50 protein-coding genes and 7 pseudogenes (2 of these 57 only partly in view) are annotated in these 57,671 nt (G+C 59.5%); 25 read left to right on the forward strand and 32 right to left on the reverse strand.

All coding sequences use genetic code 11. The annotated features are described in order from the left end of the window. The 3 genes from ASD36_RS11480 to ASD36_RS11490 form a co-directional block, all read left to right on the forward strand. Positions 1–622: the final stretch of a VWA domain-containing protein gene (locus tag ASD36_RS11480; RefSeq protein ID WP_060510411.1), read on the forward strand. It extends 935 nt beyond the left edge of the window; the window shows 622 of its 1,557 coding nt (coding positions 936–1,557); its start codon lies beyond the left edge, outside the window; its stop codon occupies positions 620–622. After that, the gene (locus ASD36_RS11485) at positions 619–1,938 is read left to right on the forward strand and encodes a BatD family protein (RefSeq protein ID WP_060510413.1); all 1,320 of its coding nucleotides are present in this window, start codon (positions 619–621) and stop codon (positions 1,936–1,938) included. Before ASD36_RS11480 ends, ASD36_RS11485 begins: the two co-directional genes overlap by 4 nt. Positions 1,939–2,036: 98 nt before the next feature. Next, positions 2,037–2,342 carry a hypothetical protein gene (locus tag ASD36_RS11490; RefSeq protein ID WP_060510415.1) on the forward strand — a complete coding sequence of 102 codons (306 nt, stop codon included), beginning with the start codon at positions 2,037–2,039 and terminating at the stop codon, positions 2,340–2,342. 405 nt (positions 2,343–2,747) lie between these two features. On the opposite strand, the gene ASD36_RS11500 is transcribed toward ASD36_RS11490, so the two are convergent. Both ASD36_RS11500 and ASD36_RS11505 read right to left on the reverse strand, forming a co-directional pair. Then, entirely contained in the window at positions 2,748–4,289 is a 1,542-nt protein-coding gene (locus ASD36_RS11500) for a multicopper oxidase family protein (protein WP_060510419.1), read from the reverse strand. Positions 4,290–4,465: 176 nt separating this feature from the next. Continuing rightward, positions 4,466–4,660, reverse strand: coding sequence for a heavy-metal-associated domain-containing protein (locus ASD36_RS11505; RefSeq protein ID WP_060510421.1), 195 nt, complete (start codon positions 4,658–4,660; stop codon positions 4,466–4,468). 519 nt (positions 4,661–5,179) lie between these two features. Between ASD36_RS11505 and ASD36_RS11510 the strand changes: the two genes are divergently transcribed. Together ASD36_RS11510 and ASD36_RS11515 are read left to right on the forward strand one after the other, a co-directional pair. Further along, entirely contained in the window at positions 5,180–5,860 is a 681-nt protein-coding gene (locus ASD36_RS11510) for a hydrolase (RefSeq protein WP_060510423.1), read from the forward strand. 91 nt (positions 5,861–5,951) lie between these two features. After that, a complete protein-coding gene (locus tag ASD36_RS11515) occupies positions 5,952–7,646 on the forward strand; it encodes an amidohydrolase (RefSeq protein ID WP_060510425.1) in 1,695 nt (564 codons plus the stop codon). 117 nt (positions 7,647–7,763) lie between these two features. Here the strand turns inward: ASD36_RS11515 and ASD36_RS31340 are convergent. Then, positions 7,764–7,923: pseudogene (locus ASD36_RS31340) on the reverse strand (dihydrolipoamide dehydrogenase); the annotation flags it as partial. A gap of 227 nt (positions 7,924–8,150) precedes the next feature. Then, positions 8,151–9,569, reverse strand: a complete 1,419-nt coding sequence (locus ASD36_RS11525) for an XRE family transcriptional regulator (protein ID WP_060510429.1) — start codon at positions 9,567–9,569, stop codon at positions 8,151–8,153. Between the two features lie 125 nt (positions 9,570–9,694). Between ASD36_RS11525 and ASD36_RS11530 the strand changes: the two are divergent. The 5 genes and pseudogenes from ASD36_RS11530 to ASD36_RS31345 form a co-directional block, all read left to right on the forward strand. Continuing rightward, positions 9,695–11,192: pseudogene (locus tag ASD36_RS11530) on the forward strand (acyl-CoA carboxylase subunit beta). A gap of 76 nt (positions 11,193–11,268) precedes the next feature. Beyond that, positions 11,269–13,272, forward strand: a complete 2,004-nt coding sequence (locus ASD36_RS11535) for an acetyl/propionyl/methylcrotonyl-CoA carboxylase subunit alpha (RefSeq protein WP_060510431.1) — start codon at positions 11,269–11,271, stop codon at positions 13,270–13,272. A 948-nt stretch (positions 13,273–14,220) separates the two neighbouring features. After that, the gene (gene scpA, locus ASD36_RS11540; RefSeq protein WP_060510433.1) at positions 14,221–16,362 is read left to right on the forward strand and encodes a methylmalonyl-CoA mutase; all 2,142 of its coding nucleotides are present in this window, start codon (positions 14,221–14,223) and stop codon (positions 16,360–16,362) included. 65 nt (positions 16,363–16,427) lie between these two features. Next, a complete protein-coding gene (locus ASD36_RS11545) occupies positions 16,428–16,817 on the forward strand; it encodes an acyl-CoA thioesterase (RefSeq protein WP_112834506.1) in 390 nt (129 codons plus the stop codon). Positions 16,818–16,930: 113 nt separating this feature from the next. After that, positions 16,931–17,074, forward strand: a pseudogene (locus ASD36_RS31345) (acyl-CoA thioesterase); the annotation flags it as partial. 67 nt (positions 17,075–17,141) lie between these two features. Here the strand turns inward: ASD36_RS31345 and ASD36_RS11550 are convergent. Together ASD36_RS11550 and ASD36_RS11555 are read right to left on the reverse strand one after the other, a co-directional pair. Next, positions 17,142–17,816, reverse strand: coding sequence for an NAD(P)-binding domain-containing protein (locus ASD36_RS11550; RefSeq protein WP_060510437.1), 675 nt, complete (start codon positions 17,814–17,816; stop codon positions 17,142–17,144). A gap of 10 nt (positions 17,817–17,826) precedes the next feature. Then, positions 17,827–18,873 carry an LLM class flavin-dependent oxidoreductase gene (locus tag ASD36_RS11555; RefSeq protein WP_060510439.1) on the reverse strand — a complete coding sequence of 349 codons (1,047 nt, stop codon included), beginning with the start codon at positions 18,871–18,873 and terminating at the stop codon, positions 17,827–17,829. 110 nt (positions 18,874–18,983) lie between these two features. Between ASD36_RS11555 and ASD36_RS11560 the strand changes: the two genes are divergently transcribed. Beyond that, a complete protein-coding gene (locus ASD36_RS11560) occupies positions 18,984–19,355 on the forward strand; it encodes a helix-turn-helix domain-containing protein (RefSeq protein WP_060510442.1) in 372 nt (123 codons plus the stop codon). Between the two features lie 81 nt (positions 19,356–19,436). Here the strand turns inward: ASD36_RS11560 and ASD36_RS11565 are convergent, their stop codons facing one another. The 10 genes from ASD36_RS11565 to ASD36_RS11610 all read right to left on the reverse strand — a co-directional run bounded on the left by ASD36_RS11565 (position 19,437) and on the right by ASD36_RS11610 (position 27,305). Then, a complete protein-coding gene (locus tag ASD36_RS11565; RefSeq protein ID WP_060510443.1) occupies positions 19,437–19,853 on the reverse strand; it encodes a DoxX family protein in 417 nt (138 codons plus the stop codon). Between the two features lie 90 nt (positions 19,854–19,943). Then, entirely contained in the window at positions 19,944–20,351 is a 408-nt protein-coding gene (locus tag ASD36_RS11570; protein WP_060510445.1) for a nuclear transport factor 2 family protein, read from the reverse strand. Positions 20,352–20,379: 28 nt separating this feature from the next. After that, positions 20,380–21,270, reverse strand: a complete 891-nt coding sequence (locus ASD36_RS11575) for a VOC family protein (RefSeq protein WP_060510447.1) — start codon at positions 21,268–21,270, stop codon at positions 20,380–20,382. Positions 21,271–21,299: 29 nt separating this feature from the next. Then, the gene (locus ASD36_RS11580; RefSeq protein ID WP_060510449.1) at positions 21,300–22,151 is read right to left on the reverse strand and encodes a fumarylacetoacetate hydrolase family protein; all 852 of its coding nucleotides are present in this window, start codon (positions 22,149–22,151) and stop codon (positions 21,300–21,302) included. A 53-nt stretch (positions 22,152–22,204) separates the two neighbouring features. Further along, positions 22,205–22,789 carry a malonic semialdehyde reductase gene (locus ASD36_RS11585; protein WP_060510450.1) on the reverse strand — a complete coding sequence of 195 codons (585 nt, stop codon included), beginning with the start codon at positions 22,787–22,789 and terminating at the stop codon, positions 22,205–22,207. Continuing rightward, complete coding sequence (locus ASD36_RS11590; RefSeq protein WP_060510452.1) at positions 22,782–23,510, reverse strand: ABC transporter ATP-binding protein; 729 nt, start codon at positions 23,508–23,510, stop codon at positions 22,782–22,784. The genes ASD36_RS11585 and ASD36_RS11590 overlap by 8 nt, the downstream gene beginning before the upstream one ends. A 1-nt stretch (position 23,511) precedes the next feature. Continuing rightward, complete coding sequence (locus tag ASD36_RS11595; protein ID WP_060510454.1) at positions 23,512–24,300, reverse strand: ABC transporter ATP-binding protein; 789 nt, start codon at positions 24,298–24,300, stop codon at positions 23,512–23,514. Continuing rightward, on the reverse strand, positions 24,297–25,241 hold the full coding sequence (locus tag ASD36_RS11600; RefSeq protein ID WP_082562750.1) for a branched-chain amino acid ABC transporter permease: 945 nt from the start codon (positions 25,239–25,241) through the stop codon (positions 24,297–24,299). The genes ASD36_RS11595 and ASD36_RS11600 overlap by 4 nt, the downstream gene beginning before the upstream one ends. A gap of 4 nt (positions 25,242–25,245) precedes the next feature. Continuing rightward, entirely contained in the window at positions 25,246–26,133 is an 888-nt protein-coding gene (locus tag ASD36_RS11605; RefSeq protein ID WP_060510456.1) for a branched-chain amino acid ABC transporter permease, read from the reverse strand. A 50-nt stretch (positions 26,134–26,183) separates the two neighbouring features. Next, the gene (locus ASD36_RS11610) at positions 26,184–27,305 is read right to left on the reverse strand and encodes an ABC transporter substrate-binding protein (protein WP_082562751.1); all 1,122 of its coding nucleotides are present in this window, start codon (positions 27,303–27,305) and stop codon (positions 26,184–26,186) included. A 121-nt stretch (positions 27,306–27,426) separates the two neighbouring features. Between ASD36_RS11610 and ASD36_RS11615 the strand changes: the two genes are divergently transcribed. Both ASD36_RS11615 and ASD36_RS11620 read left to right on the forward strand, forming a co-directional pair. After that, on the forward strand, positions 27,427–28,179 hold the full coding sequence (locus ASD36_RS11615) for an SDR family NAD(P)-dependent oxidoreductase (RefSeq protein ID WP_060510458.1): 753 nt from the start codon (positions 27,427–27,429) through the stop codon (positions 28,177–28,179). 76 nt (positions 28,180–28,255) lie between these two features. Continuing rightward, positions 28,256–28,957, forward strand: a complete 702-nt coding sequence (locus ASD36_RS11620; RefSeq protein WP_060510460.1) for an FCD domain-containing protein — start codon at positions 28,256–28,258, stop codon at positions 28,955–28,957. Between the two features lie 151 nt (positions 28,958–29,108). Here the strand turns inward: ASD36_RS11620 and ASD36_RS11625 are convergent, their stop codons facing one another. The 3 genes from ASD36_RS11625 to ASD36_RS11635 form a co-directional block, all read right to left on the reverse strand. Continuing rightward, positions 29,109–30,677, reverse strand: coding sequence for a DHA2 family efflux MFS transporter permease subunit (locus ASD36_RS11625; RefSeq protein WP_060510462.1), 1,569 nt, complete (start codon positions 30,675–30,677; stop codon positions 29,109–29,111). Between the two features lie 16 nt (positions 30,678–30,693). Next, complete coding sequence (locus ASD36_RS11630) at positions 30,694–31,875, reverse strand: HlyD family secretion protein (protein ID WP_060510464.1); 1,182 nt, start codon at positions 31,873–31,875, stop codon at positions 30,694–30,696. A 134-nt stretch (positions 31,876–32,009) separates the two neighbouring features. Next, the gene (locus ASD36_RS11635; RefSeq protein WP_060510466.1) at positions 32,010–32,990 is read right to left on the reverse strand and encodes a LysR family transcriptional regulator; all 981 of its coding nucleotides are present in this window, start codon (positions 32,988–32,990) and stop codon (positions 32,010–32,012) included. Between the two features lie 329 nt (positions 32,991–33,319). Between ASD36_RS11635 and ASD36_RS11640 the strand changes: the two genes are divergently transcribed. Beyond that, the gene (locus ASD36_RS11640) at positions 33,320–33,598 is read left to right on the forward strand and encodes a GNAT family N-acetyltransferase (RefSeq protein ID WP_060510468.1); all 279 of its coding nucleotides are present in this window, start codon (positions 33,320–33,322) and stop codon (positions 33,596–33,598) included. A gap of 26 nt (positions 33,599–33,624) precedes the next feature. Here the strand turns inward: ASD36_RS11640 and ASD36_RS11645 are convergent, their stop codons facing one another. Beyond that, positions 33,625–34,317 (reverse strand): FCD domain-containing protein, encoded by a 693-nt coding sequence (locus tag ASD36_RS11645; protein ID WP_060510471.1) that lies wholly within the window; start codon positions 34,315–34,317, stop codon positions 33,625–33,627. Positions 34,318–34,886: 569 nt separating this feature from the next. On the opposite strand from ASD36_RS11645, the gene rnk reads away from it, so the two are divergent. From rnk to gdhA, 3 genes are all read left to right on the forward strand, one after another. After that, entirely contained in the window at positions 34,887–35,309 is a 423-nt protein-coding gene (rnk, locus tag ASD36_RS11650; RefSeq protein WP_060510473.1) for a nucleoside diphosphate kinase regulator, read from the forward strand. A 223-nt stretch (positions 35,310–35,532) separates the two neighbouring features. Continuing rightward, entirely contained in the window at positions 35,533–36,072 is a 540-nt protein-coding gene (locus ASD36_RS11655; RefSeq protein WP_060510475.1) for a hypothetical protein, read from the forward strand. A gap of 233 nt (positions 36,073–36,305) precedes the next feature. Further along, on the forward strand, positions 36,306–37,655 hold the full coding sequence (gene gdhA / locus ASD36_RS11660) for an NADP-specific glutamate dehydrogenase (protein WP_060510477.1): 1,350 nt from the start codon (positions 36,306–36,308) through the stop codon (positions 37,653–37,655). A gap of 365 nt (positions 37,656–38,020) precedes the next feature. Here gdhA and traA read toward each other — a convergent pair whose 3' ends face one another. Beyond that, a complete protein-coding gene (gene traA / locus ASD36_RS11665; protein ID WP_060510706.1) occupies positions 38,021–42,643 on the reverse strand; it encodes a Ti-type conjugative transfer relaxase TraA in 4,623 nt (1,540 codons plus the stop codon). 220 nt (positions 42,644–42,863) lie between these two features. Between traA and ASD36_RS11670 the strand changes: the two genes are divergently transcribed. From ASD36_RS11670 to traG, 3 genes are read left to right on the forward strand one after another with little or no spacing between them, the layout of a single operon-like run. Continuing rightward, complete coding sequence (locus tag ASD36_RS11670; RefSeq protein ID WP_060510479.1) at positions 42,864–43,151, forward strand: TraC family protein; 288 nt, start codon at positions 42,864–42,866, stop codon at positions 43,149–43,151. Next, positions 43,141–43,380: a conjugal transfer protein TraD gene (locus tag ASD36_RS11675; RefSeq protein WP_060510481.1), complete on the forward strand. Its 240-nt coding sequence runs from the start codon at positions 43,141–43,143 to the stop codon at positions 43,378–43,380. Before ASD36_RS11670 ends, ASD36_RS11675 begins: the two co-directional genes overlap by 11 nt. After that, positions 43,371–45,284, forward strand: a complete 1,914-nt coding sequence (gene traG, locus ASD36_RS11680) for a Ti-type conjugative transfer system protein TraG (RefSeq protein ID WP_060510483.1) — start codon at positions 43,371–43,373, stop codon at positions 45,282–45,284. The genes ASD36_RS11675 and traG overlap by 10 nt, the downstream gene beginning before the upstream one ends. Before the next feature lie 263 nt (positions 45,285–45,547). On the opposite strand, the gene ASD36_RS11685 is transcribed toward traG, so the two are convergent. Next, on the reverse strand, positions 45,548–45,709 hold the full coding sequence (locus ASD36_RS11685) for a hypothetical protein (RefSeq protein WP_156393835.1): 162 nt from the start codon (positions 45,707–45,709) through the stop codon (positions 45,548–45,550). Between the two features lie 477 nt (positions 45,710–46,186). Beyond that, complete coding sequence (locus ASD36_RS11690) at positions 46,187–46,510, reverse strand: DUF736 family protein (RefSeq protein WP_060510487.1); 324 nt, start codon at positions 46,508–46,510, stop codon at positions 46,187–46,189. Positions 46,511–46,875: 365 nt separating this feature from the next. Here ASD36_RS11690 and ASD36_RS31350 point away from each other — a divergent pair. After that, positions 46,876–46,998 (forward strand): annotated as a pseudogene (locus ASD36_RS31350) (arsenical resistance protein ArsH); the annotation flags it as partial. A 223-nt stretch (positions 46,999–47,221) separates the two neighbouring features. Here the strand turns inward: ASD36_RS31350 and arsK are convergent. Further along, positions 47,222–48,466, reverse strand: a complete 1,245-nt coding sequence (gene arsK, locus ASD36_RS11695; RefSeq protein ID WP_060510489.1) for an arsenite efflux MFS transporter ArsK — start codon at positions 48,464–48,466, stop codon at positions 47,222–47,224. Next, entirely contained in the window at positions 48,432–48,800 is a 369-nt protein-coding gene (locus ASD36_RS11700; RefSeq protein WP_060510491.1) for a metalloregulator ArsR/SmtB family transcription factor, read from the reverse strand. The genes arsK and ASD36_RS11700 overlap by 35 nt, the downstream gene beginning before the upstream one ends. A gap of 43 nt (positions 48,801–48,843) precedes the next feature. Here ASD36_RS11700 and ASD36_RS11705 point away from each other — a divergent pair, with 43 nt between their 5' ends. Next, positions 48,844–49,113 (forward strand): hypothetical protein, encoded by a 270-nt coding sequence (locus ASD36_RS11705; RefSeq protein WP_060510493.1) that lies wholly within the window; start codon positions 48,844–48,846, stop codon positions 49,111–49,113. 320 nt (positions 49,114–49,433) lie between these two features. Continuing rightward, positions 49,434–50,618 (forward strand): DUF1173 domain-containing protein, encoded by a 1,185-nt coding sequence (locus ASD36_RS11710; RefSeq protein ID WP_060510708.1) that lies wholly within the window; start codon positions 49,434–49,436, stop codon positions 50,616–50,618. 350 nt (positions 50,619–50,968) lie between these two features. Here ASD36_RS11710 and ASD36_RS11715 read toward each other — a convergent pair. Next, positions 50,969–51,390 (reverse strand): annotated as a pseudogene (locus ASD36_RS11715) (DUF932 domain-containing protein); the annotation flags it as partial. Positions 51,391–51,451: 61 nt separating this feature from the next. Between ASD36_RS11715 and ASD36_RS11720 the strand changes: the two are divergent. Then, positions 51,452–51,907, forward strand: coding sequence for an NUDIX hydrolase (locus tag ASD36_RS11720; RefSeq protein ID WP_244489796.1), 456 nt, complete (start codon positions 51,452–51,454; stop codon positions 51,905–51,907). A gap of 222 nt (positions 51,908–52,129) precedes the next feature. Here ASD36_RS11720 and ASD36_RS11725 read toward each other — a convergent pair whose 3' ends face one another. Then, entirely contained in the window at positions 52,130–53,053 is a 924-nt protein-coding gene (locus tag ASD36_RS11725; RefSeq protein WP_060510496.1) for a zincin-like metallopeptidase domain-containing protein, read from the reverse strand. A gap of 241 nt (positions 53,054–53,294) precedes the next feature. Next, a complete protein-coding gene (locus tag ASD36_RS11730; RefSeq protein ID WP_244489797.1) occupies positions 53,295–53,705 on the reverse strand; it encodes a hypothetical protein in 411 nt (136 codons plus the stop codon). A 251-nt stretch (positions 53,706–53,956) separates the two neighbouring features. Here ASD36_RS11730 and ASD36_RS30570 point away from each other — a divergent pair, with 251 nt between their 5' ends. Next, positions 53,957–54,223 carry a hypothetical protein gene (locus ASD36_RS30570; protein WP_060510498.1) on the forward strand — a complete coding sequence of 89 codons (267 nt, stop codon included), beginning with the start codon at positions 53,957–53,959 and terminating at the stop codon, positions 54,221–54,223. Positions 54,224–54,372: 149 nt separating this feature from the next. On the opposite strand, the pseudogene ASD36_RS11740 reads toward ASD36_RS30570, so the two are convergent. The 4 genes and pseudogenes from ASD36_RS11740 to virB9 all read right to left on the reverse strand — a co-directional run. Continuing rightward, positions 54,373–54,817, reverse strand: a pseudogene (locus ASD36_RS11740) (ParB/Srx family N-terminal domain-containing protein); the annotation flags it as partial. Positions 54,818–55,188: 371 nt separating this feature from the next. After that, positions 55,189–56,124: pseudogene (virB11, locus tag ASD36_RS11745) on the reverse strand (P-type DNA transfer ATPase VirB11); the annotation flags it as partial. Between the two features lie 10 nt (positions 56,125–56,134). Then, positions 56,135–57,310: a type IV secretion system protein VirB10 gene (gene virB10, locus ASD36_RS11750; protein WP_060510502.1), complete on the reverse strand. Its 1,176-nt coding sequence runs from the start codon at positions 57,308–57,310 to the stop codon at positions 56,135–56,137. An 8-nt stretch (positions 57,311–57,318) separates the two neighbouring features. Further along, a protein-coding gene (virB9, locus tag ASD36_RS11755; RefSeq protein ID WP_060510504.1) for a P-type conjugative transfer protein VirB9 crosses the window boundary here: on the reverse strand, positions 57,319–57,671 show its 3' end. Its footprint extends 505 nt past the window's final position; the window shows 353 of its 858 coding nt (coding positions 506–858); its start codon lies beyond the right edge, outside the window — the gene reads right to left on this strand; the stop codon is at positions 57,319–57,321.

The raw sequence follows: 57,671 nt of genomic DNA on the forward strand, positions 1-57,671 counted from the left end.
GTTCGCTCTGTCTTTCCGCAAGGGCTGGATCGTACGGGTTGGCGTGGTTCTCCTTTCAGCCCACCTGTTACTGCCCTCGGATGCCCGGGCCGCCGACTTTGCCGGCATGTGGCTGACACCGGACCAACAGGGACGCATGGCCTACGAGAACGGCGATTTCGAAGGTGCAGCAGCACACTTCGCCGATCCCATGTGGAAAGGAACATCTTTCTATCGCGCCGGGAAATATGCTGAAGCGATCGACGCCTTTGCCACCGTTGATAGCGCCGAGAGCTGGTACGATCAGGGAAATGCACTGCTGCATCTCGGCAAGCTCGATGAGGCGGTCACCGCTTATAAAACCGCACTGAAGAAGCGGCAGGGGTGGCCCGACGCCGCCGCAAACCTTGCCATTGCCGAAAGGCTGGTGAAAGTGAAGAAGGACGAAGAGCAGGAGCAGCAGGACGACCCGAACCTGCCGCCGGACAGTATCCAGTTCGACAACAAGGGGAAACAGGGCAAGGCGGGCAAGATCAACATCGCCGAGCAGACCTCGGAACTCTGGATGAAAAATATCGTCGTCAGTCCGGCCGACCTCATGGCGCGCAAATTCGCCATCGAAGCCCAGGGAAAGAAGCCATGATGCTGCTCCGCGCCGTCGTCGCATTCTGGCTCGTGCTGGGCTCGGTGGCCTTTGCAGCCGAACCTTTCACGCGCGTTGCCATCGAAGACAAAGGCAGCATCGTGCCAGGCCAGCAGGTTCGGATCACGGTCGACGTCTTCGTGCCGGATTTCTTCACGTCGCCGCCAGAACTTCCACTGTTCGATCTGCCAAACGCGATGGTTTCTTTGGTCGATGAGCGCTCTCAGAACCTCATCGAGACGATCGACGGCGTGCAGTATGCCGGAATCCGGCGGACGTATGCTGTGGTTCCAGAGACCTCCGGAACGTTCACGCTGCCACCTGCGGTGATCACTCTTGGCTATTCGCAGGACGGCAAGCCCATTCCAGGCCAGGCAGTTCTGCAGCCGCTGAGCTTCACCGTTGCAGATCCTCCCGACAGTTCCGCCGCCACGCCGGCGTTTCCCGCGCGCGGCGTGACGATAACCCAGTCTTTCGATCGCGATCCATCCAAGTTGAAGGTTGGCGACGCAGTGGTTCGAACGATGACCATCTTCGCCGAGAACACGCAGGCGATGATGATCCCGGCCATCCCCGCCGTTGCCGCCAACGGCCTGAAACAATATTCGAAATCTCCGCAGCTCGCCGACGGCGTGGAAACCGAGGACCGCAAGACGGGAAGCACCCGGACGGAAACCATAACCTATGTTGCCGGGACGGAGGGAACGTTCGAGATCCCCGCCATCTCCTATCCCTGGTTCGACGTCGATACGCAGGCCAGCGCAATGGCTACGCTTCCAGCAGCCACAATGAAGGTGGCAGCACCCGTCTCGGCTCACACCGGGCTGGCACCTCAGCTCGAGCAGGAAGTTGACACCAGTGCACACGCCTGGCTGACCAGGAAACATCTTCTGGCGGCAGCGGCGGCTGCCATCGGTTTGGCGGCGGCAGGCTATCTCCTCCTCCGCCTGCTGCCCTGGATAACGGAGAGACTGCGAACGCGCAGGAATGCGCACCGCAATTCCGAGCGCAGCGCGTTCGCAGACCTGATCGCGTCGATCGGATCAGAGGATCCCGGCATCATCTACCGTCATCTGGAAATCTGGACTCGCGCAGCAGGCTACAAATCGATCGCGGACTGGGTTTTGCAATGCGGCGACGACGATGCCGCGACCCAAATACGCAAGCTGGAAAGTGAACTCTTTGGTGCCGGTCGCAATCGCCCCGGTCTTGACCGGGCGGCACTGAGACGCGCTATCGAGGCTTGGCGGAAAGTTCCAAAGCCGGGGGACACCAGGCATGACAGCTCATTGCCCGGACTAAACCCGATCGCCTAAACTGCGCTGGCAGAGGAAAGCTCGTGCAACAAAGTTTGGGTTGACCGCTATCGATAGCAAAGCGACACTCTGCTTGCAGCAAAGCTGGAGACAAAGCGATGGACGAACCAGGCAGGTGGCGCCCCATGGGCAGCGCACCGAAAGACGGTAGCCGTATCCTCATCACGGTCCGCCCGTCTGAACAGGGGCCGGCGGAAGTGGACCTGGCTTACTGGTCGAATGGCGATCAGTTCGGCGCGGAAGGTTGGCGCGCCTCTGATTCTTCCCCTGGCTGTGTCATTGAATATGCCGAGCCGGAGCTGAAGTGCTGGATGCCAATGCCGTCCGCCAATGGCAACCGCACATCCATGCCCTTGCCCTGGGAAGGCGACGACGCCCAGCGGTTCGACGGTTCAGGAATCTAGCGAACCCGTTTAGACGTATCGCAAACCCCGGCAGCTCTGCTGTGAAAATGTTGTTGTCAACTTCGGTGAACCCCACTTCCACGGTAGCCGAACGCAATGCCGTCGGAGCGATCAGCAAGACAGCGAACGGCAGTGAGGATCAGAAACGCGGGCACAACAGACAAGGGGAAGACGTACATAACCGTTTTCCCGGCCTGTTTCCCCTGATGGGTGAAGCTCCGTATTTCCGATACGATCCGTTCTATGGCTGCTATCGCTTGCCTGAACGAGTATCCGGGAACCTGGCTGCCGCCGACATAGGCGAAGGGAAGCCCATGGGACCGGCACAGCGCTCGCAGTCCCTCAATGAAGAGGCCCACCGCGAACAGCGTCGCGGTGGGCCTTTGTTTCATTCGTTGAACCGGATCACGCTCGAACGTCAATCGTACCCATCATGCCCAGCTGTTCATGCTCGAGGATGTGGCAGTGATACATGCGTGGGCCTGGCATATCCTGGCGCAGCAGTATCCTGACCGTTTCGCCTGCCACGATATTCACGGTATCCTTCCAGGCGCGATAGGGTGGCGTGGTGACCTTCCCGTCCTTTTCATGCTCGACAATCTGAAACTGCGTCCCATGCACATGGAACGGATGATCCATGTCCGCCTCGTTGACGATTTCCCACAGCTCGACCTGTCCAGCTTTCGAGACCTCATCGATGCGGTTCATGTCAAAGCTGGCGCCGTTGATCAGGAACTTCATCTCCATGCCGCCGGAAGACATGGACATGTTAGCGTGATCCATGCCCTGCATCGGCATGCCGCCATGATCCATTCCACCCATGGATTCCGTCAGAACAAAGCGCCGCGTGACAGCCGGTTTTCCAAGGGGCTCGATGGAACGTAGCTTTGCCGGTAACGGCGGAATCGCGGCCACCGCCTGTTCCGATACGTTTGCCGTCAGCAAAACCATCCCGGCCTCGTTCGGCTTGCCCGGCCCCATCCAACCACGCTCATAATCAAGCGTCGTCAGCCTGGCCGCTCCCGGCTTGTCGAAGGAAACGATCACTTCGACGCGTTCGGCCGGCGTCAGCAGTAACTCCTCGACGGCGACGGGCGATTCGATCAGGCCGCCGTCAGTGCCGATGACGGTCATGCTGGCATTCTCGAACCTGAGCCGCAGGAAACGGGCATTCGTCGCGTTGAAGAGGCGCAACCGGCGCTTTTCGCCCAGCGCAAAAGTCATAGCCGGATTCTTCTGCCCATTGACGAGCACGTGATCGCCAACCCGGCCGTTCATCAGATCGATCATCGTGCTTTCCGGCATCGTGCCGTCAGCGCCAATCCTAAGATCGGTCAGCATGAGGACCGTGTCGCCGTATTCCGGCGGGATCGGATCACTTTTCGGTTTGACGATGAAAATCCCGGCGAGACCACGATAAACCTGCTCGGCGGTCAACCCATGCGGATGGGGATGAAACCAGTAGGATGCGGCGCTGCCCTGCGGAAGATCAAACGCATAGATGCGCTCGCTCCCTGCGGCGACGGGATCACTCGGATTGCCGTCCTGGTCGGCCGGCACCGGCATGCCATGCCAATGGATTGTGGTCGGCTCACCTGGAATTCCGTTCCTGAAACTGACCTCGACTTTGTCTCCCTCAAATGCCTCGATCACCGGATTGGCGCCGTTATAAAGGAGCACAGGCGTATCGAGCCCCTCGGCGAACCGGACAAAACCCGGTTCGGCTGCGAGTTCTGCTTTGAACATGCCAGGCGCGGCCGACTGGTTGGACAGGCGCGGCAACACTTTGAGTGGCTGTCCTTCCGGCAAAACGGGATTGGCACCCGTCATGGGCATGGTGTGATTACCGTGACCGCTCATGCCGCCCATATCATGCTTCATCTGGGCAGCCGCAGGTCCGGCAACGACGAGACCTGCAAGGCCCGTCAGAAAAGTCCGCCGATGCATTGATCGTCTTCCTCTCGGTCGTTTGACAGTCAGCGGCAACGCTGTTCAGCTCTGTCCTGAATTACTTTCTTGTCTAGGAACGGCTCACAAGAGCCGCTCTTGATTGCGGCAGGCTCCGCTCGGCGCGCCATGCCCGGCATCTGTCATGTCGCGCTGTCGCATCGGATTTCTCCTGCTCAGTTCGCGGTTGCCGGATAGCCGGCATCTTCGAGAACCTTTTGAACAACCACCGTGCTCGCGGCCGTTTCGACCCGGACGGTTCGGGCGGCAGGATTGGTCTCGATCACCGCATTGGGATCGACGGATTGGATCGCCTTGGTAACGGATTTGGCGCAACCGCCGCAGGTCATGTTTTCGATTATCAGTTCCATTGGAATTCTCCTTGCTTGGGTTTACGCCGCAGAAGATGGGGCTTCCAACCATGGGAAGGTCAAGGGGGCGGAAATGAAAATCTGCTATCGGTCCTCACACGGTTGAACGCCTTGTCTTCTGCGCCAACCGGATCTTTGGAGCGATGACAGGATGCGGCGACCATCCGCGCCGGATGTCTCTCCCGGGCAGCGCCTGAGCATGATGGTCAGGCCGACGGGTCCCGATGGCCGCGCGAAGCAGTTTCAAACCAGCTCTGGCCTTGTGGTGATCTCGAAGCCCTCCTTTAGGACATCATCGAGAACCTGCGCCGCTCTCTTGATCCCCATTGTCCTGAATTCAGGACAGTGATGCCCGATTTCGCTGCCTACTGCCATGGCCGATGCCGGCGTAACTTTTCCTCAGCAGATTGCCAAACGGCAAATCCGCAAGACGCCTCGCCTTCGACCCATCCCATCTTTTGGGCTGGAGAGATCTCTGGTTCCGCTTCCAACCATGACTTCAAACAAGGAGACTTTGAAATGAGCACCCCAGCCAACTTCAACGGGCAGCGCCCGGTTATCGATGCCAATGACGCCGTCATGCTGCTGATCGACCACCAGAGTGGCCTTTTCCAGACCGTTGCCGATATGCCGATGCCGGTTCTGCGCAATCATGCGGCGGCACTTGCCAGGATGGCGACCTTGTCCAAGATGCCGGTGATCACCACGGCCTCCGTGCCGCAGGGTCCCAACGGCCCGCTGATCCCGGAAATCCATGAAAATGCCCCGCATGCGCTTTACGTGGCCCGCAAGGGAGAGATCAATGCATGGGACAATCCGGACTTCGTCGCTGCCGTCAAGGCAACCGGCCGCAAGACCCTGATCATCGCTGGCACGATCACCAGCGTCTGCATGGCCTTCCCCGCGATCAGCGCTGCCTATGTCGGTTATAAGGTGTTCGCCGTGGTAGATGCCTCCGGCACTTACTCGAAGATGGCGCAGGAGATCACGCTCGCCCGCGTCGTGCAGGCCGGCGTGGTGCCAATGGATACGGCGGCAGTCGCCTCCGAGCTGCAAAAGACCTGGCACCGGGACGATGCGCAGGAATGGGCTGGTATCTACACCAAGATCTTCCCGGCCTACCAGCTGCTAATCGAGAGCTATCTCAAGGCTCAAGACGTTGAAAAGAATCACGAACTGCTCGACTCGCAGCGCAGCTGATCGTCAAGGCGAATGGCGGCGGGAACCCCGCCGCCATTCGCCGCTGCCCTCTCCGCCATCCGGCGTTCGTCATTCAGGATATCCGAACATCATGAAACATATGCTTGAGAACACCATCCGTGCTTCGATCGGCTCGCTCCTGCTTGCCAGTCCCGCCTTTGCAAACGGACCGGATCTCATTCTCCATAACGCCGCCATCGTCACGATGGATCAGGACAAGCCGCAGGCAAGTGCCCTTGCGATTACGGGCGAACGCATCACCGCCATCGGTGACGAGGCAACTGTCAAGGCGCTGGGCACCGAACATACGCGCGTCATTGATCTTGAGGGAAAAACGATCATTCCCGGTCTCGTCGATACCCATATTCACGCCATCAGAGGTGGCCAGACCTACACATTCGAAACCTACTGGTATGACGAAACGAGCCTGACGGCGGCGCTGGAGACGCTTGGCGCAGCGGCGTCCGCACGCGCTCAAAATGAATGGGTCGCTGTTGTCGGCTCATGGCATCCCGAACAGTTCGAAGAAAAAAGAGCCCCGACCGTTGAGGAGTTGACGCAAGCCGTCCCGGACCGTCCGGCCTATATCCAGTATCTCTATGATTACGCTCTTGTGAATGCCAAGGGCGTGGAAGCGTTGAAGCTTAACGATCAAGCCCCCGCGGTACCGGCGGGGATTACCGTCGAGCGTGGTCCCGATGGCAAGGCGACAGGAAAGCTGCTCGGCCATATCGGGTCTTACAACGCCCTCTTCGCCCAAATTGCGCCACAAGACGAGATGCCCAGGAAAGAGAGCCTACAAGCCTTCTTCACTGCTCTTAACAGCGCCGGCGTGACCGGCTTCATCGACCCGTCTGCAGGGCCAGCCTCCAGTTACGACACGCTCTTTGCCCTGCAGCGGGAGGGCAAACTCACCAACCGTGCCGGATATCGCATCCCGGCCATGAGGGCGGGTGCGGAAGCCCAATGGTTTCGCGATGTCATGGCGTTTCGCCAGCCGCACTACGAGACCGGCCTGATCAGCTTTGTCGGCCTCGGCGAATCCATCGTCGCCGCCATGAACGGCGGTGTCCAGATGGGCCCTGGCTTTGCGCCCTCTGACAAAGCCAAGGAAGAGCTTCTGGCCGTCGCGCGGTTTGCTGCCGGACGGCATATTCCGCTGGAAATACACGCCTACACCGATGATGCGGCAAGCTCCATTCTCGATGTTTTCGAGGAGGTCAACAAAACCCACCCGTTGCAGGATCTGCGTTGGTCGATTGCCCATTTAAACACAGGCTCCGAGCAAACATTGGAACGCATGAAGAGGCTCGGGCTTTCCTTCACCGTTCAGATGGGACCCTACTTCGAAGGCCCTGCGATCCTTGAGGCCAACGGCGAAGATGTCGCCGCCAAATCACCGCAGACACGCGCTGCCCTTGACCGCAACATTCTCGTTGCCGGCGGTACGGACTCGACGCGGATCGGAGTTTTCGGAGTATGGCAGGCCATCGAGTATCACGTGACGGGACGGTCGCTTGGCGGGGCTATCCAGAAGGCGGCAAGCCAGCTTCTCTCCCGGGAAGAGGCCTTGCAGCTCTATACGAAGAATGCTGCATGGATCGGCTTTGCCGAACAGGATAGAGGCACGCTTGCAAAGGCCAAGCTTGCCGACCTCGTGGTGCTTGACAAGCCGTTCTTCAGCATCCCCGCCGATGAAATCGACTCTATCCGCTCGCTTTTGACCATCGTCGGCGGCAAGGTCGTTTACGACCGCATCTCCGGCTCGTCCACGCCTGCGCAATAGATGTTCGACGGCGGAATGAAACACGATGCGGCGGCACATGGCTCTCCGCCGCATCGTAGCGCCTTTTCCTACCCCGCTGGCAAGGAACTCTCGGCAAGCGGCGTCATCAGCGCGCCCTCAAGGAGGAGATTTCCGAACCGGTGGCAGGTCCATACAGACGCCCTTGGCCGCTTCGGCCGCCATTCCAATGCTTTCCCCCAAGGTCGGATGCGGATGGATGGTCTTGCCGATGTCGCTGGCGTCAGCGTTGCCATGCGTCCGTAACCTCGCCCAATAGTGCGGCTGGCGATGATCACGCAAGAAGGCACATCGGTGTTACCTTGGCGCCGCGAGTGTCGAACCTCAGCAAACCGGCCCGTCGGCGACCGCCCGGGCCGGTGACACATTTAGCATTCGGAGGACACTTCAGGTGTGCAAATGTCAGCGCGGGATCCAGGCAGGGGCTGTCCTTTCGCCACGCGAAAGTTACAGCCCTCCAACCTGAAAGCCGCCGGAGGATCAGCGTCAATTGTCGCCGATACTGTAGGGAAGAACCGTCCGCACATCGTGATCGACATGGAGTTTTCTCATGAGAGGTGGGACAGCGCGCTGAAAACACTGCGTCCTCTCGCAGATACGGCATGAAATCCCGATGGGATCAAAGCTCGAGCGATTTGAAAGATCAAGGTCGTCCGCATAGACGAAAGCAGAGGCGTAGGAGATTTCGCATCCAAACGCGATGGCGTATTGCGGCAATGAGCTATTGAAACCGCCCCCGCCCTTGGTGATCTGCGTCGCAAGACACAGATAGCGGACGCCGTCCGGCGTTTCCGCCAGTTGCCTGATGATACGGCCATGCGCCTCGAACGCCTGGTGGACATTCCACAGCGGGCAGGCCGCCCCAAATCTGGCAAACTGCAGTTTTGTCGCGCTATGCCGCTTGGTAATGTTTCCCGCCCTGTCGACCCGCGCGAAGAAGACCGGGACGCCCTTTTCGCCCGGACGCTGTAATGTGCTGAGCCGGTGGCAGACTTGCTCCAGACTCGCACCGAAACGCGACGCCAGAAGTTCGAGATCGTGGCGCAACAGGTTCGCAGCGGACTGGAACCCTCTGTAAGGCAACAGCAAGGCACCGGCAAAATAGTTGTGAAGCCCGATGCGACAGATGTCCGCCGCTTCCTTGGTCCGGAAGTTGCCGGTCTTGGCCACCTTGTCGACAGTTTCCGCGGCCTGCAGCTGCGCAATTTGCAGAGCCAGCTGAAAGTCGCGGCTGGTCGCCGGAATATATGCGTTAAGAGACAAAATCCGTGTCTTCGGATCGAAATGGCGCAGGATGTCCCGCCCAGGCTCGGCCCGGACGACTTTTACATTGTGCACCCTTTGAAGATAGTTGGTCAGGACCGCATGGCGGTCATCGTGCTCGAGCCCAAGCTCGCCTGCCAGCTCCTCCGCCTGCACATCCAGGTCATGAATGTAGTTGTCGACGAAATGAAAGAAGTCCCGGACCTCTTCGTATGGCGTCGCTTCCGCAGCGAGCGTCGATCGGCCCATGCTGTCATTGAGGCTCGCCAGCTGCTCGCTGTTTCGCCGATACGCCTGGTGCGCCCGGACCAGGGCATGCGCCAGAGACGGGGCGTTCTGGGTGATGAGTTTAAGCTCCTGCAGATTTGGCGTATAGGATCCGAACAGGGGATCAGTCAGCGCTTCCGAAAGGGCCGACAACAACCGGTCCCCTTCGCCTGCCGAAAGTTCGCTCAAATCTATCTGAAACTTATCGACCAGGGCGACAAGCACAGCGGCCGAAACCGGCCTCTGATTGTTTTCGATCTGATTGAGATAGCTTGTTGAAATACCGATCCGGTCTGCAAATTGGCTCTGAGTGGCCTTGAGGCCTTCACGCAGAGACCGGATTTTCCGGCCGATAAAGAGCTTCCGCATCACCATGTTTGCACTTTCGCAAATTTTAGTTTGCAAAATTCTATATTAAGCAATGCCGCCCGATCAACCATTTTCTCGAAAGGGCCAAACACGTATGAATGTTCATGTCGAAGCACGTGGATGGAGTGATAATGCGTTCAATACTTGACCAGCTTGGCGTTCGCCGCGCCGAGGCGCGTCTTGGCGGCGGACAGAAGCGTATCGATGCCCAGCATGCCAAGGGCAAGCTGACGGCGCGCGAGCGGATCGAGGTGCTGCTCGACGAGGGCTCGTTTGAAGAATACGACATGTATGTCACCCACCGCGCCGTCGATTTCGGCATGGCCGAGCAGAAGGTGGCGGGCGATGGAGGTCTATGTCTTTTCCCAGGATTTCACCGTCCTTGGTGGCTCGCTGTCCGAGACCCACGCCCAGAAGATCCGCAAGATCATGGACATGGCGGTGCGCAACGGCGCGCCGGTGATTGGCCTCAACGATTCCGGCGGCGCCCGCATCCAGGAAGGCGTCGCCTCGCTTGCCGGCTATGCCGAAGTGTTCCGCCGCAATGCCGAAGCGTCCGGCGTCATCCCGCAGATTTCCGTCATCATGGGTCCCTGCGCCGGTGGTGCCGTTTATTCGCCGGCCATGACCGACTTCATCTTCATGGTGCGCGACTCATCCTACATGTTCGTCACCGGCCCGGATGTGGTGAAAACCGTCACCAACGAGATCGTCACCGCTGAAGAACTTGGTGGCGCCGGCACGCACACGAAAAAATCCTCGGTCGCCGATGCGGCCTATGAAAACGATATCGAAACGCTGGAACAGGTCCGGCTGCTGTTTGATTTCCTGCCGCTGAACAACCGCGAAAAGCCGCCGGTCCGTCCCTTCCACGACGATCCGGCCCGCCTCGAAAACCGGCTGGACACGCTGATCCCTGACAGTTCGGCCAAACCCTACGACATGAAGGAGCTCATTCATGCGATTGCCGATGAAGGCGATTTCTTCGAGCTGCAGGAGGCCTTTGCCAGGAACATCATCACCGGCTTCATCCGGCTGGAAGGTGAGAGCGTCGGCATCATCGCCAACCAGCCGATGGTGCTGGCCGGCTGCCTTGATATCGACAGTTCCCGCAAGGCAGCCCGCTTCGTCCGCTTCTGCGATGCCTTCTCGATCCCGATCCTGACGCTGGTCGACGTTCCCGGCTTCCTGCCCGGCGTGGCGCAGGAATATGGCGGCGTCATCAAGCATGGCGCCAAGCTTCTGTTCGCCTACAGCCAGGCAACCGTGCCGATGGTGACCCTGATCACGCGAAAGGCCTATGGCGGTGCCTATGACGTGATGGCGTCGAAACATATCGGCGCCGACATCAACTATGCCTGGCCGACCGCCGAGATCGCCGTGATGGGCGCCAAGGGCGCGACCGAAATCCTCTACCGCTCCGAGCTTGGCGACGCCGACAAGATCGCCGCCCGGACGAAAGAATACGAGGAACGCTTCGCCAACCCCTTCGTCGCCGCCGAGCGTGGCTTCATCGACGAGGTCATCATGCCCCACTCGTCGCGCCGCCGCATCGCCCGCGCCTTTGCTTCGCTCAGGGGCAAACGCAAGGAACAACTATGGCGAAAACACGATACGATACCGCTATAGTGTTGGCGCAATCCATCCTCCAACCAAACCGGGGATGACGGAAACAAGAGCAAAAATTGAATAGATCGAGAAGAAAATGATTTCGAAAATCCTCATTGCCAATCGCGGCGAGATTGCCTGCCGGGTGATCAAGACGGCGCGTAAGATGGGCATCAAGACGGTTGCGGTCTATTCGGACGCGGATGCCGGTGCGCTGCATGTCTCGATGGCCGACGAGGCCGTGCATATCGGGCCTTCGCCGTCGAACCAGTCCTATATCGTCATCGACAAGATCCTCGAGGCGATCAGGAAGACAGGCGCCGACGCGGTCCACCCCGGCTACGGTTTCCTCTCGGAGAACGCCGCCTTTGCACAGGCGCTGGAAAAGGCCGGCGTCGCCTTCGTCGGTCCGCCGGTTGGCGCCATTGAGGCGATGGGCGACAAGATCACGTCGAAGAAGCTGGCGGCTGAGGCCGGCGTCTCCACCGTACCCGGCCATATGGGCCTGATCGCCGATGCCGAAGAGGCGGTTAAGATTTCCGCCGCGATCGGTTATCCGGTGATGATCAAGGCATCGGCCGGTGGCGGCGGCAAGGGCATGCGGATCGCCTGGAACGATGCGGAAGCCCGCGAAGGATTCCAGTCCTCGAAGAACGAAGCGAAGGCATCGTTCGGCGACGACCGCATCTTCATCGAAAAGTTCGTCACCCAGCCGCGTCATATCGAAATCCAGGTGCTCGGCGACAAGCATGGCACCGTTCTTTACCTCGGCGAGCGCGAATGCTCGATCCAACGGCGAAACCAGAAGGTTATCGAAGAAGCCCCGTCACCGTTCCTCGACGCGGCCACCCGCCGCGCCATGGGCGAGCAGGCCGTGGCATTGTCCAAGGCGGTCGGATATCATTCGGCCGGAACCGTCGAGTTCATCGTCGATGGCGACCGCAACTTCTACTTCCTCGAAATGAACACCCGCCTGCAAGTCGAGCATCCCGTCACCGAACTGATCACCGGCATCGATCTGGTCGAGCAGATGATCCGTGTCGCGTCGGGTGAAAAGCTGGCTTTCGACCAGGACGACATCAAACTCAACGGCTGGGCGATCGAAAGCCGGCTTTACGCAGAAGACCCTTACCGCAACTTCCTGCCGTCGATCGGCCGTCTCTCCCGCTACCGGCCGCCGGCTGAAGGCATGGCGGCCGACGGCACGGTCGTGCGTAACGATACAGGCGTCTTCGAAGGCGGCGAGATCTCGATGTATTACGACCCGATGGTCGCCAAGCTCTGCACCTGGGCTCCTGATCGCCTCACCGCCATTGACGCGATGAGCGCCGCACTCGACAATTTCGAGGTCGAGGGCATCGGCCATAACCTGCCGTTCCTCTCGGCGGTCATGCAGCACGAGCGGTTCCGCTCCGGTAAGATTACCACGGCCTTCATCGCCGAGGAATTTCCGGACGGCTTCCACGGTGTCGAGCCGGATGTGGCGTCCGCGCAGAAACTGGCCGCCGTCGCGACCCTGGTGCATCAGGCCCTGCAGGAGCGGGCCGCGCAGATTTCCGGCACCATCGGCAATCATCGCCGGGTGATCGGCAAGGACTGGGCCGTCACGTTTGCCGGGCAGGAGCATGCCGTAACGCTCGACACCTCCGCCGACGGCGCTTACGCCCTGCTGGCCGATGGCAGCGCCCTCACCGCTGCCGGCGACTGGACACCCGGCCGCAGCCACGCCAATTTCAATATCGATGGCACCGTAATGGGCGTGAAGATTGATCTTGTTGGCACCGGCATTCGTCTGCGCTGGCGCGGCATCGATATCACCGCCCATGTGCGCAGCCCGCGTGTTGCCGGGCTGGCGCGGCTGATGCCGAAAAAGCTGCCGCCGGATACATCGAAAATGCTGCTCTGCCCGATGCCCGGCGTCATCACTGCCGTCACGGTTGTTGCGGGCGAGACCGTGGAAGCCGGCCAGGCGCTGGCAACGGTCGAAGCCATGAAGATGGAGAATATCCTGCGCGCCGAACGCCGTGGCACCGTCAAGCGCGTGGCTGTTGCCGCAGGCGCCAGTCTCGCCGTTGACGAGCTGATCATGGAGTTCGAATAATGGCCGCGCCGGCAATATGCGTTGCTGGGTCGAAGGCCGCGGCATGCTCCCTCTTCTCCCCAACGGGGAGAAGGTGGCCCGAAGGGCCGGATGAGGGGGAGCCACAAACTCCGAACCTACCCTGCCGCCCCTGAATTATGTTGGCGGCCGGGCATATAAATTCCCGTCACCGTGAACGAAAACAACGGCTTCAGAGAAATCGAATGGTCTTTCATCCCCGCCCAGAGCATCCGTGTCATCCTGTGTCCATCCCGCCATCGGATACGCTGCCAGGCGTGGCAGTCAGGCGGGACCGGCGCCTGGTGCAAGGGGATGACGCAAATCCTGGCATCGGGGGTCTGCGGAAAATGGTCTCCCTCCGGCGACACGGGAGAAGCGGACAGGTTACGGATCGACCCTCCTGCTTCCGATGCCCGAAAGAGCGCGCCGGGCGTGCCTGTGCGGCACACAGGGTGGCAAACGGAATGGTTTCGCCGGACGCATCAAAAGTCCGTCCGATTCCTCTTCTATGTCTCGGATTTAACCCGAGGACGAGGACATCGGAGGCACCGGCGGCGGCCGGGTGGAGCGTTGCCGATAAATTGGTTCGGCCGGGCTCCATCGGGTTACACGAACACCATTCTAGCGAGCCACCTCAGAGAGACCCCAGTCGCAGGCATAAACCGCTGAACGGGGTGCTGAAAGGTGCCATCTCTTCTACTCTCTCGCGGCAGCTTCCAGCGCCCCGTCCGAGTGTCGTTGCAGCAGCCCCACGGCGCGGATCGCGCGCGTGGCTAACGGCAGTTGAGGCAGACTTCCACCTCCCCCTTGAGGGGGGAGGTCGCCGCAAAGCGGCGGGTGGGGGTGATGGTCAGGGACGTTTGAAGCGTCACCCCACCCCGGCACTGCGTGCCAACCCTCGCCCTCAAGGGGAGGGTGTACGTTCGATCGATGCAAGGAGACTTTCCCATGTCCGATAACAAAACCCTCGCCGACTGGGCAGCCCTTGCCGAACGCGAGCTCAAAGCCTCGCCCGACAGCCTTACCTGGCAGACGCCCGAAGGCATCGCTGTCAAGCCGCTCTATACCGAGGCTGATCTGGAAGCCGCCGGTCATCTCGGTTCGCTGCCCGGCCTTGCCCCATTCACCCGCGGCCCACGCGCCACCATGTATGCCGGGCGGCCCTGGACGATCCGGCAATATGCCGGCTTCTCAACCGCGGAGGCCTCGAACGCGTTTTATCGCAAGGCGCTGGCGAGCGGCCAGCAAGGTGTCTCCGTCGCCTTCGATCTCGCCACCCATCGTGGCTATGACAGTGACCATCCGCGCGTCGTCGGCGATGTCGGCAAGGCCGGCGTGGCGATCGATTCCGTCGAGGACATGAAGATCCTGTTCGACGGTATTCCGCTCGAAAAGATCTCGGTGTCGATGACCATGAATGGCGCCGTCATCCCGATCCTGGCCTCGTTCATCGTTGCCGGCGAAGAACAGGGCGTGCCGCGCGCGCAGCTGTCCGGCACGATCCAGAACGACATCCTCAAGGAGTTCATGGTCCGCAACACCTATATCTATCCGCCGGAACCCTCGATGCGGATCGTTGCCGATATCATCGACTATACGGCGCGCGAAATGCCGAAGTTCAACTCCATCTCAATCTCCGGCTACCACATGCAGGAGGCAGGCGCGACGCTGGTACAGGAGTTGGCCTTCACGCTCGCCGACGGCCGCGAATATGTCCGCGCCGCCATCGCCAAGGGATTGAGCGTCGACGAATTCGCCGGCCGCCTGTCGTTCTTCTTTGCCATCGGCATGAACTTCTTCATGGAAGCCGCCAAACTGCGCGCCGCCCGCCTGCTCTGGACCCGCATCATGGAAGGCTTCCATCCGAAGAAGCAGTCCTCGCTGATGCTGCGAACCCATTGCCAGACGTCCGGCGTGTCGTTGCAGGAGCAGGATCCCTACAACAACATCATCCGCACCGCGTTTGAGGCGATGTCGGCGGTGCTGGGCGGCACCCAGTCGCTGCACACCAATTCCTTCGACGAGGCGATCGCGCTGCCGACGGAATTCTCCTCGCGCATCGCCCGCAACACGCAATTGATCCTTCAGCACGAGACCGGCGTCACCAAGGTCGTCGATCCTCTGGCCGGTTCCTATTATGTCGAAAGCCTGACGGCCGAGTTGGCCGATAAAGCCTGGGCATTGATGGAAGAGGTGGAAGCACTCGGTGGCATGACGAAAGCCGTCGCCGATGGCCTGCCCAAGCGACTGATCGAGGAAGCCGCCACCCGGCGCCAGGCCGCTGTCGACAAGGGCGAAGAGGTGATCGTCGGGGTCAACAAGTACCGGCTGGAGACCGAGGACGACCTCGACATTCTTGACATCGACAATGCCGCCGTTCGCACCGCCCAGATCGGCCGCATCGAGGAAACGCGCAGACGGCGCGATACGGCTGAAGTGAACGCGGCGCTGGCGGCGCTGACGGCCATTGCCCGCACCGGCGAAGGTAATATTCTCGAAGCCGCCGTCGCGGCCGCCCGCGCCCGCGCCACCGTCGGCGAAATCTCCGATGCGATGCGCGTCGTGTTCGGCGATCACAGCGCCGTGCCGGACGTGGTCAGCGACATCTACGGTAATGCCTACAAGGACGAGCCGGAACTGGCGACGCTGTCCGCCCGGCTTTCCGGCTTCTCCAAATCGACCGGCCGCAAGCCGAAAATCATGGTGGCCAAGCTCGGTCAGGACGGCCATGACCGTGGCGCCAAGATCATCGCCTCGGCCTTTGGCGATATCGGTTTCGAGGTACTCGCTGGTCCCTTGTTCCAGACGCCGGAGGAAGCGGCCGACATGGCAGTCGCGGCAAAGGTGCATATCGTCGGCATGTCGTCGCTCGCCGCTGGTCACAAGACGCTTGCGCCGCAACTGATCGAAGCGCTGAAGGCCAAGGGTGCGGCGGATATCGTCGTCGTCGTCGGCGGCGTCGTGCCCCGCCAGGATTACCAGTTCCTGCTCGACCACGGCGTCGCCGCCGTCTTTGGCCCGGGAACCAACGTCATGGAAGCCGGCCGCGCTGTCATCGACTTGCTCGAAGGCAAATTGCGCAACGCCTGAGGCGACCCGCAGAAAAAGCCAATATGAACCGCTTCCTTTCATCGTGACGATCGGAGAACGAACACGTGCCGCCTTCTACAAGACCAAACGGGGAACTGACCCTGCGCACATTAGCCATGCCGGGAGATGCCAATGCTGCTGGCGACATTTTCGGCGGATGGGTTATGGCTCAGATGGACTTGTCCTGTGGCATAAGGGCGGCCGAGCGTGCCCGGGGCCGTGTGGTAACGGCCGCCGTCAAGGAAATGGCTTTCGCACTGCCGGTCAAGATCGGCGATACGCTCTGCATCTACACGGACGTTGTCGCAGTTGGCCGCACCTCGATGAATCTCAAGGTCGAGGCCTGGGCTCGCCGGTATCTCTCCGACCAGATCGACAAAGTGACGGACGCCATTTTTGTGATGGTGGCGCTGGACGATGACGGCCGGCCGAAGGCGGTTCCGGAAGCGGGATAGCGAGCATGAATCCGCCTTCCACGGATGAAGTTGCGTTCGAACAGCGAACACGGCTTCAAGGGCCGATTGAGAGAGGCATTCTATAACACCGCGGATAAAGCAGGGAGGTCATCTTGGAATCCGGTCACGACACGAGAGAGCTCGAAATGGTCGTCTTGATGACACCGGACATGGCGAATTTCAGCGGCAAGGGTCATGGCGGAGCGCTGCTCAATCTCCTTGATCGGGTCGCTTTTTCCTGCGCATCCAGATTAACCGTGTGTCAACACGGTTCGGTATGCTGCAACCACAGTATGGCACGGTCTTGAGACCGGCCGGAAACCGTCAGGCATCGCTGCCTGCTGTGGACAACGCACGTGCCTTGCCCTCCAAAAGCGACTGCATCTCACTGCGGCCGAGCTTTGCCCCGAAGATCGGCGTGCCTCCGGCAAAATTACGGCTGGCGGCAAGCGTGCCAGCATCGACCGGGTCGAAGCCCAAGCGATCGACGAAATCTGCAACAACACGCCGGGCCTGCGGATCATTACCCGCGAGCGCCAGAGCGCGCCGGTCCGGATCACCCGGCGACCGCGCCTCCTCGTCGATTTCGTGATAGCCCATATGATTGAAGCTGCGGACCAGCCGGGCATCGGGCAGATAAGCCTGTATGACCTCGCTGCTGGAAGAGGTTGCTTCAAACTCCGGCAGAATTCCGTCGGTTGGCGCCCAGTAGTTCATGGCATCAATCACGATTTTCCCCGCAAACAGCTCCGGCCGCAGAGCCCGATACTTGGACAGAGGCAAAGCAAGAATGATGATATCGGCGGCCGAGATCGCCGTCTCCGCCTGATCTGCCTTTGCGCCGGGCGTCATGATTTCAAGCAAGAACGCAATGTCGGCCGCCGGCTTTGACGTGGCAATCCTGACATCGAAGCCTGCCGCAACGGCACGGCGCGCAAGCGCGGTGCCAACGCGCCCCGCGCCCAAGATGCCAATCGTCTTTACGTCGTCGTTTCGCATGTATTCCCCCTTACTGAGGCTTGGCGATGCCCAACTCGGCATCCACCAGCGGCTTGACTTGAGTACCGAGCAGTTCGATCGAACGCAGGAAGTCCTTCTGCGGCAGCTGGCCCAGGTCCATCTGGAAGAACTGGCGCATATGGCCAACGCTCCTATGCAGGTTGACAACGCGTTCGGCGATCTCGATGGCGCTGCCGACGAACAATGCTCCGCCGCCATTGGCGTCCTGGTCAAAATGCGGACGCTGTGGCGCTGCAAAGCCGCGGATCGCACCCAGCGAGCTCATGGCTGCATGCCAATGTGTCCACCAGAGGTCCTTGGCCTTGGCAGCGTCATCGCCAATGAAACCGGGACTGGCGATCGAGATCTTGACCGGTGCGCCGGGGATGGCTGCCTGCTCGGCTGCACGGCGATACAGATCGGCAAGGGGTGCAAAACGTGCGGCTTGCCCACCAATGATCGCATAAGCAACCGGCAGGCCGAGCAAGGCCGCGCGAACCGACGAATGCGGGTTGCCGCCTGTGGCCAGCCAGATCGGCAACGACCCTGCGTCAGGACGCGGCACGATGAGGGCGTCATTCAACGCCGGACGGAATTTACCGCTCCAGGTGATGCTTTCCTTCTCGTTGACCTCAAGCAGCAGATCAAGCTTCTCCGCAAAGAGTTCGTCATAGTCGTTCAAACTATGGCCAAAGAGCGGGAACGATTCAGTTGAGGAACCCCGGCCGGCGGTGATTTCAGCGCGCCCGTTCGACAACGCATCCAGCGTCGCAAATTGCTGATAGACCCGCACGGGATCATCAGTGCTGAGAACCGTTACCGCACTACCCAGCTTGATGTTCTTCGTCATCGATGCCGCGGCTCCCAGCACGACGGTAGCAGCAGATGCCGGCATCTCGTAGGTGTGGTGCTCGCCGATCCCGAAATAGTCCAGGCCCACCTGGTCGGCAAGCTGGATGGCTTCGAGCAGATTACGGGTGGCTTGCGCCGTCGAACCGAGCTTTCCCGTGGCGGGATCCCTCTGGACATCGCCGAAGCTGTAAACGCCAATTTCCATGTGCTTCACTCCTTGTCGCAAACATAGTCAGGGTCTTGCTTGCGTGTGGTATATTATCGTAACTAGGCCTAATATTGTGACCGATACGAATTGCACAAGGAGGCACATCGATGTTACCGCAAGACAATGGGCTGCTGGAAACATGCCGGCCCGTGCGTCAGATCCTCGCGCGGGTGGGAGATAAATGGAGCGTCCTGATCGTCATGGCGCTGCGCGACGGGCCGCGCCGTTTCAACGAGGTAAAACGAGCGATCGGCACGATATCGCAACGCATGCTCACCCTGACCCTCAGAGGCATGGAACGGGACGGCCTGGTCCGCCGCACCGTATTTCCGACAATTCCGCCGCGCGTGGAATATGAACTCACAGACCTTGGCCACTCGCTCCGCGCGCCGATCGAGCAGCTTGGGCATTGGGCGATTGAACACGAACTGCGCATCAGCGAAGCCCAGCGCCGCTTTGACGACAATAGTGTTCCTTGAGTTTCGCGCCCAGGGCGCTGCTCTCCATAGATCAACGGGCGACGACTTCAGCCGCAGAGAGCCCGTGGCCTGATGAATGGGTCAACGGGCCTGAACGGGCCGCCGCGCCAGGATCGATGCCAGCACCAGGCCTCCGATGACAGACACGTGCTCGGTCGCTATCGCGATGTTGAGTGCGGCGTTTGGGCTGTCGAACACCCAGAACGGATGTACGAGGATGATCGCCATGCCCGTAAAGACCCCAAGCGCGCCAGCGCCAAGCCAGACAAATTGCCCGCCATGGATAACAAGCGCAGCACCCGCCAGCTGAACGAAAATAGTCAGGCTCGCGATGAGAAACGGCATGGGAAGCCCGAGTGCGGTCACCTCGGCGACGGCGTCGCCAAAGTGGAGGAGCTTGGTTGTTCCACTGACCCAGAATGTGCATGTCAGCAGGATGCGGGCAAGCAGATGCACGCTGCGAGACCCGAGAAGATCGGTAATCCATTGTGGGGTCATGATGCCAGTTCGCTCCATATTAAAAGGCGCCGACCAGGCGGCATAGCGGAATACGCCCGGACCGGGTATCGATTGAAATGTGAGTTTAGCCTACGTGCTCGAAGGTGCAGCAGGCGATGATACACCTGAGATCGGCGTCGGCTGATAAGCCGACAGGCACCATCGCCCTTCACTCCTTGTCCAGACAGCCAGATTGTTATTGTTCAATTGCCTTCGTTGGCCAGCAACAGTCACATCAGCACGCATGATGCCCGTGACGACAGCTGCCTGGGGATAGACAATCACATCTTCGACGCTGTGAGAGATCGAGTGATAGACGAAGTGCGCAGCCCGGACCCGATCGAGATAGGAACCTTTGCTGTCCCTTTCTCCGTTCGAATGAGTGTAAATCAGCTCCGGCGCCAGAAGCTCGTCGAGCGCGGCGGTATCCGCAGTGATCATTGCGTCATAACGCGCCTGTTCCAGTGTTCGGATAAGCTGTGCGACTTCGTCTTTCATCTCGTTTCCCGATCTCTTGTGGTTTCGGTCAGAGTTTCATGAATGCGGAATGGTGATGGATCCACGCCTGCGGAGGAGGTGCACCCCAGCGGTTCACGACCTTCGGGTTCGAAAGATTCTCACCCACTTCAACGACGCGCGCTTCGGCCGTCAGCGGCATCAATTCCATTTCAGCGGTGCATTCGACCAGGAAGCCGCCGGTATCTACATAGTAGGTGAACAGATTATCGCCGGCTCCGTGGCGGCCAGGGCCCCAAACGAGGCATCTGTCATCGGCATCAAGCATGTCGCCCAGACGCTTGAAATCGCTGAAATCCGAGAACTCCCAGCTGTAGTGATGAAGGCCGGGCTTTCCCTTGACCAGACCCACGGTATGATGCCGGTTGTCTCCCGCGCGCAACCAGTTCAGTTCATAACCGGTCGAACGCTCTGATAGTTTCATACCAAGAACGTCAACCAGCTCTTCCGTGATTGTCTTTGGGTCAGACGACGTCAGATTGACGTGGTCGATGCACCGGGGATGAATGCCGCCGCACATGTAGCGTACCGGCTGGTCGAGCGGCATCGGGGTATGAACCTCGAAAATATGGCCCTCGCTGGTCGCAAATGTCACGGAGTTGGAGATAACGTCGAGCGACGGCGTTTCGCTGAGAATACGCAATCCCCTTTGGCGAACACGCCTGGCCACTTCCGCAACACAAGCCGCATCGTTGGCCTCAAGTCCGATGCTGCGGACCTCATCAGCGGACGATCGGTAGTAGATGAGTTCGGCGTGGCGTTGATTGGACGTCAACAACGTACGGTCGGGACTGGACTTTACCAATCGTACGCCGGCGATGCCTTCCGCATCCCGGACAGCCGCATCCATATCGCGGACGTTAAGGGCTATGTAGCCCAAGCGATGCACCAGTGCGCTCATTTGTTACTCCTCCAACTTTGACGCGTCTATCAAGCTGCGATGGCAGCTTTTTCATTGCGGATTGGGTTTCTAAGCAGGCCGATACCTTCGATTTCGACCTCGCAGACATCGCCGTCCTTCATGAACAAGGGTGGCTTGCGTGCCCAGCCGATACCGGCCGGCGTTCCCGTGACGATCACATCACCGGCTTCCAGGGTGAAGGCTTCACTCAGCGTCGAAATCAATTCAGCCACCGGAAAAATCATGTCGGCAGTGTTGCCGCTCTGAACCACGACACCATTGAGGCGTGTCTCGATCTTGAGGCCGGCACCGCCGGGCGGGAGTTCATCTGCCGTGACGAACTGGGGGCCAAAGGCGCCGGTATTGTCGAAATTCTTTCCCACAGTCCATTGCGGAGATTTGAACTGATAGTCGCGGATCGATGCTTCATTGAAGATCGAATAGCCCGCGACGTGATCAAGGGCCGCCGCCTTGGAAATGTGCCGGCCATCCTTGCCTATGACGACGACGAGTTCCCCCTCGAAATCAAGCTCTTCCGAGATAAGTGGACGCAGGATTGGATCGCCGTCGGCGATCAGGCTCGTGGCGAAACGGGGAAAGACCGCTGGATAGGTTGGCGTATCCTTGTAAGGGCTTTCGGCGGCGTGATCGAGATAGTTCAGCCCAACGCAAATGATCTTCGGCGGGCGGGCGATTACCGGTGCGCGCTTTACAGACGCAATATCGATCTGAGGAAGCGAGGGATTATTTTCAAGCGCGGCAAGGTTCCGGCCGGACTGGATCAACGTCAAAAGGCTGACAGCTCCGAGATCCCGCCATGTCCCCTCCACCAGGACTGCGGTACCCGCACTGCCATCTCTCTCATAACTCATGTAACGCATAGGTCGTTCCTTTCACGATGCCGGAAATCCGGCGATGGTTTTGAGGTGCGCCTTCAAAGAAAGGTGCAAGCTTCGTCTACGGACAGGCGGGGCAAGCGCGGGAAGGACATGCTTTCGTCGCCATATCCAAGGTTCACGAGAAAGTTGCTGCGCAGGCGCCCGTCCGCGAAAAATTCGGCATCGACCATCGCATGATCGAACCCCGACATTGGCCCACAGTCGAGCCCGACCGCCCGCGCGGCCAGAATGAAATAGCCGCCTTGCAGCGTGGAATTGCGGAACGCGGTCGTTTCGGCAAGTTCCGCATTGTCCACGAATGGCTGCATTGCTTCTGGCCGATGATGAAACAGATGCGGTATTCTTTCGTAGAAGCGGGTGTCGCTCGCCACGATCACAGTCACCGGAGCAGCGCGGGCTTTTTCAACGTTCGCAGCCACCAAAGCCGGCAAAAGGCGCGCCTTTGCCTCCGGCGAACTTAGGAAGACAAACCGCGCGGGCATGCAGTTGACACTCGTCGGCGCCATTTTGACGAGATCATAGACCTGACTTAACAACTCCGGCGACACCGCCTTATCCAGCCAGTTGGCGTATGTGCGTGCCGAGTGAAAAACCCGGTCCAGAAAGTCGATATCAGCCATGGAGATACGCCTTCGAGATTGCGTCGTTCGACATCGTGCTTTCCCATTCCCCGTGTCCGACTTCGTGCACCACCCGTCCCAGCGACATGACGTAGGCGCGGTCGGTCATCGCCGCGGCAAGCTTGATGCTCTGCTCCACGATGAGGAGGCTCATGCCACGGCTGCGCAATGCAGTGAGAACCGACAGGATTTCCTGCACGACCTTCGGCGCGAGGCCTGTCGTCAACTCATCGAGCACCAGCAGGCGCGGCTGCAGCAGCAAAGCCCGTGCCACCGCGACCATCTGCTGCTGCCCTCCGGAAAGAAGCTCGACGCGGGTAGCAAGCTTTTCCTTCACGATCGGAAACAGTTCGAACACATCGCCCAGTGTGAATGGCCGGAAACCCTGTGGACGCTTTACGCCCCTTCCCGTGTGTTCAGCCAGGCGTAGATTGTCGGCAACCGTCAATTCACCGAACAGGCCGCGGGTCTCCAGAACCACGGCTATGCCGGCCTCGCCCCGGCGGTGGCCTGCATCGCCTGTAATAGTCTGGCCGTGAAAACGGATATGACCCGCTGTTGCCTGCGATAGCCCGCAGATCGCGCGCACCAGCGTCGTTTTTCCCGCGCCGTTAGCGCCGACGATAGCAACGGCTTCATTGTCGGCAACATGGATCGATACGCCGCGCAACACCGGGACCGGGCCATAGCCGGCTTCAAGAGTCTCAACTTCAAGAGCCATGCTACCCTCCCAGATAGGCTTCGCGGACCATCGGGTCGGCCTGAATTGCCGCCATCGAGCCGCTTGCGATGATCTTGCCGAAATAAAGCGCATGCACCGTGTCGCATACGCTCATCAGCCCCATGTCATGCGAGACCAGTAAGACAGTGATGCCCTCATTCGACAGGGTGCGAACCCAGTTGCGCAGAAGCTCAACCTCGTCACTGCTGAGCCCTGATGAGGGCTCATCGAGCAACAGGACACGCGGTTTTGTCATGTATGCGCGCGCCAGTTCGACGATGCGCTGCTGTCCTGCGGGCAGGTCTCCGGCCCGCGTATTCAAATGCGATCCCAACCCGAAACGCTCGCCCACCTCCTGGGCATCACGGCGGATCCGCGCGCGCTCACCACGGGCACCGGGCGTCGCCAGCATGCTGGCAAGGAAGCCCGCGCCGGTTGTCGCATAAAGACCCATTTCGATGTTTTCGCGCACGCTCATGTGCTGAAACACCTTCGGCGTCTGAAACGTGCGGATCAAGCCCTGACGGCTGCGCTCCTGCACAGATGCCGCTGTTATGTCACGGCCATCGATGAAGATCTGTCCGTTTGCCGGGCGTAAAAAACCCGAGGCAATGTTGAACAGAGTTGTCTTGCCCGATCCATTCGGGCCAATCAGGCCAGCGATCCTGCCTCGCGAAACGGTGAAGGAGACATCGCGCAGCACCACCAGACCGCCGAATTGATGCGCAACACCGCGGAGCGCCATCAATGGTTGAGATTTCACCGGAGCGTGTGTCATGACAGTGTTCATCGGGCAAACCTCCTGGCTACTCGTGCGGGTATACCCGCCAACCCGTCAGGCATCAGCGTCACGACCAGCACCAGCATGATACCGAACAGCATCTGGTGCGCGTCGCCAAAGCCGGAGAGCAGCTCAGGTACGAACGTGACGAACAGCGCACCGGCGACGGTTCCCCAGATTGAACGCGCGCCTGCGATGACCGGGATCAGCAGAAAGACAATCGAACGCTGCACGGTGAAACTCTCCACGCTGACATAGGTCGAATAGTGCGCAAAGAGCGATCCGGCGAGCGCGCCAAGTCCTGCGCTAAGCGCGAAAATCTTGGTGCGGATTGCATGAATATTAACCGCCATCACTTCGGCTGCCGGTGCGGAATCGCGAAGCGCGCGCATCGCCAGGCCTGGCCGGCCCGAGACGAGATTGCTCGACAAGACCAGAAGGATTATGACGACTGCCCAAACGAGATAGTAGAACCGTGCCGGCGAGTTGAACTCGAAACCCAGGACCGACAGCGGCGGCAGGCCACCGATGCCAAGCGTGCCGCCTGTCAACCAATCCCACTCGAAAAAGAAGATCGTTCCGATAGTCCCCGCGGCAAGCGTGGCAAGCGCGAGGAAGAACCCGTGCAGCCGCAGAAGCGGGAAACCTATGACGAGCGCGACAGCGACGCTGATCGCAATCCCAAGCAGAATACCGCTCCATGGCGACCATCCCAGCGTGACCGTGGAATAGGCTGACGCATAGGCGCCAATGCCGTAAAACAGAGCCTGCGCCAGATTGACGATACCGCATTGCCCAAGCAGCAGCCCGACACCCAGGCCAGCGATCGTATAGAGCCCGGCATAGACCAGAAGATCCACCATGTGGCGCTCGAAAACTGCAGGCAGGATCAGCCCTACAAGCATGACCGCCGCAAAGGCGAGGCGTCCATTCAAAACTGTTTTTGTCATGGGATCAGCCTCCTCGACGCCCGGCCTTGCCAAGCAGGCCATTCGGCATCAGCACCATCATCAGCAGCATGATTGTCAGCGCGACGACATCCTTGTAGCCCGACGACAGGCCCACCACGGCAAGTGACTCGCTCAAACCGATCACCAGCCCGCCCAACACCGCGCCAAGCGGATTGGTTAGTCCGCCAAGTATGGCTGCAGCAAAACCCTTGAGCGTCAGGCCAAGCCCCATCTGGTAGCTGACGGAGATCAGCGGCGTGACCAAAATTCCCGCCAGCGCCCCGATGGCACCGCCCAGCACGAACGTGTAGCCGCGCATTCTTGCAACATTGATGCCAATAGATGTTGCCCCGTCGGGATCGACCGATGCTGCGATCATCGACAGACCGGCGATCGTCTTTCGATAGAAGAGCCACAGGCCACAGACGACGAGCAGCGATATGGCGATCAAGAAAATTGCATGTACAGACATGAAGGCCCCTGCAATTTCGACCGTTCCGTTACCGCCGATGCCTGGCAAAAGATGCGCTTCACGCCCGCCGATGTAGAGAACCGCGGCCGAAATCGTGAAAGCCAGCCCAATGGTCAAAAGCAGGAAGGCTTCGTCATCTGCCTGCCGCCGGATCATCGGGCGGACACAAACCACGTCGATCAAAAGGCCGCTTGCCGCGCCGGCAGCGATACCCAGTGCACAGGCCCACACATAAGGCAGGCCAGCCGACACCAACCCGAATACGGTCAGCATGCCGCCAATAACCGCAAAGTCACCCTGCATCGCGTTGATGATGCGCGTGCCACGGTAGATGACTGCGATACCGATGCCGATCAGGGCATAGACGAAGCTGTTGGTCAGCCCCGCCATTAGAGATTGAATTATAAGCGTCGAATTCATGGAAACCTCCGAGCAGACCGGGAGGCGGACCTCCCGGTTGCGCCCTCACCTCATTGCGACGCCTTGAACGGCAAACGGGAGAACTTACCCTTGGTCAGAAGCGAATAGCTGAAGCTGCTCAGGGTCAGACCTCCGAGATCCTTTGCGGTAAAGTCGTACTGGGCAAAGGCGCCCTGATAGGGAGTGCGGACTTCCTGGCAAAGCGCATCCGGTGCCGCGTTGGACGAAGCCCGCTTCAGCGCTGCAACCGTTGCCATGACGGCATCATACCCTGCGGCTTCGAAATGTTTCGGCAGCCGGCCATATTCCTTCTGGAACTCGGCAACGAACTCGACCTGATACGGCAAGGGGTCCTCGGCAATTAAAAACTCCGCATGGACGATATTGTCCGCAGCGTCTCCCATCGCCTTGACGATCTCGTAGGTGGCCGTGCCGTGCACAGAAATGATAGGTGCCGTCAGGCCGACCTGACGAAGATTGCGGAAAGGCGTGGCCAGAGAACTCAGAACGATGACCGCGTCAGGCTCGCTCGCCTTAACCTTCGCAGCCTGCGCCGTCGCGTCGCTAGCCGACAGTTCGAACTTTTCGACCTGGACGAATTCGACGCCGAATTCGTCGCCCAGCTTGGACATCACACCCCAGATGACTTGGCCGTAACCGGAATCATGCAGGACACCGACCCGCTTGGCGCCGATCTCCTTAGCATAGGAGAGCAACGCGCGGGCGTTTAGACCCTGCGCGGGCGTCATGTGAAAGACGCAGTTACGGGCATTTTCGACAGCCGGGCCAATACCCGTAAATGCGAGAACGGGAATATTGAGGGGCTGGGTGACGGAGCCGATAGCGACCGTCTGGGCGATGCCGGTGGGGCCTACGATCGCCTTTACACCCTGCGAATGAACAAGCGTGTTGACCTTGGTCATAGCCGCATCTGGATTGGACCCATCATCCTCCATGAGGATTTCCAGCGGTTCTCCTCCAACGCCACCATTCGCATTGATCAATTTTTGCGCCAGCAACACCCCGTCCCGCTGCGGGATGCCAAGGCCTGCAAGACCACCTGTCGTGGACAGCAGCGCGCCGATGCGAACCGGTTCCGCGGCAGCCGATGCTCCGATCAGTGCCATCGCCAGTGCAGGCGCTCCAAAAAATATCCTTTTACCCAAGCTCATCGTCTCCTCCCTGATGACTTGGAGAAACCATAGATCCATATAATTATGGAATCAACTATGTATTTTCTAAAATCGTGTTAGTTTACGAAACTTGGCGATTTTTTGAAATGGGAGAGTGAAAGTGCGGATTGATGGAAAAATCGTCGTTGTAACCGGCGCCGAAGGCGGAATCGGGCGTGAAATCGCTGTTTGTTGCGCAGAGGCAGGAGCACAACTGGTGCTGTCCGGGCTGTCAGCCGAGGGCTTAAGCGAAACAAAAGAAGCGATTGCCGGCCTGCCTGATGCAAGCGAGGCTGTTTGTTTCCAGGTCGATATCACCAACCGTGATGCGGTGAACGCCATGCTCGACAGCGTACAAAAAGCGTTCGGCCGCATCGATGCGGTGGTCGCCAATGCTGGCATCATCACGCCTCAGACGTCCGTGCTCGACATCACGGAGCGGGATTGGCAGCAGAACATCGCCGTCAACCTGACAGGAACCTTCAATACCGTTCAGGCCGCGGCTCGGCTGCTTGTTGCGCAGGGCCACGGCGGCACGATCATTGCCACGGGCTCGTCCACGGCCGTACGCGTGATGCCGGGCTTCCTGCCTTACGTCACCGCAAAATCCGGCATTCACGGCATGATGCGTCTTCTCGCTCTTGAGCTTGCGCCACACCACATCCGCGTCAACACGCTGGTTCCGGGCACGACGGCGACCGCGTTGGCACAATCCATTTCGGGACATCTTGAAAAAGCGGCATCATCCCTGCCGATGGGAGAAGTCGTCGAGCCAAAGGAGCTTGGGCGGTATGTTGCTTTTGCGATCAGCGATGCAGTTCCCCATATGACGGGAGCCCAGCTGATCGTCGATTCCGGAAGAAGCATCGCGTGAGTCGTCTGCGGGTAGCCTCCCACCAAGCACCTCCCTCCCAGCGGGGGCATTCATCCCACCGGAGAAGCTTTCCACAATGAATACACGCAGCCTGCTCAATCCGGCCCAACGGCAATCGGGAGGTCGCACGCGCACCTCCGAAATCGTAACCACTCTGCGCCATCAAATCCTCAACGCCACGTTCAAACCTGGCGAACGCCTTCGCTTTGAGGAAATGCGCGAACAGTTTGACGCAGGCATGAGCCCGCTTCGGGAAGCTTTGACACGGCTTGCTTCCGACGGGCTGGTGACGCTTGAGGAGCACAAGGGCTATCGCGTTGCCCCCGTCTCCCGAACGGATCTGATGGATCTTGCCGAAATCAGGAGTGACATTGAAGCCATGGCGATGGCCCGCGCAATCGCAAACGGCAACGACGCATGGGAGGGCCGGATTTTGGCTGCCCTGCATGAACTGGGGAAAAAATCCAAACTCACTTCAGACGGAGCTATCGACCACACATGGGAAGACATTCACCTGCACTTCCATTTCACGCTGGTTTCGGAATGCCATTCGCCACGCCTCTTGCAGTTCCGCCAGATCCTTTCCGACCAGGCTACGCGCTACCGCCGTCTCTCAGTTCAGTATCTCCATGAACCGCGCAATGATCTGGCGGAACACCGCGAGATAGCCGAGGCAGTCATCTCCCGGCGCACGGCAGATGCCGTTGCCCTTTTGAGAAGCCACTATTTGAGTACGGTCGAAATTCTCCTGGAGGCAGCGCCGGAACTCTTTTCCTGACGGGCAAGAAGACATTCCCGCCCCGCTCTATCGCGCCGGTTGAAACTTGCCTCGATCGCATCCGCTGCCCGCATGAAAGTACGCGAAGCCCATCGCCAAGAGGTCAAATTTGACTGGCCCCTTCGTCCCGGGCGCACCCCGCGCCCGGCTATCAGAGGAACCGTCCGGGCAGAGGCGGCCGACGCAGGGCCAACGAAGTAGCAACGGCCAGGAGCATGATCATGCCGATTACAAAGAAGGCGTCGGAATAGCTCAAGGTGAATGCCTCTCGCTGAATGACCTTCCCCAGCATCACGTTAGCCTGACTGGCAGCATCCTGCGCGCCTGTCGCCCTCAGGCGCAGCATGTGTGTGATCGTATCAATCCGCGACACCACCTCCGGGCTACCACTTTGAACACGAAGTCCGATGAGATTGGAGTGAACCTGCTCTTGCACTCGAACCAGCGTCGTGACCAGCGCCATGCCGACCGCCGTTCCGACCGTCCGGACGATGTGCACAAGCGACGCAATCCAGGGAATTTCCTGGAGGTGAATGTCTTCGGTGATGAGCACCATGGTCGGCACGGCAATCAACGGTGCACCAATCGCCTGAAGCATCACCGGCAGGAAAAAGTCATCGGCGATCCAGACGCTCGAGATATTCACCGACATCAAAATACCGGCCCCCATCACGGTACCGCCGACGGCCAACAGATTGCGCGGATCGATCCTGTAGCAAAGCCAGGCAACAGCGGGCGTCAGAATGAGCTGAGGCAGGGCTGTGCTCAAGAACAGGCCGCCACTTTCGAGCGCACGATAGCCCTGTATCCGGATGAGATATTGCGGCACGAGGTAAGCGGTGGACATGATTGCGATCCGGCTGGCGAACATCACCAAGAGACCAAGACCGATATTGCGTCTCCACAAAAGCTTCGGACTAACGACAGGGTTGGGGTGCAGCAGGGCGTGCACGAAAAATGCGCCGACCAGGAATATGCCAGCCGAGAGGAGACCGACGACCAATCCAGACTCCAGCCAATCCAACCTGTTGCCCTGGTCGAGGGCGGCGACGATAGCCGCCAATCCGAGCGAGAGCGCAAGCAACCCAAACCCATCGATCTTGCGGAAGCGCATATATTTTATCGGATCGTGTGCCAATCGGTATCCGGCGGCAAAAACCGTGAGCGCGCCGGGAATGATATTCAACCAAAACAGGAATTGCCAGGAGAGATGATTCAATATCCAAGCCTCCAGCGAGACGGAAAGGCTCGGCGTCACGGCAGAGACAAGCGCATAGAGCGACAATCCGTATAAACGTTGCTGCTGCGGCAGATGGCGCATGATCACGGCGTAGCTCATCGGAATCAGGATCCCCGCGCTCAGGCCACGCAAAGCCTGCAATGCCAACAGGATCTGCAGGCTGGGGCTCAGTGGAGCAAGCATTGAGAAAACCGAAAACATAGCGGCGCCGAGGATGACGCCACGCGTTGGAGACAGAATGCCACGCAGCCAGACTGCCGCCGGGATTGCAGCAACCTCGGCAACGACATAGGCGGTCGTGATCCACGAGGCCTCATCAAAGCCGAGACCGAGCGCGCCCCTGATATCTGCCAACCCGATTTCCGTGAGACGGGAATTGAGGATCGACGTGAAAGTGCCCAGAAGGACGGCGCCGATTGCCACCATCGTTTTGATGCTGGGGAGCGGCACCTTGGCCTTCGCAACCGCAACGGACGTCATAGCAATCTTCCTTCCCTTAACGCCCAGTGCCCTTGGCGACTGGTATGTCGGTATGGATCGTCGAGACGACTGACATGCCGGGCCGTAGCAGCTGCCGCATATCGTCTGGCAAATCGAGCAGCTCTATTTTCACCGCAATGCGCTGGGCGACCTTGGTGAAATTGCCCGTTGCGTTATCAGCAGGGAGCAGAGCGAATTCCGATCCGCTGGCGGGCGAGATTTGATCCACCCTGCCCTTGAGGCGTTGCCCCGGAAACATATCGACGGCGATCGTGACAGTCTGGCCGACACGGACCTTTCCGAGCTGCGTTTCCTTATAGTTCGCCACCACATAGACATTTGGCAGCGGGACGACGGAGATGATGCGGGTGCCGACGGTGACATACTGACCGGCGCGGACGCTGCTTGCATTGACCACGCCGTCGGTGGGAGCAACGATCTTGGTATATCCCAGCTCAATTTCGGCCAGCTGGAGCTCTGCTCTTCGACTGTCGAGTTCCGCTGCAGCCTGTTCGCGCTGAGTGTCCAGGACGTTCAACTGCTGCCGCTCGGCCTCTATCCCCGCCTGCTTTTCGGTCATCTGCGCTTCGTACCGCTTAATGGCAGCCAGTGCTTCTTCTAGGCGCTGACTGGTCGACCAGCCATCACGCGAAGCCATCTTCTGGCGGTCGTATTCACTGGCGGCGCGGTCGCGGTCGGCTGCTGCGGCGAGAACGCTGGCTTGCGCCTGCGCAATGACGCGATGTTGCAGTTCGACACGGCTGTCAACATTTCGGATAGCCGCCTCTGCGGCCGTGACGGCAGCCTTCGCCCGGCTGACTTTAGCCAGATACTCGGCGGCGTTTATTTCAGCCAGAACCTGACCGGCCCGGACATTTTCAAAATCATTGACGAGGATACGATCCATATGGCCGGAGATCTGGGCGCTGACCGGAGTTGTATCCGCGCGCACATAGGCATTGTCAGTGGATTGATCCGTGAAGCCGGCAACCCATTGCCCCCAACCAAGGGGAATGACGATCGCCAGACCGACCCCCATGACGATGACAGCGGAGCGGGTCAATGCAAGAATACTGCGCCGGCGGCGCCCTTTCGCGGCCACCGTCGATGCCTCCGAATGGCGCCGCTCTTCTACCGGCGTGGTGCTCAAAGGCGCCTTTTTGTCGTGAGTGAGAAGTTCTGTAACGACTGCAGTCATGGCCGTATATCCCTTGGGTCCGCAAGACCGGATCAACATGACGGCAATATGGGCGCGATCACTCTATGAATGAAATGATATTCAGGCATTTGAAAAATGACCTAAATTCATTCCATGTCAGGGGCGGCTTGACGTTATCCAGCAGCGCTGTAGCACTTTGCACTTTCAATCAGCTCCTGACGAAGCCACTGGATCGAAGGATGGGCGCCCATGGTGCGATGTGACAACATCGAAATCTGGAACGCAGGCGCGTGATAGGGCGGCTCCCTCCAGACAAGGTCAAGCGCTTTGGCCGCACGGATGGCAAACTGAAGCGGGGTAAAGGCCAGCATGTCGGTCGCCGCCACCAGTGAAGGAACAGCCAGAATATGCGACACCGTTGCACCAACCTTGCGGCTCATGCCTTCGGCGCCAAGCAAGGCCTCTATATGGCGCGGATTGCTGGTAATGTAGGCGCGCTCCAGCCCCCCCTGATCAATGGTTGCACTGGCGTCGGCTTGAATCTGATCTGAAATCAGGATGTCGACATGCGGGTACGAGGACAAGTCACGCAGCCCGAAGGATCCCGTGGCGGCCGGGTGGTCCCGCCGCATCAGCCAGACGCTTTGATCGGACAACAGCGGCTCGCTGATAAAACGTGACGGCGTCTTGCCAAAAACCCCGATCGCCGTGTGGATGGTACCGCGATCAAGTTCTTCGGTGAGATTCATTTCGCTGAGAGGATGCACGCGGCAACGTGCGTTCGGGGCAGCTTTGCGGATACGCGCTAACAGATCTGGAATAACTGCCGCTGTGATGTAGTCCGAAGTTGAAATGGAAAACTCGATCTCCGACGTTTCAGCATCGAAAGCCGGCCGGAAAATCGCTCCCTCTATCTGAGCGAGAGCCGGCTTGAAGGATTGCGCCAGTTCCATTGCGCGGGGCGTCGGATGCATGCCGTCCGGCCCACGGATGAACAATTCGTCGCCGATGACGTCCCGTAACCGTGCCAGCGCATGGCTGACGGCCGATTGCGTCAGGTGCATGCGCTCGGCAGCCTTGGTTACGCCGCGCTCGTCAAGCACGGCGGCGAAAATCCGAATGAGGTTGAGGTCGAGGTTATGAACGTCGCGCATAATCGGAATGCCCTTGCTTCATTTGAACTATATAGCCGGAGGCGGCATATCCGGCCAGTTCCATGCGGCTGAATGGATGCCATGGATTAGCGTCCGCAGCGCCACGGGTTCGAAAACGTAGGAGCCAAAGATGCCTGAAAAAACATTTCAATCGCCCCAGGACAGTCTCTGGAGTAGCAACCGGTTTCGTGATCATTTGCTTGCAGACATGATCCTCTATCTGACATGTCTGAGTTTCATCTGGTTGACCGGTGGCGCCTTGAATTGAGGAAAGCCTGAACAAGCCATCGCCTCATGGTCGCAGACACCAAAGACACAGGAGCAGGACAATGAACAACGAAGTTTTGGAAAATGCCGCTGCATCACGTTTCGAACTCGCCGTGGGTGATGAAATGGCCGTCGCCTATTACCGGCACGAGGATGGCAGATATGTGTTGACCCATACGGAAGTTCCGCAAGCACTATCTGGCCAGGGCATCGGCACGCGCCTCGCGCAAGGCGTGTTCAAGATCTTGGGCGAACGGAACGCCCGTATCATTGCGAAATGCCCATTCATGTCGGCCTTTGCAGTCAAACATCCCGAATTTAACGCAATGGTCGACGGCTGAATGCAACAGCTGGCATGGCGTCGTGTTCATGACAACGTTCCGCCAGCCTCCTCGGTCGCGGCAAGAATGATTTCGGCCGTTCGGGAAAAGTGACCCTTGATCAGGTCGACAGCTTCAGTCGCCCTTCTCTCGATAACGATCTGAGCCAGTTCCCGATGCTCGCCCAGATCGTCCCTTGGAGCTGTCAGATACCTGACCGAAAGACGCCTGTATCGCATTGCCTGATCGCCAAGCACCTGCCGGAAAGCCAGTGCGCGCTCGGATCCGCAGGCGGCAACCAGTGAGGTGTGAAACCGCTGATGAATGGCCTCCCAGGCCATATCGATCTCCCCGGCCGCCGTAATTTTCTGTTTCTTTCCAAGTTCATGCATGGTGGCGAGGATTCCAGCTTCCCAGCGGTCGTCGCCATTTTCGATCGACCATCGGATCGCGAGCGCCTCCAGTTCGCCGCGAAGCCGAACCAAATCGGTCAAATCCGCCCGCGATACCGGCGCGACACGAAAGCCCTTATGCTCCTCAAGTGTGACAAGGCCCTCACCAGCGATCCGCGTCAGCGCTTCACGCAATGGGCTAACACCCACGTTGAACCGCTCCTTCAAAGCCTCGAACATAAGCCTTTCACCCGGCAGAAGCCTGGCATTCAGTATGTCGGCCCGGATTGCCTCGACAACTTCCGCCGCTCTTGTCCGGCCGGGTTGATCTTCGGCAACACCACGCATGACTCCATTCCCTTTCTTCAGGCATCCGGCTGAGTGCCATCAACGACGGGTTGCCATAGCCTTGTGGATTCGGCAAGCACACCAGCCGGCGCCGCACACTACCTTAATACTGCTCTTTTCCAAAATTCAGTTTACATTCGATAATTATCCGTCGGTTTGGGCCGACCTCGGGGCTTTATTCCAACGACGATCGGCACCACCATTCGCCCAACGAGGAGTGCGACATTCGATCTCGTGTGCTGTGTTTCATCGAATAGAAGCAGAGAAGTGACCCCGGCAAAAGCTGCCTCACTTGACAATTCGCCGAAATAAGCCAACCTGTCGCGATGAAACCGACGCACGCCCATATGCTGCTCATCCTTTCCCATCGGGGCTGCCCGATCGCAGGACTGTAGCCCCCGGCCCGGCCTGAACGCCCCGAGCGCGGGGGCGGCGTGACCATCAGAAACTCCACAAATCTATTGTTCCAGACCGGGTTCGAACGGCTGGGCGCAAATCATTCAGGCAATCCGCTCGTACGCGATGCGTTGACCGCGCGGCTGCTCAGGGTGGTGTCAGGAACCTAAAAAATGACAACCAATGAATTCAATCCTCGTCAGAACAAACCGGTGATCGTCGTCAGCGACGTCGATGAGGCACGATTGAGTGGCCTTGCGGCCACAGTAGCCAACCGGATGCCGGATCTCTCGGACGACCTGCTCACCGAATTGGAGAGAGCAAAGGTCATCCCGCACCATTCGATGCCGGAAAAAGTTGTTCGCATGGGTTCAACCCTGGAATACGCCGCTGACGACAGCCAAAAACGGCAGGTGACCTTGGTCTATCCGGGTGATGCCGACATTGCCCAGGGTAAAATCTCAATTCTCACTCCGATCGGGACTGCCTTGATCGGGCTGTCGGAAGGGCAATCAATTGATTGGGCGGCCCGTGATGGGCGACGCCATCGCCTGACGGTGATCACCGTCTCGAACGTGGTCGAGGCGACAACCTAGCAAGGCAGGCTCACCATGGCTGCACAGGTCCGCATCCGACACTGGCGGATGAGATCGATGACAGGTTCGAGCGACCACGACTGCGGCGCTTTCCGACCGAGTGGGTGCCTTATCGCAGGGGCCTGACCCCTGGCTCAAAAAATGGGCCAGGGGAGACATTCACCATGTCTGATCAACGTTTGGCGCGGGTGCCATCTTGGCTCGATTCCGCGGGAGATTTCCCATGTCCAGAGAATATTTTTCCCAACTGACCACAAAAGACGTCTTTATCTTGACGACGATTCTGGAGCGATACGACAATCAAGCAGATGTTTTCGCGACGCTTCTTCGCGAGAAACTCAGCCACGCGACGGTCTATTTCCGCGACGATATTCCCGGCGATGTCGTGACATTGAACAGCCGCGTCACCTATCGGCTAAACGGGCAAATTAAAGGTCCCCATCTGGTGGTCCAATGCCAAGGCGAGGATTTGCCGGACTATGCCGTATCGATCCATACGCTCTGCGGGCTCAGCCTGCTGGGCCTGGCAGAGGGGGAAAAGACCGCGATCGAAGACAATGGCAAACGGCAAACCATTTTTATTGAGGCGATAGAGTTTCAACCTGAGGCAAACTTAAGGCTGCGCGAGCAGGATGCTGCTTTCTCTCGCACCCAGCGCCAGACCGTTGATCCATCGCCGCAGGTGCTGAAGTTTCAACCGAAACAAAAACCCGCAACTGCGCGGCGCCCAGACGACGACGATCCGGGTCCGTTTGCGGCCTGAATGCGGACGCCGCCCCTCCCCGTTGAGCGGGCGGCGAACCGTGAGGGCGATAATTCCCGTGCTTCACCGCAGCCTGACAGATAGGCAATTGGCCTTCCCAAGATGAACGCAGGCCTCGGTTTTGTGCATTTGCACTGTCTCTGGGCACATTTCTCTGGAGTTGCTCAAAACATACGCTATCAACGCTAGGTCGCTCACTTTTTGGGCATCCTTGACGTTATTGGAGAAAATGATTGGTCCGCGTAGACGAAAAACTTGAGCCGATTCTCAACGAGGTCATCCGCCGCAACGCTGGTGAACTCGAATTTCATCAGGCAGTCCGCGAAGTGCTGGAAAGCCTGGGCCGCGTGGTGGCCAAACATCCCAAATACATGGACAATGCGCTGATCGAGCGGATTTGCGAGCCCGAGCGCCAAATCATCTTTCGCGTTCCGTGGGTCGATGACAAAGGTCAGGTGCAGATCAATCGCGGTTTTCGCGTGCAGTTCAACTCTGCGTTAGGTCCCTACAAGGGCGGCATACGGTTCCACCCCTCTGTCAATGTCGGAATCATCAAGTTTCTCGGTTTCGAACAGACCTTCAAGAATGCGCTCACCGGCATGCCGATCGGTGGCGGCAAAGGTGGCTCCGATTTCAATCCCCGTGGCCGTTCAGACGGCGAGATCATGCGGTTTTGCCAGTCGTTCATGACCGAACTTTATCGCCATATCGGTGAATATACGGACGTTCCCGCTGGTGATATCGGCGTCGGGGGACGTGAAATCGGCTACATGTTCGGCCAGTACAAGCGCCTGACCAACCGTTACGAAGCCGGCGTGCTCACCGGAAAGGCTCTGTTTTATGGCGGCTCGCGCGCCCGCAAGGAAGCGACGGGTTACGGTGCCACGTATTTCGTCGAAAGAATGCTGGCAACAAAGGGCCACGCTTTCGAAGGCAAGCGGGCGGTTGTTTCCGGGTCCGGCAACGTGGCTATCTACACAATGGAAAAAATCATGGAATTCGGCGGCAAGATCATGGCCTGCTCGGATTCGGGCGGATACATCGTTGACGAGAATGGTCTGGACCTTGAACTGATCAAGGAGATCAAGGAGACCCGCCGGGCGCGTATATCCGAGTATGCGCGATTGAAGGGCACCGGTACCCATTATATCGAGAATGGCTCCATCTGGGATGTGCCTTGCGATATCGCCATGCCCTCTGCAACGCAGAACGAGTTGACCGGCAAGGACGCAAAGACAATGGTGAAGAATGGCGTTATCGCCGTCGGCGAAGGCGCCAATATGCCGTCGACACCGGACGCCGTGCGCATCTTCCAGGAGGCCGGGGTGTTGTTTGCGCCGGGCAAGGCTGCAAATGCCGGTGGCGTTGCGACTTCCGCACTGGAAATGCAGCAGAATGCCTCGCGCGACAGCTGGACATTCGAGCAGACCGAGAAACGCCTGGCGACGATCATGCGTGACATCCATGACCGGTGCGCGGAAACCGCCACGGAATATGGTGCCGCAGGCGATTATGTGCTCGGGGCCAATATCGCCGGATTTGTCCGAGTTGCCGAAGCGATGGACGCACTCGGAGTGATATGAACATTGAATTTGGGTGACTTTGTGTTCACGGGTCACCCAAAGACATCCATTGAAAATCAGTAATGTCCGACGCAAAAGTTCCTGTTCTAACTCTCGTTAGACAAAACTTGACTTCGTGCCGACACTTCGAGAACACGGCGTTGCTACCCGACACCGTTTACTCACGCGTTCGCCTTTCGGTCTCAATGCCGCCGGATTGTTCCTGATTAAAACACTAGTCCACACATCCAAAGCTCGTCCACAGCCTGGAGAAGAATGTCCATGTCCGGCACCGATGTGGGATGTGGCGATGATTGATACCTCAATTTGGACCGGGCAGACCTGAAAGGCGCGTACCGGAACCGGTATCTCTGGATTGTTACGAATTAAGGGCCCGCGGAGCCGCCGGCCATGATCGCGCGCTGGCGACGTTCCGATATGATCTTTTCGTTGCTTTCCATACGGACGGTGCGCTGCAGCACCTGCAGCCTCTCTTGCAGTGCGCCGAATGCGTGGCGCTGCACCGGAGGAACCCGATTGATGAGATCCTTTTCCTCGCAGAGGAGAGCGTTGCGTCCAAAGCGTTCGTCAAGCGCCTGGCTGACTGCGACGAACTCCCTGCGGATCTCTGCGTCGAATGAACGGGCAAAGACAGCAAGTTTACGGTGGTCTTTCTTTGCTTCCGACATCAACCGCAGGAGAGCTTCCTTGGCCGGATTCGATAACCCGGGAATGGCAATCGCCATCCGGCGACGCTCCTCGGCGACGGCCTCACCTTCCGCACCGAGTGCGCTGAGGTAAGCCGTACCAAGTGATCGCAGTCGCATGGCCGCTTCCGGCACGGCCTGTAGCGCGCCCTTCCACTCCCGGCCCGACGCGAGGAGCCGGTCCATGATCCGATCGGAGCCGCGCAGCGCACCATAAGCGGCGGGATCGTTGACGAGCGCGGCGGCAATTCGCTCACCGGCAAAACCTTTCACGAGCAGCTCCTCGATTTTGCCCACGGCGCTCGCTGGATCGCGCCAGATGCGGACCGCGGTTTCAGCCAGCCCTATTCGATGCTGGCGATAAAGGCGCGCGGCAAGAGCACGGGATCTCGCCTCCTCGTCGACCGGCGTCTTGAACTCGGTAACCGCGGCGAGCATGGGCAGCACCACGACATTCTCCTTCCCTGCATCAAAGTTGGCACCTGCGACTATATTCGAGCGATCCTGCCGCTCTGCTCGATGCTGCTCCTCGGCAAAACGCCGAACGGCCTTGAAAAGGCCAAACAGTTTTCCGCGCCGCTCATCCGTGATATTCTCTGGCATCCGCTCGACCGTGATGCGCTCGACAGCCGCATCCACCTTCTCCGTAAAGGCACTCCAGCCGAAGCGAGCCGCCAGCGCGTCACTCACCCCCTTGACCTCCTGTACGACCGAGCGGTCCTCTGCGGCAAACGCAAAGGCCATCTTGTAGGCAGCGTCATCGCCCTGCTTACGCACCGCCTCAATCTCGAAGAGACGTGCCGTCGCGTTTCTGGAGAGCGCCGGGATCGAGACTGACATGTGAATACGGCGCTTCCGCTCACGAACCTCGAACTGTACGGCATTCCTGCGGAATTCCGTCGCATGGCCCCGGGCCAGCGGCAGCAATTCCCTTAATGCCGCAGTTGCATCGTTGCGCTCATCGCGCGCCGCGCGCCCATCGACGAGAAGATTTGAGCCGCGGAAACGGCCCAGCCGAACCGGCGTATTGGCAAGATCGTCGGCGAACTTGCGGGGTTCGATACTCGCATCCGACGCTAGGTCGTTCAAGATTGAAAGCGCCGTATCGGGATCAGAATAGATCCTCTCCAGCAGCGGCCGAAGAACTGCCTCCCGCGCTACCCAGGACGGCGAAGAAAGTTGGGACAGCCGAGCATCATCCTCCACGCTCCTGGAGAAAACTGAAGTAGCCGGGATCAGATGCCGCGTGCGCCCAGTCTTTGCACGCGGGACAATTTGGGTTTGGGGTCGTTTCTCAATGTGAGAGGCGCCTCGTTCCCGCTCGATCGCGAAGCCGAGCGCCACGCTTGCCCTCTCCCAAAGCGTCGCCACCTGCTGGCGCTTCTCGACAACTCCCGACCACCACCGCGAAAGACGCGCCTCCATCCCAGCCGCAGTCTGCGCAACATGGTCAATCCCGCGCCGGCGAGCGAAATCGTCTGCATGCGCCCGGTAAGAGGCCTTACACTCGAAATCGAGTGTAGTCGTCTTGGCGCCCGATCGGCCGAGACGCTCTGCGAGCTGCTTGAACAGTTCCGGTCGGCGGCCTTCCTGCTGGATCCGGCCCTTGCGAGCTTCTACGGTTTCGACCCGCATAGCGGCCCAGACATTGCGTTCGACTTCCCTTTCCTCGAGGCGCTTCCGCCCGGTTTCCTCATCGACGACCCGTACCTGGACTTTAACTCTCTCGACACCATCCTTGCGCAAAGTGACGGTGTCACCGCGCCTGATGCCGGCATCCTCGAGCGCTTTCGGCAGGCTCACGCCCCAAAGACGATGGACAGTTCCGTCGTCCCGCCTAACGTCGGCATAGGGACTTTCGTCCAGATCTTCGTTAGGCCGGAACACGGCTAGTCCCGTGTCCACAAGTTCACCGGAAACGCCAGTTGTATGATCGACCCGTAGCTTCCTTCCCCATTCCAGCTGGGTCTCGAAATCTTCCTGCGCCGCATAGAGATCGGCGCGGTCGCGATGCCGGGTCATCGATACATAGGTCAAATGCTGATCCATCATCCCTGTGGCAAACACGAGGGTTCGGTCCACCGTTGCGCCCTGAGACTTGTGGATAGTCGTGGCATAACCGTGATCGATATTCCGATAGCTGTCTTCGCTGATGACGACATCGCGGCCATGGTCGAGACGCACCACAAGCGTTGTATCACCACTTTTGCCGCCGGTGGAAACGACGGTGCCGAGCATACCGTTCTTCACGTATTGCTGACCGAGAGGTCTTGCCCGTGGCTCAAGAAAGCGAGCATTTTCCAGGAAGATGATGCGGTCGCCAGCGGCGAACTCCCGGATACCACGTTCAGTCTGGAAAGCGCGCGCCTCACCTAGCGCACCCTCTCCCGTTATCACCGCTCGTAGCGCCTCATTCAAAAGCTTCACATCAGCGTTGCTGTGGGCGAGCACAAGAAGCTCGTCGCCACGAAGACGGCCGTCACTACCCGCCGCGACTGAATTTCGAATCGCCTGCTGGCGTGCCTCAGTCCAATCGACAACAATCCGCCCGAAAATTTCGTCTCGCGTCCCGGCCCCGATAAGATGGCCGTGCTGCGCATAGGCGTCGAGACCTTTCGCGGTCTCGCCGCAGGCAAAGAGGCGCGATGCCTCTCGCGCCCATTGTTGGCGTTGACGGCGCACGCCGGCAAGCTCCGCAAATCCGATTCGCTCAGCGATTGCTCGAAAGGCGGCGCCCGCTTGAATCGGCTGAAGTTGCATCGCGTCACCGACCAGGACGACTTTCACCCCCGCGCATTCGGCAATCTTCAGCACGCGGGCCATCTGGCGAGACGAAACCATGCCGGCCTCGTCGATGACAAGCACATCGCCACGTTCGAGCAACTCGCGTCCGTTGGCCCATGCCAGTTCCCAGGAAGCGAGTGTCCTCGATTTGATACCGGAGCTGCCCTCGAGCCCTTCGGCGGCCTTTCCCGCAAGCGCCGCGCCGATTATCCGGCGGCCCTCGCTTTCAAATGCAACACGCGCAGCAGCAAGCAGTGTCGATTTTCCCGCCCCGGCAAGACCGACAACCGCTGCAATGCCATTGTCATCCGTGAGATGACGAACAGCATAGATCTGCTCTGGGTCAAACTGGAAACGCTTTTCCGGATCAGCTGTTTCAATGCTTTTGATCGCAGCCACGACACGTTTAGGCGAAACAGCGAAACCGCGGCGCGCCGACAGAACCCGTGCCGACTGCCCCATATCATATTCGATGCGGAGAATATCGCGCGTGGTGAAGACTGCCGGTTCCGCCGCCCTGGTTGTTTTTGCCTCGATCTGCTGCGGCTTCAGGATGACTAGATCGACCGACGCCATCAGGCGCGCCCTGATGTTGGCAAAATCCGTGGGATCATCGACATAACGATGCAGCGCCTTGGCGATGTCGCGCTCATCGAAAGTGGAGCGTTCGTTGCTGAGCTGTTTGAGAAGAAGATCCGGGTCCTTAAGCAGCCTGTCGGCCGTATCTTGCCGCCTGATCAGATCGGCCGGGGCAAAGAAGAACTCTTTGCCCTTGCGAGCCAATGCGGCCTTTTCCGGGCCGAGATGTCTTTGCGCAATTGCGCCGAGGCCCTGTTCAGCATAGGACCGCCCGTCGAGACGGATCTCATAGCCTGCGAGGGCCAGGTGCCGATTTGCGGCTTCCGCCCAGGCGATTTTCCATGCCTTCATGGTTTCCTTGTCTCCAGCCCAAGGCAAGTAGACGATCTTACCGTTCAGCCGGTCAGGTGTGACCACACGCAGCGGCTCGCCATTTTCGCCGAGAACTGCAACCTTCTTCGGCCCGAACCCGTCCTCTGTTAAAGGCCGGAGTGTCGTCATGAGGTGAATGTGCGGGTTACCATCCTTATCGTGGTAGACCCAATCCGCGATGATCCCTCTCGAGGTCAGATTGTCGCGCAAGAACTCCCGCACCAACGCAATGTTCTCTGCCCGCGTCAGTTCTTCCGGCAAAGCGATGATCAATTCACGGGCGAGTTGAGCGTCCACCCGAGTCTCGAAAGCGTCGACCGCATTCCACAACGCCTCGCTGGCGCCGGCGACCGAACGGCCACCGATGGCAGTTCTTAGCCAGACTGGAATCTGGTCCGGTAGGACCAGTTCTTCGTAGACAAGTTCCGATGCCCCGCCCCTATAGCTGAATGAGGTTCCCACCTGCTCGTCCATCATCCGCGCGCGATGCCGATAGGCGGCGGCCGAGACGATGCTGCGCCCCGCCCCTCTGCTGATTACCTGCGCTCTGACGAACATAATCGCCACGTCCGTCTCCATGTCTTTCAAGCATGTCGCGCCAGCGACGTATATTGCGCCCTCAAACCGATTTGGCCTGCCAGGACCGATGCCGCTTTCATGAAAGCGGCATCGGTGGAATTTCTGACCGCGACATTCCAGGGGATTGCAATCTAGCCGATTTTACTATCTTATAATAGTCAGTATAATTACGCTTTTCTCTCTCACAGACACCGGAAAGGAACCTGTCGTGGCCGTGAAAACCTCACTCTCCGATTTGGATGTTCAGATCGACAAGCTGCGGGAACGCAGGAGACTTTTGATCGTTAAATCCGCAGAGCGCTTTGCCCGTGCCGCAACGAAATCGGGGCTTGCAGAAATGGAGATTACTGACGAGGAGATCGATCGGATCTTCGAAGAGATCGCCGCGCGATTTCGCAAAGATGGGAAGAAAGAACCTGTTAGCACAGCGTCTCACACGCATAGATCAGCAGTTAGCGGGGTTGGAACGCAGACAGAGGCTTCACATGACAGCTGACCGCAAACGCGCAGCGCGCGAAAAAATCCTGCTCGGCGCCATTGTCATCAGGGCCGGCCTGTCGAAAGCCGACCGGGCGTTCCTGCTCGCGGGACTGCTCGAACTAGCCAAGATCATGCCGGGCTCTGCCGAACACCGGCGGCTGCGCGACATCGGTGCGGAGATGTTCAGGATGCCCACTCGAGATATCGGTACACCGTATGTTGAGGAGAAAGCCGAATGGCACTGAAGCACCGATTGCATCCTGGTTTCCTGCTGGTCCTCGTACCCATCGTCGTGACAGCTCTGACCGTGTTCATCACCGGCTGGCGGTGGCATGAGCTGGCGATAGGCATGCCAGGCAAGACGCACCATTGGTTTCTACGGGCGGCGCCGGTGGCAGCCCTTCTGTTCGGGCCGCTTGGCGGTCTTATAACTGTCTCGGTAGTGCCGCTTCATCGCCGACGGCCGATCGCAATGGCGAGCCTGCTGTGCTTTCTGATCGTCGCGGCCTTTTATGCCTTGCGTGAATATCGGCGCCTTGCCCTTTTTGTGACGAGCGGGGCAATCACATGGGATCGTGCACTCTCCTATCTTGACATGGTTGCCATGATCGGCGCGCTTTCCGGCTTCTTGGCGGTCGCGGTTGCTGCTCACATCTCCATCGTTGTGCCGGAACCGGTTAAGCGCGCCCGGCGAGGAGCCTTTGGGGACGCCGGCTGGCTTTCCATGTCGGCGGCTGGAAGATTGTTCCCGCCGGACGGTGAGATCGTCGTCGGCGAGGGCTATCGGGTCGACAAGGAAATTATCCATCAAATACCATTCGATCCGAACGATCGGAGCACGTGGGGCCAAGGCGGCAAGGCCTCGCTTCTCACCTACAAACAGGATTTCGATTCCACGCATATGCTCTTTTTCGCCGGATCGGGTGGCTACAAGACGACCAGCAACGTTCTGCCGACAGCGCTACGCTACACCGGACCGCTCATTTGCCTCGATCCTTCCATGGAGGTGGCGCCGATGGTGATTGAGCATCGCAACCGCGTGCTCAGTCGAGAGGTCATGGTACTCGATCCAGCCAATCCGACCATGGGCTTCAATGTGCTTGACGGGGTCGAGACGTCAGCACGACGAGAGGAGGACATCGTTGGCATCGCACATATGCTGTTGTCGGAAAGCGGGCGCCCCGAGTCCTCGACCGGCTCCTACTTCCAGAACCAGGCTCACAATCTCCTGACCGGCCTGCTCGCCCATGTTATGCTGTCGCCAGAATATGGCGGGCGGCGGAACTTGCGAAGCCTTCGACGAATCGTTTCCGAGCCAGAGCCTTCAGTGCTCGCCATGCTGCGCGACATTCAGGATAATTCGCAGTCGGCCTTCATCCGCGAGACGCTTGGTGTTTTCACCAACATGACCGAGCAAACGTTTAGTGGTGTCTACTCGACGGCATCGAAGGATACACAATGGCTTTCGCTGGACAGTTACGCCGCGCTCGTCTGCGGCGATGCCTTTAAGTCCAGCGAGATCGTCACCGGCAACAAGGACGTGTTCCTCAATATCCCTGCATCGATCCTGCGCTTTTATCCGGGTATTGGCCGCGTTATTATCGGCTCTCTCATCAATGCAGTGGTGCAGGCCGATGGCGGCTTCAAGCGTCGGGCGCTCTTCATGCTGGACGAGGTCGACCTGCTTGGTTACATGCGTGTTTTGGAGGAAGCTCGTGATCGCGGCCGCAAATACGGCATCAGCCTGATGCTGATGTACCAATCGGTCGGGCAACTCGAACGGCACTTTGGGAAGGATGGAGCGACATCCTGGATCGACGGCTGCGCCTTCGCCTCCTATGCGGCCATCAAGGCGCTCGACACAGCCCGCAATGTCTCGGCGCAATGCGGTGAGATGACGGTCGAGGTGCAGGGTCGTTCCCGTAACATTGGTTGGGATGCAAAGAACAGCGGCATGCGCAAATCCGAAAGCGTCAACCTCCAGCGCCGGCCGCTGATCCTGCCACACGAAATTACCCAGTCTATGCGAAAGGACGAGCAGATCATTATCGTGCAGGGCCATAGCCCGATACGCTGCGGGCGGGCAATTTATTTCCGGCGTAAGGAAATGAGTGAGGCGGCGAAGGTCAATCGCTTCGTACGCAAGTGACTCATCGGTGCGCACTTCGGGGTCGCCGCGTGTGATAGGCGTTCCATCCGACGCGGCGATTGCACCGACGGCTTGTGCGCAACAGCCGGCCCAGTGAGACGGATACGAAAGCGATAGAGAAGAGGGGCAGCGACGCGCGTGTCTGTGTCCACATTCGTGGGTCTGCTTGTTCTGGCGTCGGGCAGACGAGTGGCTGATCTTTCGCCAGTCTTTCTGTCCGGTCGATCCGGACAGAAGGACTACGGGATCGGAATGACTGCCGGTCACGGCAGCTCTCCGGGGTCTTGCGCAGCCAGTTCTGCGCGAATGAACCGAAGCTCAGTTTCGATCTGCTGCCGTTCATCCGGGTCGATGCAGGCGGATATCTCGGCGCGCAATTCTTCGATTTGACGTTCGAATTCAATCATCTGTTCGGTGGTCATCATCGTCATCTCCGTGTTGATGTTAAAGATGCCGCCGGTGGCCATGAGGGGACCAAGGGGTCAAGGCTCGCGGAACGCGACCGGCGGAGCCGGCGTGCGGAGGAACCGATTTTTCCGGAGCGCAGTGAAACGCAGTGCAGGAAAAATTGGAGGGGCCGTGCGGCCTTGAGGCGTTGGTACCCTCATGGCAGACTCAGCCGAGCTGCGCAGACAGTCCCTGTCGTTTGGCACCCCAAAACCCGCAAACGGGTTCAATACCCGTTTGCGGGTTGGCGATGTGACGCGGCCGACCTCAGTTCGCGTGCCATCGCGCCAGATCGCGACGGCTTAACGGATATATTCGGCCTGCCGATGTGGCTGCGCGATGGGTTTGATTGACGGCCGACTTTACGGGCATTGAGGACGCCCGGCATCCTTTAGGCCTTGTTTGCTGTTTCACTTCGGTGCCGGCCCCGTTTCCGGGACCGGCTGTCGTGTGGCTTAGGCCGGATTGTTCCAGAGGATGACCTTGCGGTTCGGCTCACCTCCTGGCGCGGGTGCGACGTTGCCAAAGATGACGCCTATCTCCGGCGCCTCCAGCTTGACGGAGAGGTATTCCTCGCCGGTCTGGCGGGCGATGCGGTTCCAGCCCGCACCGATCTCGAAACCGGTCTTGCGGTGGATGACACGGTAGTCCGGGGCTTCCTCGCTCGCTTTGTTGGCGTTCGGGATGATGGCGATCGGGGCGTTGACCCGGATGGTGGCGAAGACGCCTTCGAGGCTGCCGTCTGTCTTCTGCGTCAGGGTTGCGATCGTGGTGGCCATGTGACTTGCTCCTTCGGTTGCTCGGGACCATTCCCGATGGCGCCCGAAGAAGGGGCCGGGTGCCGACGTCACCGCAGCGCCAGCGAAGGGAAACCCCTTGCGGGTTGACGCTAATGGCGGCCGGTCCCTTAGAAAGGCGACATGGACAAGGGAATGATTTCGAGGCAGCCGCAAGCCGCAGACAGATCACATGGCCGTCGACGCGCTACCCGGCCACGGGGCCAGGAAAAGGACATTCGCGCCATCCAAGAAGGCCCCGCCCAACGCTCCGCCCACTGGCTTAACGGACGCACCCTCACCGTCAGCTTTCAGCCGCGCACCGTGAAATCGCCGCTGCGCGCCTATCGGCAGCTTCAGAGAGCGGCATTGCGTCCCCGGCATTACAGGGCGATCACCTGCATTCGACAGATCTCGATGCCCTACGCCCGGCATTCTCGACGCACAAGCCGCGCATCCTGATCCTCTACGACTCGCTTCGCGAAGTCTCGGCGTGGCGATGGTGGTTCTGCGGCGGGATGCGGACGAACTTCCTATCGAGTCAGCCCAAAGCATGGGTACCTCGCAACGATCCCAACCACTGTCGATGCTCGACGAACACCAACTTGACGATATCGGACTGACCCGGAAACAAGCATCTGAGGTCGACAAGAGGAGTATTGCTCGACAAAAGCCGTGAAGCGCCCAGGCATGGACAATACCTGTTGGTTGCAGTCAATTTGACGGGCTCGGCGAAGCGACGAGGCTCCGCTTCGTCGCCATCGCCACCGCGACAAACGCCGCAACGCCGATCGAGCCGAGCGCGGCGCTCAAAACGAGCGACGCGCCTATGCCGAACTGCTCCATCGTCGCCGCGAAGGCAAACGGCGCAGCCGCGCCGGCGGCCAGTCGTGAGGCTGCCATCTTGCCGGTGAGCGCACCGTATCCGTCCGAGCCGAACAGATAGAGCGGCAAGCTGCCCTGCGCGATGCTGTTGATGCCCGACCCAAGGCCCAGGCAAATCGAGAAGGCGACCGCACCGGGGAGCCAGTTGCCGGACAGCGCCAAGATGACGACGCTCAGCACCATGAAGACCGCGGAGAGAACCGCAAGGCCGGGCGGCGCGAGCCGCGTGCCGAAGATCATGTTGATCAGGCGGCTAAGCACCTGCGCCGGGCCGAACAGCGAGCCGATGACGACGGCGGCGTTTCCGAATCCAAGCACACCGAGCATCGGCACCATATGGGCGAGCATGGCTCCAAGCGTGAAGCCGAGCAGCGCAAATGCTGCCGAGACGGCAAGGACAGCGCCGCGGCGGCGCTCGAGAGGAATGGCCCCGACGACAGGCTCGCGCATCGGCCTCATTCCGCCAGCGGCCGCGACCTTTCCCTTTCGCACGATCCAGAGGTGGAACGGCATGCAAACGAGAAGGTTAAGCCCGGCATAGACGAGGTAGATTTCCCGCCAGGACAGATACCCGAGCAGCGCCGTGGCAATCGGCCAAAAGATCGTTGAGGCGAATCCTGCGATCAGCGTAAGGTAGGTGATGCTCCGTGATGCGGATCGCGGATCGGCATCAACCAGCGCGGCAAAAGCGGCTTGGTACTGGACCATGCCGGACGAGATTTCCAGGAGAACAATGGCGAGCGCGAAGATCGCCACCGACGGCGACCAGGCGCATAGGATCAAGGTCAAGGCGGACAGCACCGAGCCAATCGCCATGACAGTCGATGCCCCGATGCGATCCATCTGCCTGCCAATGTATGGTGCTGACAAACCGCCAACGAACAACGACGCCGAGAAGACCGCAAACACTTGCGCGACGGTGATGCCAAGATCTGCTGCCATGCCGGGAGCAAGGATGCTGAAGCTGTAGTAGAGGGTGCCGTAGCCGATGATCTGGGTCAGGCCCAGCGCGGCGACGATGCCGACAGGTACATTCGGATTACGCAACGACGTCGCCCTCGCTCCGATCAGCATCCGTCTTGCAGCAGCTATCGAACCGCTCCACGCCCTCTCGGACCATCGGATGGCCGGCGCAGCAGTCCTCCATCAGGAATTTTACGAGATCGGCCAGCGCATCGTAGCTGGCGCTATAGACGATCGAGCGGGATTCTCGCCGCTGTGCGATCAGGCCCGAGCGCTCCAGTTCCTTTAGATGGAAGGATACATTCGAGGGCGAGACGCCCATGCGTTCGGCTATCAGGCCGGCGGCCAGCCCGTCCGGTCCGGCGACAACCAGTGTGCGGACGATGGCGAGGCGCGTTTCCTGCGATAGAGCTGCGAATGACGTGAGGGCTCGACGCTCGTCCATACTTCAATAATCCTTCAATCATTGAATAATATGAGTAACGCACATGAACATAATCGACAAGGCCGTTTCCGGCGATATCACGCTTGGCCAGCTTCTCGACGGTCTTGCGGCTGCGCCGGAGGCGCCGCTTGTGTTTCTCTACGAAGGGCAGCCGGTGAAGGCGGGCTATTACGTCACCGAATGCCCCCTCCAGATCCGGGCGCCCTCGGCATCGCCGACTTCGACGATGCGCGTCACGATGCTGCGAAGATCTTTGGCGCCGGATCGCGCTGACCTTGTTCGAAAAACGGAAGCAGCTCACTGGCAGCTTTAAGTATGAGAACGCGCGTTCTCGCGCAGCTCAGGGAAACAAGTGATCTTCAGCCGTCGGTTCCGCAGGAGTTGAGGTAATGTTGATGGGACACCTTTATCGGAGAGCGAGAGATGGCCCAGCCTGCCCAGGCACTCTCAGAGCCTCGCCAGACCAGCCCTTTCCGACGCCTCTTTCACTCTGCGTGCGCCGAAGGTTTAGTTGCAGCGTATGATTCGATATACTATCCTATTTGCTTCAGTATAGAGGTTGTGGTTTTCGAAACCGGTGACCGGCTCTCATTAGCGCCCAAGCCGAGCCGTAATGGCGGCAGGAGACAAAATATGCGGCAGTTTGCGATAGGCGATTGGACATTCGAGGAAGACGCGGCCGAGCTTCAGACAGCGCTGCAGGACGCCTATGAACGAAAGCTTCGCGCCTATTGCAGGTGCCGGGTACCATCAGTGCCGATGTATATCGCGCGACTTGACGGGCAACTTCTGATCAAGCGAATGCCGCTCTCGGGACGTGACCACGACCCTGCCTGCCCATCCCACGAGCCTCCTTATGATCTATCGGGACTCGGCCCGCTGATCGGAAATGCTATCCAGATCGACGAAGCGTCCGGCTCCGCCGTGCTGAAACTTGATTTCTCTCTCTCGAAGCGAGGCCCACGCACAGCCGCGGCGTCTCTGGGCGAGACCTCCGAAACGGTGCGCAACGAGACGAAGAAACTATCGTTACTAGGAATGCTGCATTATCTGTGGGACGTGGGGGAACTGACGGAGTGGACATCGCTCTGGGCCCGGAAACGTGGATGGGGTCGGGTCCGCAGCAGTCTGATGAATGCCGCGCGCCAGATGACCGTCCGTGGCGGATCCCTCAGTGATGTTCTTTTCGTGCCGGAGATTTTCCGCCAGGATGACAAGGACCGCATCGAGGCCCAAAGGGCAGCAGCTTTGGCGGGCGCGCAGAGTGCGGGTTCGGGGCCAAGGAAACTCATGGTCGCCGTAGCGGAAGTCAAGGAGTTCGCCGCCGCGCGTGATGGACACAAGATTGTCGTCCGTCACCTCCCCTTTCCGTTCATGGTCGAGCAGTCCACATGGAAGCGACTGAACGAAAGGTACCATACGGAGCTCGATCTGTGGCGATCAGATGAAACACTCCATCTCATTTTAATCACCACGTTCGGATTATCCGGGGCGGGGATTGCATCGGTTGATCAAGTCGCAATGATGGTGGTGAATGAGAACTGGATTCCTTTCGAAAGCGTCCATGAGCAGCGTCTTCTTGCCAGGCTGTCGGGATTGAACCGCAAGAGCGTTAAAGGCTTGCGTTTCAACCTACCCCGCGAACAGCCGATCGCTACAGTGACCTTGCCACATCCCGCAGCGGTTGCGATGTTCGTGGTCCCAGCCGGGGCAGATGCAGACTACGAAAAGGCATTGACCGATATGATCGAAGCGAGAGCCGAGATGAGACCATGGATATGGCGGGTTGGGGACGGAGACATGCCGCAGCTGCCCTGAGGACGTTCCACCCCCATCAGCCCGGCCAAATGAGAGAATCCAGCGTTTTCATAGGACGATTGCGAAGGCCATTACCAGCGCTCACCCGCTAACCCGTGCCTTCGGCATTTGTTTGGAAATTTACGATGGCGACGGGGTCGCCGGCGCTATCGTGCGGAAGGCAAGATGCAATCGGAAGATTGCCCGCGCTCGCCACATAGGCAAGGGTCTCGCCGAAGCCTGCGCCGAAGACAGCGCAAACGTCTCCATCCGTTCATTGCATAGGCCACACGGCCCTAAACATTTCAGGATCGTTTAGCGGGGTGGTGCGACCGGCCAACGGCTACGACGAGCAAAGAAGGCAGGGACGATCACCCGGCACTTTCGAGAAGCCTCTTCGCTTTACCCTCCAACGTGAGACGGGTGTCCTGAGTGGTCTTGGTTCGCGCAAGCGCCGTAATCCCCTGCACGAAGTCGAAGATTGATTCGGGCGGCCGCCCCTCCTCGGCCAGCACCGTCTCGAGAACCTTGCCGGTCTCACCCTTTGAGAAGCCGCTCCGGCGAAGGAACGTTTCACGGTCTTCGTCCTTGCGGGCGACGATGCGCGCGCGGGCGGCCTTGATGCCTGCAACGAAGAGAGCGGGCGAAGAGTTGGCAAAGCTGGTCAGCGCGGGTGCCGCTTCGTGCGCGAAGCGCTGGGCGGCGAACCTGGAATGCCGGATGGTGATTTCCTCGAAGTTTTCCGTACCCAGAGGTTGCGATTGGCGCAAACGGCGCGAAGATAGAAGGAAGATTTGCGATAGCTCCGGCCACCGAGATTTGCCGAACCTGAGCAACAACGCTAAATCCAAGCGATGATGGCAAAGATCAAGAAATCCGATGCCACAATTAAGCTAGCTCTTCGACTGCAAGTCGGAGCGCTGCCCTACCGTATTGCGGTGTCAGGTGCCGTTGAAATTCTGGTGATCACATCGTGCGACACCGGTCGCTTTATCATACCGAAGGGCCGGCCAAAGAAAAGCTACAAGAAGCAGGAAGCGGCCGCCATAGAAGCCTATGAGGAGGCGGGGGTCGCCGGCAAAGTAAGCAAAAAGCCAGTCGGCACCTATACCTATTGGAAGCGTGGAGTGGGGGAATTCGAACGGCTTCGGGTGGTTGTCTACCCGCTCCAGATCACTAAGCAACGCGCGGATTGGCCCGAGAAAGGGCAACGAAAAAAGGCGTGGCTGTCGGTTGAAGATGCGGCACTGCTTGTTGATGAGCCCGAACTTGCGTCTCTCATTTACGGCTTCTCAGGCGTTCCCCATTGACGGCCAGCGGTTTTACGCTGGCGCAGCGACCTCATCAGCCCGATCTTGCAACCTGCGGATCGGTGAAGACGATGGCGGGCACGGCGCTATTGTCATAGCGCCGGCTATTGTCGTTGAGGGTGTTCTGGGCCGCGAGTTCAGCGGGCGGCGACACGTTCCCGATTGCGCGCTGAGCGAAACGCTGTTCCCGAGCGACCGTCTACTGATCGGGTTGAGGGGCGCCTATGCGGCACCCCGAACCTCATGCTGGAGACCAGCGGTCTGCTGCGCGTGCATCCAGTCGGCAATCTGCTGCGCCTTGCTCGCGGCGGTGAAGATGGCGCGCGGGTCGGAACGCAGCACCTCCAGCCAGGAGGCGATGTAGCGGGCATGGTCGGGTCGCGGCTCGACGCTGAGATTGAGATCAGCGCAGATCATTACGCTCAAGAGCTCGACCGTGCATTCCTCCATCGCGTAGGCGGCCGAACCGAACCGTCCGGAAAGATCGCGGTCGAGGCGATGCTTGGCGCCGGAAGCGTGGCCGCATTCATGGAGCAGCACGGCGTAGTAGGCGACCGCGTCGCGGAAGCAAGCAAACTCCGGTATCTGCACATGGTCGGTAGATGGGCGGTAGTAGGCCTGTGATCCGCCGTGGCGGATGTCGATACCAAGGGCCGCGCAGAAGCGTTCGGCCTGCTCGATCCGCTCGACCTCGGACAGCGCTGGCGTCTCCGCCGGCGTGTAGCCGTCAACCTGGGCGCAATTGAATAAGGTGTAGCCGCGGGCGAACATACGGCGGGCGGGCTCGTCACGATCCTCGTCGCCGTGTTGGGCATCCACCACGTCACGATCGGTAGTCTTCCAGAACACGACCAGATGGCCGCGTTCGCCCTTGCGAACCTGGGCGCCGAGCACCTGCCATTGGCGGTAGGTGCCCCAAATGCCGGCAGGATAGCCGGCAGCGTGCGCAGCAACCCAGAGTGAGAGGATGTTGACGCCGCGATAAGCCTTGTTTGAGGCGACGTTGACGGGCGTGGTGATGGTCGATCCGTCGTGGTGCCAGGGCATGCGGTAGTCACCAGCGCCGGCTTCGATGGCGGCGATGATCTGGCTGGTGACGCGCTCGTAGATATCGGTCGGGATCTCGCGGTTGCGATCTGTGGTCATGGGTGCCTCCTTCAGCTCGCCCTCTCCGTCGAGGGCGAGGCGGTAGGGGCAGATGCGGGAGGCCGGCCCGTCACACCCTGTTCTCGGTGCTGGTGCGGAACAGGGTTGACGGGCTGGCAGCGTCTGCCACACCGAGCCCTGCCTCGACGGGCGAGCTGAGGAGGCGCCGACTATGATCGGCACGCCCGGAACTGCCAGGATAATGCGCGCGCTCAGCTGGCGTCGTCTCGCGGCACGCACTTCAGGGGAACAACCCGGGCGTTACCAGATCGGGCCGGCTCCTGCTGCAGGCCTTCGATAACGGCATCCCGCTCGGCGACCTCAACGTCAGCATCTGGATGTGCTGCGCGAGCGTGCGGACGAGGCCGCGCAGGTCGGCAGTCTCGGCGCCGCGCACGGCCTGCAGCTCGGCTTCGAGTGCACGGACGCGCTCCTTGAGGGCGCTCTGGCAGGATCTCCGGTGAGGCGCTTCGGCCGCCCGGAACTCGGCGAGAAGATCAGCCGCACGGTTCGCCGTTACCCGGCTGACGCCGGCTTCGCGCGCCAAGTTGGAGACGGTGAGCGCGCCATCGGTGCGCTCGGGGCGGCCATCGAGGAGCCGCGCCATCACCGCCCGCAACGCCGCCTCGCTCTTGGCGCCGAGCGCGCTCATGCTCCGCCCTCTATCAGGGGTGTGATGAGCCGGCGCTTGCGTTCGTTGTCGCGCGTGAAGGCTTCGCGTTGCAACGGCGACAGGCGGCCTCCAGCAAGCAGCCCTTCGCGCTCAGTGATCGAGGCGTGCCACGGCTCGCAATGCCGGGCGGTCAGACAGGCGTTCGGGCAGCGATCGGGACTACAGCACGAGAGCGCCGGAGCCGTTCGCTCGGCGCCCGGCGCGTCGGTGAAGCAGAGGGCGGTCGCCGCATGGAAGAGGCAGTTGTTGAGGAAGCCGACGTGCAGCGTCCGTCCGAGATGGGCAAGCATGGTGCGCAACCGCCTGCGGTCCACGATCCGACCGGGACGATCGCCGAGCTCGTCGCGGACGCGTGCGAACTCTCGTCGCAGTCGCGCCCCGCCCGAACCGGCCGGACCTTCCTGGCGAAGGAACGCCTCGTAATGGGCAACAATGTCGCCAAACTGACCGAGTGCGCGCTCTCGCTCGACGGCGAGGCGGAAGTCAGCCTGGCTTGATCCGGCATAGCCCCTCAAACATGGCGACGGAGGCATGCTTGTACTGGATCTTGCCAGCGACCGTGCCGAGCGGTCGGTTTGCGATGTACCAGGCAGCTGTACGACGCAACTGTCGCGTCGTGAACTTCCAGGCCTCATCGCAGTCGCGCGGAGACGAAGAAGCGAGCGGCGATTTCCTCCTCGCCAAGCCCCTGCTCACGCAGCGTCTGGAAGGCAGGGAACTGATCGAGCGGATGCAACGCGGTGGATGTTCTCTGCCAGAGAGTCCTCCACCTCAAGTGTGTCGCCACGGCTGACGATGCAGGGAACACCTACCGTTTTCGCAAGGCGCTTTTGGGAAACGAGCAGTTCGAGGGTGCGATAGCGACGACCGCCAACCGGGATACGATTAATGACAGTCTTATTGCCCTCGCTGTCAAGCTCGGCGCGGACAGTGAGACTGGCAAGCAGGCCGCGATGTGCAATATCTTCTGCCAGCTCCTCGATGGAGACGCCTGCCTTGATTTTGCGGACGTTCTGCTGGCTGAGCACCAGCTTATTGCAGGGAATGCCACACGCAGCACTGAGCGTGATTGTCTGGATGGCCGGTGCCATGTTTTACTCCATGACGGGCCGGCGGAGCCTCTCTCCGACCTTCCTAACCCATCACGAATTCCCCTTCCCCTCTGCTACTCTTGCGCCACTTCCGGACTGTCAGAAGGCCCCCGCGTGGAGCCAATCGTAACGGATCTCCGCGTAAATTGTGAAGGGTCGGTATTGCTGCGTTGTAAGGATCATGCGAGTGGCGATACATCAATTCGCCAGCGAATTCCACAAAACGCCAACCTGTTACTCGTTCGTTGCGCGCAACGACATATCGCGGCGCTGCGGCATGACGACGGTAGCGATCGACCAGATCATTCGCGCCCCTGCGCATCCCGGTAATACACTTCGCTCACGTGAAACCGTCCTTCGATGCGTTTTCACTGAACGATGACGTCGATGGCAATCGTCAACAGCTCCCGGATATCAAGCCTGTCGAGGTCCCTGCCCCCCTCTGATTCTTTGACCAGCAACGTCAGCTGTTCGAAGGCAAGCCGCGCCGAGTCGGCATGGACCGTTGTCACCGAGCCGGGGTGGCCTGAACTCACATTGCGGATATAATAGAATGCCGCGCCGTCTCTCAGCTCCTGCAGCAGGATCCGATCGGGCCGCATGCGCAGGCAGGATTCGAGCAGGTCCTTGGCGCCAATGTTCGCCAATCCTTGACCACCCTTGGAATAAAATAAACGGACATGGTTTGGTTGCGGAATGACCAGCTCGGGTGTGTCCTCGATTGTGATGATCCGTTCGCTTGAAGGAATATGACGGATCAATGCCTTCGATAAAGTCGTCTTACCTGAGCCTGTTGCCCCCGAAATGATGATGTTTTTCCTTGCGCAAACGGCTTCGCGCAGAAATGCCTTATAGGCTCTATTCCCGTATAGTGCTGAAAGCTTTTTTTCCGATCGATTACCATCTGTTTCGGCTTTGACCACGTCTTCGAACAGTCCGCCCCGATCGAGATCGTCCAGGCTGAGCGATACGGACGACGGCTTTCTGATGGTGATGCTCATGGTTCCCTTGGCCGTTGCTGGTGGGATCACGATCTGAACGCGTTCGTCGCCGGGCAACGTGGCCGACAGAATTGGTTTCGTTTCATCGATCGATTGGTTTGAGTAAGTCGCAACGGCACGTGCCAGGCGCATCAGCTTATCGAACGACAACTCGGGCACATGATGGGTCTGCCACCCCGCCGGCCCCTCTGTGATGACCTGCGCCGGCCGATTGACAATGACCTCGAAGAGCGATGCGTCACGCAGAAAGGGCGAGAAGGGAGCAAGAAGCTCGCGTACGACACCGAGGTCTGCCCGTTCCGTCATGTGCAAGCTCCTATTTCGCGACGAGAGTTGAATCCGGGCTAAAATCGCCGAGCACGGCGCGGTCGTAGATGAGATTGCGAGGTTCGGTCACGCGCAACCGGTAGACGCCGGAAAAATCGAGGTCACGAGCGACGAAGATTGAGACCATCTCGCCCTGATGTTTGAAGAGCGTCGGGGCAATATTGATCGACTGTTCCACCGCGATCGCCGCGGCCTGCTGGCCGGCGCTCGTGGTATTCTGCGCCTCGACGTCGCTTTCCCGCAACCGACTGTTCGCATAGGAGGCCGCATCGCCGACGATCGACAGTAACATTGCACTGCCGAAGCGCTCCCACCAGTGGGTATCGACAGAGCCGCTTATGCCGGCACGGCCAAGAGCATCCGTTGCAGGAGACGCCAGAGTAACAATCACACCCTTCGGCGTTTTGGCGCGATTCCACAGTACGAACAGGCGTTTTTGACCACGGCGCAGGCCCCCGCGATATTCGCCAACGATCTGGCTGCCCTTTTCCATCAACACGACGCGGCCACTGTCCGACAACACGTCGCGGTTGACGACACAGCTTGCAAAACCGGGTTGATCGGAGGAGAGGGCTGTTTCCAGTGTGCAGGGAATAGACGTTCCCATCGCCACAATAAAATCACGGTTGCCTAGCGTACCGGCGAACGAGCCTCGCAACTGGGTCGGCGTCAGCATCCGGTTGAATCGCTGATCTTCATTTTCTTCCTGCGAACCAAGGGCGCCGGGATTGGCGTCGATCGGAAGGTAGTTCGACGCAGAATCCGAACTGAGGTCAGGCTCTTGCCGACCGGTGGCCGACGCGTTTTCACCGCCGTAGGCTATCACCGGCGCCCGCCGGGCGGCGTCCATGAGCTTGTCATCCTCGCTCAGTGGCTGCTCGGCCACCGCTGGAGCCGGCAGCAGGACCTCGGCTGGCCTGGTAACAGGCTGGACCGGCTCCTTAACGGGTTCGAATTCCGCCGTCTGCCGAATGACGATCCGCTCTGACTGGGCCCCTTCAACTGGCTTGTCCTGGCCACGCATCGACCAGAGCGCAAAGGCAACAAAAACGACGATCGCCACGGCAACCGCACCACGCTTAAGGACCGGATTGTTATCAAGGCGGTGGCCGGGCGGCGTTTCGGCGCGCTCGCCGGGAATTTGGATAGTTTGTTCCTCGGTCATGCCACCTCCTATTGCGTTCCATCGGCCCGTGCCTTGACGACGCGCTCGACTGACGGCGACGTCGTATTGGTCTGCGGGTTGATGCCAACACGGTCGTAAGCTTCGTTGAAGATGCAAAGCACCTCACCGCCCCTGCGCAGAATGAACTTACGGCTGATCGCGTGCACCCGTACAAGGTTGCCGTTGACGGACTTGGGCACCAAACTTTCGCTTTCATCGGCGTTTTCGATGTAGATCGCCGGCATTTCCTGATTGCCTTCGAAGGCGAATGTGGTGACTTTACCGTTGTCATAGACAGCCTGCGGTTCGAGCGGGGCGGAGCCCTGCGCAGAATAGCGCCAGTTGCGCGGACCATAGGCTT

It is taken from the genome of Rhizobium sp. Root1334, assembly GCF_001426665.1.
GTDB lineage: Bacteria > Pseudomonadota > Alphaproteobacteria > Rhizobiales > Rhizobiaceae > Pararhizobium.

Bases quoted from the DNA above. Each gene is read 5' to 3' on its own strand.
- ASD36_RS11605 (WP_060510456.1), bottom strand. From the start codon at position 26,133: ATGAATTCGACGCTTATAATTCAATCTCTAATGGCGGGGCTGACCAAC.
- arsK (WP_060510489.1), bottom strand. From the start codon at position 48,466: ATGCTGATCGGAGCGAGGGCGACGTCGTTGCGTAATCCGAATGTACCT.
- virB10 (WP_060510502.1), bottom strand. From the start codon at position 57,310: ATGACCGAGGAACAAACTATCCAAATTCCCGGCGAGCGCGCCGAAACG.
- scpA (WP_060510433.1), top strand. From the start codon at position 14,221: ATGTCCGATAACAAAACCCTCGCCGACTGGGCAGCCCTTGCCGAACGC.
- ASD36_RS11500 (WP_060510419.1), bottom strand. From the start codon at position 4,289: ATGCATCGGCGGACTTTTCTGACGGGCCTTGCAGGTCTCGTCGTTGCC.
- ASD36_RS11580 (WP_060510449.1), bottom strand. From the start codon at position 22,151: ATGCGTTACATGAGTTATGAGAGAGATGGCAGTGCGGGTACCGCAGTC.
- ASD36_RS11595 (WP_060510454.1), bottom strand. From the start codon at position 24,300: ATGAACACTGTCATGACACACGCTCCGGTGAAATCTCAACCATTGATG.
- ASD36_RS11590 (WP_060510452.1), bottom strand. From the start codon at position 23,510: ATGGCTCTTGAAGTTGAGACTCTTGAAGCCGGCTATGGCCCGGTCCCG.
- ASD36_RS11700 (WP_060510491.1), bottom strand. From the start codon at position 48,800: ATGGACGAGCGTCGAGCCCTCACGTCATTCGCAGCTCTATCGCAGGAA.
- ASD36_RS11685 (WP_156393835.1), bottom strand. From the start codon at position 45,709: ATGATGACCACCGAACAGATGATTGAATTCGAACGTCAAATCGAAGAA.
- ASD36_RS11630 (WP_060510464.1), bottom strand. From the start codon at position 31,875: ATGACTGCAGTCGTTACAGAACTTCTCACTCACGACAAAAAGGCGCCT.
- ASD36_RS11550 (WP_060510437.1), bottom strand. From the start codon at position 17,816: ATGCGAAACGACGACGTAAAGACGATTGGCATCTTGGGCGCGGGGCGC.
- ASD36_RS11620 (WP_060510460.1), top strand. From the start codon at position 28,256: ATGAATACACGCAGCCTGCTCAATCCGGCCCAACGGCAATCGGGAGGT.
- ASD36_RS11720 (WP_244489796.1), top strand. From the start codon at position 51,452: ATGATGGCAAAGATCAAGAAATCCGATGCCACAATTAAGCTAGCTCTT.
- ASD36_RS11675 (WP_060510481.1), top strand. From the start codon at position 43,141: ATGACAGCTGACCGCAAACGCGCAGCGCGCGAAAAAATCCTGCTCGGC.
- rnk (WP_060510473.1), top strand. From the start codon at position 34,887: ATGACAACCAATGAATTCAATCCTCGTCAGAACAAACCGGTGATCGTC.
- ASD36_RS11635 (WP_060510466.1), bottom strand. From the start codon at position 32,990: ATGCGCGACGTTCATAACCTCGACCTCAACCTCATTCGGATTTTCGCC.
- ASD36_RS11485 (WP_060510413.1), top strand. From the start codon at position 619: ATGATGCTGCTCCGCGCCGTCGTCGCATTCTGGCTCGTGCTGGGCTCG.
- ASD36_RS11560 (WP_060510442.1), top strand. From the start codon at position 18,984: ATGTTACCGCAAGACAATGGGCTGCTGGAAACATGCCGGCCCGTGCGT.
- ASD36_RS11535 (WP_060510431.1), top strand. From the start codon at position 11,269: ATGATTTCGAAAATCCTCATTGCCAATCGCGGCGAGATTGCCTGCCGG.
- ASD36_RS11585 (WP_060510450.1), bottom strand. From the start codon at position 22,789: ATGGCTGATATCGACTTTCTGGACCGGGTTTTTCACTCGGCACGCACA.
- ASD36_RS11730 (WP_244489797.1), bottom strand. From the start codon at position 53,705: ATGAGCGCGCTCGGCGCCAAGAGCGAGGCGGCGTTGCGGGCGGTGATG.
- ASD36_RS11705 (WP_060510493.1), top strand. From the start codon at position 48,844: ATGAACATAATCGACAAGGCCGTTTCCGGCGATATCACGCTTGGCCAG.
- ASD36_RS11610 (WP_082562751.1), bottom strand. From the start codon at position 27,305: ATGAGCTTGGGTAAAAGGATATTTTTTGGAGCGCCTGCACTGGCGATG.
- ASD36_RS11690 (WP_060510487.1), bottom strand. From the start codon at position 46,510: ATGGCCACCACGATCGCAACCCTGACGCAGAAGACAGACGGCAGCCTC.
- ASD36_RS11505 (WP_060510421.1), bottom strand. From the start codon at position 4,660: ATGGAACTGATAATCGAAAACATGACCTGCGGCGGTTGCGCCAAATCC.
- ASD36_RS11625 (WP_060510462.1), bottom strand. From the start codon at position 30,677: ATGACGTCCGTTGCGGTTGCGAAGGCCAAGGTGCCGCTCCCCAGCATC.
- ASD36_RS11600 (WP_082562750.1), bottom strand. From the start codon at position 25,241: ATGACAAAAACAGTTTTGAATGGACGCCTCGCCTTTGCGGCGGTCATG.
- ASD36_RS11525 (WP_060510429.1), bottom strand. From the start codon at position 9,569: ATGGTGATGCGGAAGCTCTTTATCGGCCGGAAAATCCGGTCTCTGCGT.
- ASD36_RS11710 (WP_060510708.1), top strand. From the start codon at position 49,434: ATGCGGCAGTTTGCGATAGGCGATTGGACATTCGAGGAAGACGCGGCC.
- ASD36_RS11575 (WP_060510447.1), bottom strand. From the start codon at position 21,270: ATGAGCGCACTGGTGCATCGCTTGGGCTACATAGCCCTTAACGTCCGC.
- ASD36_RS30570 (WP_060510498.1), top strand. From the start codon at position 53,957: ATGGAAGAGGCAGTTGTTGAGGAAGCCGACGTGCAGCGTCCGTCCGAG.
- ASD36_RS11515 (WP_060510425.1), top strand. From the start codon at position 5,952: ATGAAACATATGCTTGAGAACACCATCCGTGCTTCGATCGGCTCGCTC.
- ASD36_RS11645 (WP_060510471.1), bottom strand. From the start codon at position 34,317: ATGCGTGGTGTTGCCGAAGATCAACCCGGCCGGACAAGAGCGGCGGAA.
- ASD36_RS11570 (WP_060510445.1), bottom strand. From the start codon at position 20,351: ATGAAAGACGAAGTCGCACAGCTTATCCGAACACTGGAACAGGCGCGT.
- ASD36_RS11510 (WP_060510423.1), top strand. From the start codon at position 5,180: ATGAGCACCCCAGCCAACTTCAACGGGCAGCGCCCGGTTATCGATGCC.
- ASD36_RS11655 (WP_060510475.1), top strand. From the start codon at position 35,533: ATGTCCAGAGAATATTTTTCCCAACTGACCACAAAAGACGTCTTTATC.
- ASD36_RS11640 (WP_060510468.1), top strand. From the start codon at position 33,320: ATGAACAACGAAGTTTTGGAAAATGCCGCTGCATCACGTTTCGAACTC.
- ASD36_RS11555 (WP_060510439.1), bottom strand. From the start codon at position 18,873: ATGGAAATTGGCGTTTACAGCTTCGGCGATGTCCAGAGGGATCCCGCC.
- ASD36_RS11725 (WP_060510496.1), bottom strand. From the start codon at position 53,053: ATGACCACAGATCGCAACCGCGAGATCCCGACCGATATCTACGAGCGC.
- ASD36_RS11490 (WP_060510415.1), top strand. From the start codon at position 2,037: ATGGACGAACCAGGCAGGTGGCGCCCCATGGGCAGCGCACCGAAAGAC.
- traG (WP_060510483.1), top strand. From the start codon at position 43,371: ATGGCACTGAAGCACCGATTGCATCCTGGTTTCCTGCTGGTCCTCGTA.
- ASD36_RS11565 (WP_060510443.1), bottom strand. From the start codon at position 19,853: ATGACCCCACAATGGATTACCGATCTTCTCGGGTCTCGCAGCGTGCAT.